Annotated in this window: 53 protein-coding genes, 1 tRNA gene and 3 pseudogenes (1 of these 57 only partly in view); 43 read left to right on the plus strand and 14 right to left on the minus strand. The window is 70.4% G+C overall.

The features are described from left to right. Positions 1-243 precede the first annotated feature (243 nt). From ABZ823_RS24295 to ABZ823_RS24330, 8 genes and pseudogenes are all read left to right on the plus strand, one after another. Positions 244-681, plus strand: a complete 438-nt coding sequence (locus tag ABZ823_RS24295; protein ID WP_361664105.1) for an ATP-binding protein — start codon at positions 244-246, stop codon at positions 679-681. Between the two features lie 89 nt (positions 682-770). Beyond that, positions 771-1,499, plus strand: a complete 729-nt coding sequence (locus ABZ823_RS24300; RefSeq protein ID WP_361664108.1) for a GntR family transcriptional regulator — start codon at positions 771-773, stop codon at positions 1,497-1,499. Between the two features lie 124 nt (positions 1,500-1,623). Then, a complete protein-coding gene (locus ABZ823_RS24305) occupies positions 1,624-1,782 on the plus strand; it encodes a hypothetical protein (protein ID WP_361664354.1) in 159 nt (52 codons plus the stop codon). A 64-nt stretch (positions 1,783-1,846) separates the two neighbouring features. Next, the gene (locus tag ABZ823_RS24310) at positions 1,847-2,113 is read left to right on the plus strand and encodes a SpdD protein (RefSeq protein WP_361664111.1); all 267 of its coding nucleotides are present in this window, start codon (positions 1,847-1,849) and stop codon (positions 2,111-2,113) included. A gap of 129 nt (positions 2,114-2,242) precedes the next feature. Then, positions 2,243-3,563: pseudogene (locus ABZ823_RS24315) on the plus strand (replication initiator). Beyond that, a complete protein-coding gene (locus ABZ823_RS24320) occupies positions 3,563-3,733 on the plus strand; it encodes a helix-turn-helix domain-containing protein (protein ID WP_361664332.1) in 171 nt (56 codons plus the stop codon). Before ABZ823_RS24315 ends, ABZ823_RS24320 begins: the two are co-directional and overlap by 1 nt. Further along, a pseudogene (locus ABZ823_RS24325) lies at positions 3,730-5,102 on the plus strand (site-specific integrase). The gene ABZ823_RS24320 and the pseudogene ABZ823_RS24325 overlap by 4 nt, the downstream one beginning before the upstream one ends. Positions 5,103-5,376: 274 nt before the next feature. Beyond that, positions 5,377-5,937 (plus strand): hypothetical protein, encoded by a 561-nt coding sequence (locus tag ABZ823_RS24330; RefSeq protein WP_361664114.1) that lies wholly within the window; start codon positions 5,377-5,379, stop codon positions 5,935-5,937. 27 nt (positions 5,938-5,964) lie between these two features. On the opposite strand, the gene ABZ823_RS24335 is transcribed toward ABZ823_RS24330, so the two are convergent. Together ABZ823_RS24335 and ABZ823_RS24340 are read right to left on the minus strand one after the other, a co-directional pair. Continuing rightward, positions 5,965-6,435: a GNAT family N-acetyltransferase gene (locus ABZ823_RS24335; protein WP_361664117.1), complete on the minus strand. Its 471-nt coding sequence runs from the start codon at positions 6,433-6,435 to the stop codon at positions 5,965-5,967. A gap of 845 nt (positions 6,436-7,280) precedes the next feature. Further along, positions 7,281-7,352, minus strand: a tRNA-Arg gene (locus ABZ823_RS24340). 158 nt (positions 7,353-7,510) lie between these two features. On the opposite strand from ABZ823_RS24340, the pseudogene ABZ823_RS24345 reads away from it, so the two are divergent. From ABZ823_RS24345 to ABZ823_RS24465, 25 genes and pseudogenes are all read left to right on the plus strand, one after another. Beyond that, positions 7,511-7,888, plus strand: a pseudogene (locus ABZ823_RS24345) (response regulator); the annotation flags it as partial. A 622-nt stretch (positions 7,889-8,510) separates the two neighbouring features. Then, positions 8,511-9,515 carry an ArgS-related anticodon-binding protein NrtL gene (gene nrtL / locus ABZ823_RS24350; RefSeq protein WP_361664120.1) on the plus strand — a complete coding sequence of 335 codons (1,005 nt, stop codon included), beginning with the start codon at positions 8,511-8,513 and terminating at the stop codon, positions 9,513-9,515. Between the two features lie 22 nt (positions 9,516-9,537). Continuing rightward, positions 9,538-10,929, plus strand: coding sequence for a diaminopimelate decarboxylase (lysA, locus tag ABZ823_RS24355; protein ID WP_361664123.1), 1,392 nt, complete (start codon positions 9,538-9,540; stop codon positions 10,927-10,929). Positions 10,930-11,120: 191 nt separating this feature from the next. Next, positions 11,121-12,464, plus strand: a complete 1,344-nt coding sequence (locus ABZ823_RS24360) for a homoserine dehydrogenase (protein ID WP_361664336.1) — start codon at positions 11,121-11,123, stop codon at positions 12,462-12,464. Between the two features lie 6 nt (positions 12,465-12,470). Then, complete coding sequence (gene thrC / locus ABZ823_RS24365; RefSeq protein ID WP_361664126.1) at positions 12,471-13,529, plus strand: threonine synthase; 1,059 nt, start codon at positions 12,471-12,473, stop codon at positions 13,527-13,529. A 284-nt stretch (positions 13,530-13,813) separates the two neighbouring features. Further along, positions 13,814-14,731 (plus strand): homoserine kinase, encoded by a 918-nt coding sequence (gene thrB / locus ABZ823_RS24370; protein WP_361664129.1) that lies wholly within the window; start codon positions 13,814-13,816, stop codon positions 14,729-14,731. Between the two features lie 408 nt (positions 14,732-15,139). Next, positions 15,140-17,134: a transcription termination factor Rho gene (gene rho / locus ABZ823_RS24375; protein ID WP_361664132.1), complete on the plus strand. Its 1,995-nt coding sequence runs from the start codon at positions 15,140-15,142 to the stop codon at positions 17,132-17,134. Between the two features lie 392 nt (positions 17,135-17,526). Then, complete coding sequence (locus ABZ823_RS24380) at positions 17,527-18,666, plus strand: LCP family protein (protein WP_361664135.1); 1,140 nt, start codon at positions 17,527-17,529, stop codon at positions 18,664-18,666. 161 nt (positions 18,667-18,827) lie between these two features. After that, positions 18,828-19,049 carry a 50S ribosomal protein L31 gene (rpmE, locus tag ABZ823_RS24385; RefSeq protein ID WP_103838593.1) on the plus strand — a complete coding sequence of 74 codons (222 nt, stop codon included), beginning with the start codon at positions 18,828-18,830 and terminating at the stop codon, positions 19,047-19,049. Positions 19,050-19,190: 141 nt separating this feature from the next. Continuing rightward, positions 19,191-20,258 (plus strand): peptide chain release factor 1, encoded by a 1,068-nt coding sequence (gene prfA, locus ABZ823_RS24390; protein ID WP_361664138.1) that lies wholly within the window; start codon positions 19,191-19,193, stop codon positions 20,256-20,258. A 55-nt stretch (positions 20,259-20,313) separates the two neighbouring features. After that, the gene (prmC, locus tag ABZ823_RS24395) at positions 20,314-21,159 is read left to right on the plus strand and encodes a peptide chain release factor N(5)-glutamine methyltransferase (RefSeq protein ID WP_361664141.1); all 846 of its coding nucleotides are present in this window, start codon (positions 20,314-20,316) and stop codon (positions 21,157-21,159) included. A 55-nt stretch (positions 21,160-21,214) separates the two neighbouring features. Next, entirely contained in the window at positions 21,215-21,862 is a 648-nt protein-coding gene (locus tag ABZ823_RS24400) for an L-threonylcarbamoyladenylate synthase (protein ID WP_361664144.1), read from the plus strand. 88 nt (positions 21,863-21,950) lie between these two features. Beyond that, the gene (locus ABZ823_RS24405; RefSeq protein ID WP_361664147.1) at positions 21,951-22,634 is read left to right on the plus strand and encodes a protein-tyrosine-phosphatase; all 684 of its coding nucleotides are present in this window, start codon (positions 21,951-21,953) and stop codon (positions 22,632-22,634) included. Between the two features lie 128 nt (positions 22,635-22,762). Further along, on the plus strand, positions 22,763-24,004 hold the full coding sequence (glyA, locus tag ABZ823_RS24410) for a serine hydroxymethyltransferase (RefSeq protein WP_361664149.1): 1,242 nt from the start codon (positions 22,763-22,765) through the stop codon (positions 24,002-24,004). A gap of 127 nt (positions 24,005-24,131) precedes the next feature. After that, positions 24,132-25,472, plus strand: coding sequence for an MraY family glycosyltransferase (locus ABZ823_RS24415; RefSeq protein WP_361664152.1), 1,341 nt, complete (start codon positions 24,132-24,134; stop codon positions 25,470-25,472). 299 nt (positions 25,473-25,771) lie between these two features. Next, the gene (locus ABZ823_RS24420) at positions 25,772-26,209 is read left to right on the plus strand and encodes a hypothetical protein (RefSeq protein ID WP_361664155.1); all 438 of its coding nucleotides are present in this window, start codon (positions 25,772-25,774) and stop codon (positions 26,207-26,209) included. Positions 26,210-26,482: 273 nt separating this feature from the next. After that, on the plus strand, positions 26,483-27,253 hold the full coding sequence (gene atpB, locus ABZ823_RS24425; protein WP_361664339.1) for a F0F1 ATP synthase subunit A: 771 nt from the start codon (positions 26,483-26,485) through the stop codon (positions 27,251-27,253). A gap of 70 nt (positions 27,254-27,323) precedes the next feature. Next, complete coding sequence (gene atpE, locus ABZ823_RS24430) at positions 27,324-27,563, plus strand: ATP synthase F0 subunit C (protein ID WP_361664158.1); 240 nt, start codon at positions 27,324-27,326, stop codon at positions 27,561-27,563. Between the two features lie 38 nt (positions 27,564-27,601). Beyond that, entirely contained in the window at positions 27,602-28,162 is a 561-nt protein-coding gene (locus ABZ823_RS24435) for a F0F1 ATP synthase subunit B (RefSeq protein WP_361664160.1), read from the plus strand. After that, positions 28,159-28,974 carry a F0F1 ATP synthase subunit delta gene (locus ABZ823_RS24440; protein WP_361664163.1) on the plus strand — a complete coding sequence of 272 codons (816 nt, stop codon included), beginning with the start codon at positions 28,159-28,161 and terminating at the stop codon, positions 28,972-28,974. The genes ABZ823_RS24435 and ABZ823_RS24440 overlap by 4 nt, the downstream gene beginning before the upstream one ends. Positions 28,975-29,089: 115 nt before the next feature. Beyond that, positions 29,090-30,682: a F0F1 ATP synthase subunit alpha gene (gene atpA, locus ABZ823_RS24445; protein ID WP_361664166.1), complete on the plus strand. Its 1,593-nt coding sequence runs from the start codon at positions 29,090-29,092 to the stop codon at positions 30,680-30,682. 21 nt (positions 30,683-30,703) lie between these two features. Continuing rightward, positions 30,704-31,618 (plus strand): F0F1 ATP synthase subunit gamma, encoded by a 915-nt coding sequence (locus ABZ823_RS24450; protein WP_361664169.1) that lies wholly within the window; start codon positions 30,704-30,706, stop codon positions 31,616-31,618. Next, entirely contained in the window at positions 31,618-33,054 is a 1,437-nt protein-coding gene (atpD, locus tag ABZ823_RS24455) for a F0F1 ATP synthase subunit beta (protein ID WP_361664172.1), read from the plus strand. Before ABZ823_RS24450 ends, atpD begins: the two co-directional genes overlap by 1 nt. A 177-nt stretch (positions 33,055-33,231) precedes the next feature. Next, the gene (locus ABZ823_RS24460; protein ID WP_361664175.1) at positions 33,232-33,606 is read left to right on the plus strand and encodes a F0F1 ATP synthase subunit epsilon; all 375 of its coding nucleotides are present in this window, start codon (positions 33,232-33,234) and stop codon (positions 33,604-33,606) included. A gap of 162 nt (positions 33,607-33,768) precedes the next feature. Further along, positions 33,769-34,215, plus strand: a complete 447-nt coding sequence (locus tag ABZ823_RS24465) for a DUF2550 domain-containing protein (RefSeq protein WP_361664178.1) — start codon at positions 33,769-33,771, stop codon at positions 34,213-34,215. 35 nt (positions 34,216-34,250) lie between these two features. Here the strand turns inward: ABZ823_RS24465 and ABZ823_RS24470 are convergent, their stop codons facing one another. From ABZ823_RS24470 to ABZ823_RS24480, 3 genes are all read right to left on the minus strand, one after another. Beyond that, the gene (locus tag ABZ823_RS24470) at positions 34,251-36,089 is read right to left on the minus strand and encodes a glycoside hydrolase family 18 chitinase (protein ID WP_361664181.1); all 1,839 of its coding nucleotides are present in this window, start codon (positions 36,087-36,089) and stop codon (positions 34,251-34,253) included. Between the two features lie 146 nt (positions 36,090-36,235). After that, complete coding sequence (locus ABZ823_RS24475; protein WP_361664184.1) at positions 36,236-36,877, minus strand: response regulator transcription factor; 642 nt, start codon at positions 36,875-36,877, stop codon at positions 36,236-36,238. After that, complete coding sequence (locus ABZ823_RS24480) at positions 36,874-38,040, minus strand: histidine kinase (RefSeq protein ID WP_361664187.1); 1,167 nt, start codon at positions 38,038-38,040, stop codon at positions 36,874-36,876. Before ABZ823_RS24480 ends, ABZ823_RS24475 begins: the two co-directional genes overlap by 4 nt. A 152-nt stretch (positions 38,041-38,192) precedes the next feature. On the opposite strand from ABZ823_RS24480, the gene ABZ823_RS24485 reads away from it, so the two are divergent. Genes ABZ823_RS24485 through ABZ823_RS24505 form a run of 5 tightly spaced genes read left to right on the plus strand, consistent with a single transcriptional unit; the run spans position 38,193 to position 41,658 of the window. Continuing rightward, positions 38,193-38,771, plus strand: a complete 579-nt coding sequence (locus tag ABZ823_RS24485; protein ID WP_361664190.1) for a hypothetical protein — start codon at positions 38,193-38,195, stop codon at positions 38,769-38,771. 22 nt (positions 38,772-38,793) lie between these two features. Beyond that, positions 38,794-39,513 carry a response regulator transcription factor gene (locus ABZ823_RS24490; RefSeq protein WP_361664192.1) on the plus strand — a complete coding sequence of 240 codons (720 nt, stop codon included), beginning with the start codon at positions 38,794-38,796 and terminating at the stop codon, positions 39,511-39,513. A 2-nt stretch (positions 39,514-39,515) separates the two neighbouring features. Further along, positions 39,516-40,979 (plus strand): HAMP domain-containing sensor histidine kinase, encoded by a 1,464-nt coding sequence (locus tag ABZ823_RS24495; RefSeq protein WP_361664196.1) that lies wholly within the window; start codon positions 39,516-39,518, stop codon positions 40,977-40,979. 11 nt (positions 40,980-40,990) lie between these two features. After that, complete coding sequence (locus ABZ823_RS24500; protein WP_361664199.1) at positions 40,991-41,431, plus strand: hypothetical protein; 441 nt, start codon at positions 40,991-40,993, stop codon at positions 41,429-41,431. After that, positions 41,431-41,658 (plus strand): hypothetical protein, encoded by a 228-nt coding sequence (locus ABZ823_RS24505; RefSeq protein ID WP_361664202.1) that lies wholly within the window; start codon positions 41,431-41,433, stop codon positions 41,656-41,658. Before ABZ823_RS24500 ends, ABZ823_RS24505 begins: the two co-directional genes overlap by 1 nt. Before the next feature lie 26 nt (positions 41,659-41,684). On the opposite strand, the gene ABZ823_RS24510 is transcribed toward ABZ823_RS24505, so the two are convergent. After that, on the minus strand, positions 41,685-42,257 hold the full coding sequence (locus tag ABZ823_RS24510) for a cob(I)yrinic acid a,c-diamide adenosyltransferase (RefSeq protein ID WP_361664205.1): 573 nt from the start codon (positions 42,255-42,257) through the stop codon (positions 41,685-41,687). 357 nt (positions 42,258-42,614) lie between these two features. On the opposite strand from ABZ823_RS24510, the gene ABZ823_RS24515 reads away from it, so the two are divergent. The 3 genes from ABZ823_RS24515 (at position 42,615) to ABZ823_RS24525 (ending at position 46,774) form a co-directional block, all read left to right on the plus strand. Then, the gene (locus ABZ823_RS24515; RefSeq protein WP_361664208.1) at positions 42,615-43,463 is read left to right on the plus strand and encodes a 3-hydroxyacyl-CoA dehydrogenase family protein; all 849 of its coding nucleotides are present in this window, start codon (positions 42,615-42,617) and stop codon (positions 43,461-43,463) included. 145 nt (positions 43,464-43,608) lie between these two features. Continuing rightward, positions 43,609-43,932 carry an STAS domain-containing protein gene (locus ABZ823_RS24520; RefSeq protein WP_361664211.1) on the plus strand — a complete coding sequence of 108 codons (324 nt, stop codon included), beginning with the start codon at positions 43,609-43,611 and terminating at the stop codon, positions 43,930-43,932. Between the two features lie 250 nt (positions 43,933-44,182). Next, positions 44,183-46,774: an ATP-binding protein gene (locus ABZ823_RS24525; protein WP_361664214.1), complete on the plus strand. Its 2,592-nt coding sequence runs from the start codon at positions 44,183-44,185 to the stop codon at positions 46,772-46,774. Between the two features lie 75 nt (positions 46,775-46,849). On the opposite strand, the gene nucS is transcribed toward ABZ823_RS24525, so the two are convergent. Next, positions 46,850-47,521 (minus strand): endonuclease NucS, encoded by a 672-nt coding sequence (gene nucS, locus ABZ823_RS24530; RefSeq protein WP_361664217.1) that lies wholly within the window; start codon positions 47,519-47,521, stop codon positions 46,850-46,852. A gap of 291 nt (positions 47,522-47,812) precedes the next feature. On the opposite strand from nucS, the gene ABZ823_RS24535 reads away from it, so the two are divergent. Next, positions 47,813-48,205, plus strand: coding sequence for an SCO5389 family protein (locus ABZ823_RS24535; RefSeq protein WP_361664220.1), 393 nt, complete (start codon positions 47,813-47,815; stop codon positions 48,203-48,205). A gap of 105 nt (positions 48,206-48,310) precedes the next feature. Here the strand turns inward: ABZ823_RS24535 and ABZ823_RS24540 are convergent, their stop codons facing one another. Beyond that, on the minus strand, positions 48,311-49,339 hold the full coding sequence (locus tag ABZ823_RS24540; protein WP_361664223.1) for an LLM class flavin-dependent oxidoreductase: 1,029 nt from the start codon (positions 49,337-49,339) through the stop codon (positions 48,311-48,313). Between the two features lie 222 nt (positions 49,340-49,561). On the opposite strand from ABZ823_RS24540, the gene ABZ823_RS24545 reads away from it, so the two are divergent. Further along, the gene (locus ABZ823_RS24545; protein ID WP_361664226.1) at positions 49,562-49,894 is read left to right on the plus strand and encodes an ATP/GTP-binding protein; all 333 of its coding nucleotides are present in this window, start codon (positions 49,562-49,564) and stop codon (positions 49,892-49,894) included. Between the two features lie 21 nt (positions 49,895-49,915). Here ABZ823_RS24545 and ABZ823_RS24550 read toward each other — a convergent pair whose 3' ends face one another. The 6 genes from ABZ823_RS24550 to scy all read right to left on the minus strand — a co-directional run. Continuing rightward, on the minus strand, positions 49,916-50,785 hold the full coding sequence (locus ABZ823_RS24550; RefSeq protein ID WP_361664229.1) for an ABC transporter permease: 870 nt from the start codon (positions 50,783-50,785) through the stop codon (positions 49,916-49,918). Beyond that, positions 50,782-52,056: an ABC transporter ATP-binding protein gene (locus tag ABZ823_RS24555; protein ID WP_361664232.1), complete on the minus strand. Its 1,275-nt coding sequence runs from the start codon at positions 52,054-52,056 to the stop codon at positions 50,782-50,784. Before ABZ823_RS24555 ends, ABZ823_RS24550 begins: the two co-directional genes overlap by 4 nt. Before the next feature lie 210 nt (positions 52,057-52,266). Continuing rightward, the gene (locus tag ABZ823_RS24560) at positions 52,267-53,040 is read right to left on the minus strand and encodes an ABC transporter permease (protein ID WP_361664235.1); all 774 of its coding nucleotides are present in this window, start codon (positions 53,038-53,040) and stop codon (positions 52,267-52,269) included. 3 nt (positions 53,041-53,043) lie between these two features. Further along, entirely contained in the window at positions 53,044-54,021 is a 978-nt protein-coding gene (locus ABZ823_RS24565) for an ATP-binding cassette domain-containing protein (RefSeq protein ID WP_361664238.1), read from the minus strand. A 77-nt stretch (positions 54,022-54,098) separates the two neighbouring features. After that, positions 54,099-55,034 carry a cellulose-binding protein gene (locus ABZ823_RS24570; RefSeq protein ID WP_361664241.1) on the minus strand — a complete coding sequence of 312 codons (936 nt, stop codon included), beginning with the start codon at positions 55,032-55,034 and terminating at the stop codon, positions 54,099-54,101. 181 nt (positions 55,035-55,215) lie between these two features. Then, positions 55,216-56,571: the end of a polarized growth protein Scy gene (gene scy, locus ABZ823_RS24575; protein ID WP_361664245.1), read on the minus strand. It continues 2,493 nt past the right edge of the window; the window shows 1,356 of its 3,849 coding nt (coding positions 2,494-3,849); its start codon lies off the right edge, out of view; its stop codon occupies positions 55,216-55,218.

Genomic DNA, 56,571 nt, shown 5'->3' on the forward strand with positions numbered 1-56,571 from the left:
ACCCGCTGGAACAACTCCCACAGCTCATCCGGCACCAGCCGCTCTACGATCCCCACACCCGCAGACTACCGAACGAGCCAAATGAGATGACTTCTTAGCTTGCCGAGGATGCCGGGGACGTGGTTGGAAGAGCGTCGGCTCCCGTACGGCGCTGGCGCTCTCCGTTGCCAACGACCGGCCCCGTGCCACGGCGAAGCGGCGCTGCCTCGACTGTGACGGCAGCGGCAAGGAGTGAGTGCACGGATGACCTTCGCAATCGATCGCTACTTCGGTCCCGGCTCAACGCGGCTCGGGGCAATGACCCTGCATCCGGCCCCGGAATCGGTGCCTCGCGCCCGGCGCTGGTTCCGAAGGTTCATCGCCCCGCATAACCCGATCTGCTCGGTCGACGACTGCACATTGATGATCTCGGAACTCGTGACCAACGCCGTCCTCTACGGTCGGTCGGATGAGCCGTGGTTGGTGCGTGTGGAGTGGTACCGAGAGGGGACCTCGCTGCGGGTGGAGGTACACAACCCGGGGTTCCCCGCCAACGTACGCATGCGGCACCCGGAGGCGAACGACGCGCACGGGCGGGGGCTGCTCCTGGTCGACTCCATCGCCGACTCCTGGCACGCCGGCCCCAGTCGCCTCGGCGGAACGATGGTCTCCTTCGCCCTGGCCGATGCCTGGCCGCAGTGAGGGGATGCACCCCCGCTTCTACTGCCACAGTGGAAATGTCGCTAGTCTGGTTGACCAGTTGACTTGGCCAATACCGACAGGCGGCGCCCATGGCGTATGAAGTGGCGGCACCGAAGTACGTGCGCCTCGCGCAGACGCTCCAGCGCCGCATCGAGGACGGTACCTACCCGCCGGGGACCCGGGTTCCGAGTGAGAACCAGTTGGTGCAGTCGTTCGGGATGTCCCGTCCCACTGTCGTCCGAGCCCTGGAACTGCTGAAGCGGGACGGATGGCTGGAGTCCCGGCAGGGGTACGGCACGATGGTCCGCGGCCGTCCGGAAGTCGTCGAGCAGAAGGACCAGCGGGGCCGTGAGGCTCTGGAGCGTGACGAGTCGCAAGCCTCCGGGCGTCTGGTTCAGGTCGAGCGCGTGCCCGTTCCGGCTCGCGTCGCGTCGGCCCTCGGACTCCCGAAGCGGGCCGAGGTTCTGATGCGTCGTTTCCTCGTGGAGGAGGGTGGCGAACCGGTCGAGCTGGTCTCCTCCTACTTCCCCGCCGGCATGGCCGAGGGCACCGACCTGGGCGTCCCCGAGCCCCTGAACGGCGGTATGAGGGAGCACTTGGAAGCGCGGAAGAAGGTTCGCTTCGACCACGTCACGGAGCGCGTCTCGGCTCGACTGCCCGAGGACGATGAGGCCGCGCATTTGGCGCTACCGGACGGTCTTCCCGTTCTGAGCGTGCTGGTTGTGGCGTGTGACGCTTCAGGGCGAGCGTTGCAGGTCTCTGACGTGCTGCTTCCTGCCGATCGGCAGGAGCTTGAGGACACCTATCGCCTCAACTGACTAGGCCTACCGGGTGAGTTGGCCCCACTTCTCACTTGACAAGTCAACCTGGCATCCTTAGCTTCGAACTTGCTAAGTCAACCTGTCAGGTGGCGGGTTGATCCACTCAGAAGGAGAGATCTCTGTGCGTGTAATCCGCGTTGACGCCTCGACCGCCACGATCCTGCTCACCGAAGCGCCCTCGCCGAAGGTGCGCGATCGGCAGACCGGTGAGATCGCCAAGGACACCGTGAGCGGTGAGGCGCTTCTGGCTCTCGCACACCTTCCTCGCCCCCGTCATTGAGTCCGGCACCCGCGGCGGTGTCGGAGTCGTCAACGGCACCCACGACTGACAAGGAGTCCCCGACGTGTTCCGTCCCAAGCTCCCCGACCCCGCGCCCCTGCCCACCAGCGTCACCACTCACCTGGCCATCCGCCAGGACCAAGCCCCGGCCCCGTCCGCCGGCCGTCCGGTCGCCCCCTTCGTAGGGCTCGGAGTCGGCGTGGTCGGCGCTGTGGTCGTCGTCGGCGTCGTCCTCACCGCGCTCCTGGCGGCCGTCGCCATCTCGGCCGTGTCCGTGGCCATCGCCGCCGTGGTCCTGCGCTCCCTCATCAGCAACGCGCACAAGCACTGACCGGCCACCGGGGCGGCAAACGCCGCCAAGCATCCCGCCGCCCCGGGGCCATCCCTTCCAACCGCAGCAACGGCCGAAAGGAACACCATCATCCCCCGGCACACCCCGCCCCCGCTGGCGGAACTCACCATGCTGGCCTCGCTCGGCACCATGCCCGAGCTGGCCCGCCAACTGTCCGGCCTGGGCGGCTGCACCCGCCCCGTACGCCTCGACGGCCACCGCACCGAATACGAGGTCAACCAGACGACCGGAGAGATCGGCGGCGTCCTGCACCACCTTGACTCGACCACGCTCCCCGCCGGTCAGCTCCTCGTCCGCTGCAACAACCGCCGCGCCACCCGCTGCGCGGCCTGCGCCGAGACCTACCGCCGCGACACCTACCACCTGATCAAACGCCGGACTCCGCGGCGGCAAAGGCACCCCCGAACAGGTCGCCACACACCCGCGCGTCTTCGCCACCTTCACCGCCCCCAGCTTCGGCCCCGTCCACAACCGCCCCTCCAGCGGCCGGGCCTGCCGCTGCGGCATCCGTCACGAGGAGGATGACCCTGGGCTCGGCATGCCCCTGGAGCCGGACACGTACGACTACGAGGCGGCCGTGCTGTGGAACGCCCACGCCGGAGCCCTGTGGCGGCGCTTCTCGATCTACCTCCGCCGGGAGGTCGCCAAGCGCGCCGGACTCACACAACGCACGTTCCGGGACCACGCCCGGCTCTCCTTCGCGAAGGTCGCCGAGTACCAGAAGCGAGGCGCCGTCCACTTCCACGCCGTGATCCGCCTCGACGGGCCCGAAGGAGGCGACTCCTCGCCCCCGTCCTGGGCCACGGCCGAGCTGCTGACCGACGCCATCCGGGCCGCTACCGCCGCCGCGTGGGTCGACGGTCCGGTGATCGACGGCCGTGCGCACACCTTCGCCTTCGGCCGTCAGCTGGATGTCCGGACGATCCGCTCGGCGCACTTCGACGACGGCCAGGAGCTGACCGAGCGGGCCGTAGCGGCCTACATCGCCAAGTACGCCACGAAGGGAGCAGAGGCAGCGACCGGCACCCTCGACCGGCCGATCCGCTTCCTCGCCGAGCTGGCACAAGCCCAGATCACCGACCACGCCCGGCGGATGATCCGCACCGCCTGGAACCTCGGCGCACTACCCGAGCTGGCAGACCTCCGACTCAGGGCCTCGGCCCACATGCTCGGCTTCCGCGGCCACTTCTCCACCAAGTCCCGCCGCTACTCCACCACCCTCGGCGCCCTCCGCGACGCGCGCGCCGACTGGCGCCGCGCTCAGACGAGCCCCCCCACCGCGCAGGACGGCGAAACGACGCTCGTCCTCGCCCACTGGGTCTTCGCCGGAACCGGTCTGTCCTCCGCTGAAGCCTGGCTTGCCGCATCCCTCGAACCCGCTCCTGGAACGGAAGGAGAGCCCACGTGGACAGCCGACGCGACGAGTTGATGACCGTGAGTCAGGTCCTCGATGAGCTGGGTGGTGTCTCTCGGCGGACCTTCTACCGGTGGCGCGAGCTGGGGCTGGGGCCGGCCGCGTTCAAGTTGCCCAACGGCGAGCTGCGAGTCTGGCGGAGCGACTTCAGCGCATGGTTGCGGCAGCTGGAGGCGGCGGCGTGAAGTCTCTCGATGTAAAGGTCTGGGGCGTCCGGAAGAGGAACACCAAGAAGTCGTCCTATGACGTCAGGTGGACCGTGGCTGGGAACGTCTTCTCCGAACAGTTCCGCACCAAGGGGCTGGCTGACCACTACCGATCCAAGCTCCTCCGAGCCACCCATACAGGGGAAGAGTTCGACACGGTAACCGGGCTGCCCGACTCGGTGATCGAGAAGGCTCCCTCGATGACCTGGTACGCGTTCGCCTTGAAATACCTGGCCATGAAATGGCCGCATGCGGCACCGAACACGCGCAACGGGATCAACGAAGCACTGACCGCCGTGACGGTGGCGCTTCTCGACGAGCGTCCGGGGCGGCCGACTGACGAGCTGCTGAGGAGGGCACTTCGCAACTGGGCCTATGTCCTGCCCAGCCCTGACGATCGCGAGTTGCCGACCGACGTCGCAGACGCCTTGCACTGGGTGGCCAAGGCTTCGCGGCCGCTTTCTGACCTTGCCGACGCAGCGATCGGCAGGGCGGTTCTGGACTCATTGAAACTCAAGCTGGACGGAACGGTGGCCGCAGCGGAGACCGTACGGCGCAAGCGGCGGACCCTCGTCAACGCAGCGAACTATGCCGTCGACCTGGGGGAACTGCGCGAAAACCCGATCACGGCCGTCCGCTGGCAGAAGCCGAAGGTCTCCAACCAGGTCGACCCTCGCGTTGTCGCGAACCCCGAGCAGGCTCGCAATCTCCTGGCAGCCGTCTCCTACGTGGGCGGCTACCGGCGGGCCCGTGGTCGGCGCCTGGTGGGTCTCTTCGCCGCCATGTACTTCGGCGGTCTCCGGCCGGCTGAAGCGGTCGGCCTCGTTGAGACGGACCTGAACCTCCCCGAACAGGGGTGGGGATCGGCGCTGCTCCACCGCACTCGTCCGTCGGTCGGCAAGCAGTGGACCGACTCGGGAAGACCCACGACGACCGCGGGCTGAAGAACCGGCCCGTTGAGGACGTCAGACGGGTGCCGATCCCGCCCCACCTCGTCGCCGCACTCCGAGAGCACCTGGCGACGTTCGGCACGGCGGACGACGGACGGCTCTTCTTCAGCGAGAAGGGCTCGGTCGTCCCCTCCTCGACGTACTACCGCGTGTGGCAGGAAGCCCGTCTCCTCGCGCTTCCGCCAGCCGTGGCCTCCTCGCCGCTCGCGAGCCGGCCGTACGACCTGCGGCACTCGGCGCTGTCGACGTGGCTCAACGCGGGAGTCGACCCGACCGAGGTGGCCGAGCGAGCCGGCAACAGCGTCGAGGTCCTGCTGACCCGCTACGCGAAGTGCCTCGACGGGCGGCAGGACGTCGCCAACCGGCGTATCGAGGATCTGCTTCGCGAGTACGAGTGAGACACGCTGCGCCCCACCCAGGCCCCGACTGGCGGATCCGCAATCCAGCTCAGACCGTGCCATGGCGGAGTGTGAGAGAGATCTGGTCGCCGAGGTTTGGTCGAACCGCCGGTGCCACCCGCTCCGCCCCGGTTGGTCTGGGCAGGTACCAGAAGCTCCAGGTAGAGCCGACGCTTGGTCAGATGAGGGGTACACCTATATAACCCATGAAGATCATGTGAACGATGAACTCTCAAGGTGCAATGTGTCTCGACGTTTCCTTCGCTTCGCCCCGATGGCGCTGCTGGTAACCCTGCTCGCAGGGTGCACTGCGGGGCAGGCGGGTACCCCTGTGGCGGCAAGCCCCAAGAGCAAGCCGACTGCGGTGGCAACTACGCGGGCTCCCTCTGTGAAGCCGTCCCCGGCGAAGAAGCCGCACTCCACGAAGAAGTCGCGCTCTCGCTGTGTCAAGGGCTCTGCCACCGCTCGCCTCAAGTGCCTGAACCCCGCCATCAAGAGCGTCCGGGTGCTGGGCAAGGGGAAGAATCTGGACGTGACGATCTTCGTCAATTCGGGCGCCTCGCAGGCATTGTTCGGAGTCGAAGCCACGGTCCATGGCGAGAATCAGGATGTCGTCCGGGCGGCAGCGAAAGTCTTTGGGCAGTCCTCTGTTGAAGGACTGTCAGTCATCGGGGTGGGGCCGGTCGAGGACAAGTACGGCAACACAAGTACGCAGCCGCTTTGGGTCTGGGGCGCGTATCACGGTCATTTTTCCCAATTCAACCTGGGTGTGCTGGAGATGAAGACCCTTTGGGATGCTGGCGACAAGTCGGGGTTCATGCCGGGGCTCACCTGATAGCACAGTCGGCCTGGGGCTAACAGCTCACCGAGCGGGGAAGGCGAGTCGCAGAACGATCTCGCCGTCGTCGATCTCCCCGGTGGGCTCGAACCCGAACTTCTGGTAGAAGGGCCACGGCTCGCCGTCGCCGGGCTCGTAGCTGGTCAGCAGCTCGGTGGCGCCGTCCGCGCGCACCAGGGCGGCGACCTGCGTGAGCGCCTCTCGGCCGATCCCTCGCCCCTGGTACCGCTTGTCGACGAGGAGGCGCCAGAGGAAGTGTCGCCCTTCGTAAGGACCGGCGGGCGGTTTCCACGACAGCATCACGAAGCCGACTGGCTCATCGCCGCGGTACACGGCGCGGTACCAGGGATTGGCCTCCGGTTTCTTCGCCGCCTCCTTGAGGGAGTGGGACACGGAGGCGACGAATTGCTTCTGGTCACGTCGGACGCGGAGGGCACGGACGGCATCGCGGTTGTCGTCGGTGATCTCCCGTAGGTGCACGCTCGGGGATCTCATGCCACACCCCTTCCGCATCCGGCAGCTGCGCCGTCCCGGCCTACGTGAAGAGCCGATACCGGGCGGCATTCCCGCGCATCCGCGTTGTCGAGGCCTCCAGGTCGGACGTCTTCGCAGCGTATTCGACCCAGGCGATCGGGAGCGGGACTGGCACGCCGGGCTGTGACCGCGCCCAAGGCAGCTCTTAGGAGAGCAACCTGGCCTGACGCGGCGATGCGCATGCGCAGGCCCCTTCGTCGCTAGATGGGCTGACCTGGGTAATCGCTCGGCCGCGACCGGCTCCCCGTCGACCCGCGGAGGAGCCGGATGCCGCAGTCGAACGTGATCGCGAGAGGTTTCATTTGAAACCTACCGAAAGCCTATTGACTTATGACATCTGGCATGCATCGTGATTAGTAGGCCATAACACCGAAAGAGTTGCAAAGTCGATGAGGACGTCTAGCCGGCTAGTGACTTGGACAGGATGTGGTTCAGGCCCCCAGCAAGCCGGCGCGATACCGAGGCGACAGTGACGACTGAAGCTTCAGGACACGAGCAGTACTACTGGGGACTGTTTTCTGCCCTCAGGGCGCGGCCACTGCACTGTGCTCTACCGCGACGATCAGCCGACCGAGATCGGCTACTGCGGGGCACCGCCGATGAACCGACCCTCAGGCCCCTGGACTTGTCCCGGGGCCTTGCCGTTTGTCGGGGCTGACCTGGGCAGACGCCTCAAGATCCCGTCCACGCCTCGTCCACAGACCCCGACATACGCCCGCTCCGGGCCGCACACGCCTGCACATACGCGAAGACCCCGGCCTCAGCGTTTCCGCTGGTGACGGGGTCTTTGGGCACCTCATGCTGGGTGCCCCCGGCAGGATTCGAACCTGCGCACACGGCTCCGGAGGCCGTTGCTCTATCCCCTGAGCTACGGGGGCGTGTCGCGCGGTGTTCGCGGCGACGGGTAGAACCCTACCAGCTCTTTCCGGGTCTTCATGAACGGTTTGCCGGGGGCCCGTCGAGGGTGGGTCCCCCGGTCGGGGTGGAAGTCGGGAAAACGCGGACGCGGCCGCCTGGGCGGACCTACTCTCGAGTTGTGCCAGGGGCGTCCGGCCGGGTTCTTGTTGTGGACGACAACAAGGTCATCCGGCAGCTGATCAGGGTCAACCTCGAGCTGGAGGGTCTCGAGGTCGTGACCGCGGCCGACGGTGCCGAGTGTCTGGACGTCGTCCATCATGTGCAGCCCGATGTCGTCACCCTTGATGTCGTCATGCCGCGGCTCGACGGGTTGCGGACCGCCGCCCGGCTCCGGGCCGACCCCCGAACCCGTGGCCTGCCCGTCGCCATCATCAGCGCCTGTACGCAGCGCGAGGTCGAGAGCGGCCTCGATGTCGGTGTCGACGCGTTCCTCGCCAAGCCCTTCGAGCCGTCCGAACTCGTACAGCTCGTGAAGGAGCTGATGGAGCGTCGTGGTCGGGGGAGGGGCCATCGGGGAAGCGGCAATCCGGGGGGCGGGAATCCGGTAAGCGCCAATCCGGTAAGCGGCAATCCGGTAAGCGGCAATCCGGGAAGTGGCAGTGTCAGCGGCCATATCGGCCATGACGACCACCGCAGCCTTAATGGCCACCCTGGGCTCAGTGGCCATCGCGGCCTCGACGGCCTCATTGGCCACATTGGCATCACCTGCAACAGCAGTGCCAGTGCCACCAGCGGCGCCAGCAGCAGTGCCACGAGCAGGGCCACCAGCAGTGGCAACACCAGCAGTGCCACCAGCAGTGGCAACAACAGTTCCCGCAGCGTGGGGCAGGTAGGGCAAGTTGGATCTCTGGGTCAGCTCGGTCCGGCCGCCGGTAGCTGACCCGTCTCCTCACCGGCCGCAGGGCCCCTCCAGCTCTCAGCCCAGACCCAGCCCTCAGCCCAGCCCCACCCCCCAGCCCAGCCCTCACCCCTCACCCCTCACCCCTCACCCCTCAGCCCCACCCCTCACCCCCAGCGCACCCCCACAACAGGCCCCGCCGCCCCACCCCCGTCCACATCCCGGACCCCCGCCCAAACCGGCTCGCGTACCCACCCCCTGCCTCCCCTACCCTTGTCCCGTGACCCCCTTCGAGCTCTCCCGTACCGTGCTGCGCGCGGTGCGTCGTGCTGTGGAGGACGGGGAACTGAGTGTGGCCGTGCCTGCGCGTGCCGTGGTCACTGCTCCGGGGCCCGGTGGTCGTGGTGACTACGCCACCAACATCGCGCTCCAGCTGGCGCGTCCCGCCGGGCGGGCGCCCCTGGAGGTCGCCGAGATCCTGCGGCCCCGTCTGCGGGACACCGACGGGGTCGCCGATGTCGAGATCACCGGGCCGGGCTTCCTGAACATCCATCTCGAAGCGGCCGCCGCCACCGCCGCGCTCGTCCGGGAGATCGTCGACGGGGGGCACGGCCTCCGTGCCGACGGCAGCACCCCCTACGGCCACACCGCCAGGCTCGCCGACCAGGTCATCCCCCTGCGCATTCCCTACGACATCCGTGCCGAGGTCGTCGCCGACACCCTCGTACGGATCATCGCCACCCAGGGCGGGCGCGCCGAGGTCCATCACGCGCGTCCCGGGGAAGCCGTCGACCTGCGGCCGGTTCCCGCTCCGGAGGATCCCACCCCCCTCGGACCCGACGCCGCCCGCTGGGCACTGCTGTATCCGGCCCCGCACGACCGGCCCCGGATCACGGCCGATCATCTGCTCCAGCGTGAGAGCAATCCGCTCTTCCGCATCCGCTATGCCCACACCCGCGCCCGTGCCCTCGGCCGTAACGCCGGTCGGCTCGGATTCGACGCGGTCCCCGGTGACGTACCCGATGTGGCACCGCTGACGCGCGCCCTCGCCGAGTACCCCCACGCCCTCACCCAGGCGGCGGCCCACCGCGCTCCCGACCGGCTCGCGCGGCAGCTCGTGGCCGTGGCCGACGGGCTGCTGGCCTTTCAGCACACCGTGCTCCCGCTCGGCGACGAGAAACCCTCGGCCGCCCACCGTGCCCGGCTCGCCCTCGCCGAAGCCGCCGGGGCGGTGCTGGCCGGCGGCCTGTCCCTGCTCGGCATCAGCGCACCCGACTACCTCTGAGACCCGAGAGAGCCCAGACCTCATGAGCCGTTCCGCACATCCCGCCGGGCCCCGCCACGCCGACGTGCTGCCCGAGGGCCACTACTCCGCGCCGCCCGCCGACCTCAACGCCCTCGACCCCAAGGTGTGGGCGCAGACCGTCGCCCGGGACGACCAGGGCGTCGTCACGGTGGGCGGGGTTGACGTGAAGACGCTTGCCGAGCAGTTCGGCACGCCCGCCTACTTCCTCGACGAGGCCGACTTCCGGGCCCGGGCGCGTGCCTGGCGCACCGCCTTCGGGCCGGACGCGGACGTGTTCTACGCCGGGAAGGCGTTCCTGTCCCGTGCCGTCGTGCGCTGGCTGAACGAGGAGGGGCTCAATCTCGACGTGTGCTCCGGGGGCGAGCTCGCCACCGCGCTCGCCGGCGGTATGCCCGCCGACCGCATCGCCTTCCACGGGAACAACAAGTCCACCGAGGAGATCACCAAGGCCGTCCAAAGCGGTGTCGGGCGGATCGTCCTGGACTCCTTCCAGGAGATCGTGAGGGTCGCGCACATCGCCTCGTCCCTCGGCAAGCGGCAGCGGGTGCAGATCCGGGTCACCGTCGGGGTCGAGGCGCACACGCACGAGTTCATCGCCACCGCGCACGAGGACCAGAAGTTCGGGATCCCGCTGGCGGGCGGCCAGGCCGCCGAGGCGGTGCGCCGGGCGCTCCAGCTCGACGGGCTGGAGGTCATCGGCATCCACAGCCACATCGGGTCGCAGATCTTCGACATGTCCGGGTTCGAGGTCGCCGCGCACCGGGTGGTGGGGCTGCTGAGGGACATCCGCGACGAGCACGGGATCGAGCTGCCCGAGATCGATCTCGGGGGCGGCCTCGGGATCGCGTACACGAGCGATGACGATCCCCGGGAGCCGCACGAGATCGCCAAGGCGCTGACCGAGATCGTCTCCCGCGAGTGCGACGCCTCCCGGCTGCGCACCCCGCGCATCTCCGTCGAGCCCGGGCGCGCCATCGTGGGGCCCACCGCCTTCACGCTCTACGAGGTCGGCACGATCAAGCCGCTCGAGGGGCTGCGCACCTACGTCTCCGTCGACGGCGGCATGTCGGACAACATCCGCACCGCGCTGTACGACGCCGAGTACAGCGTCGCCCTGGTCTCCCGCACCTCCGACGCCGAGCCGATGGCGGCACGGGTCGTCGGCAAGCACTGCGAGAGCGGGGACATCGTGGTGAAGGACGCCTTCCTGCCCGCCGATCTGGCGCCGGGCGACCTCATCGCCGTACCGGCCACCGGCGCGTACTGCCGTTCCATGGCCAGCAACTACAACCACGCGCTCCGCCCGCCCGTCGTCGCCGTGAACGACGGGGAGGCCCGGGTGATCGTGCGCCGGGAGACGGAGGAGGACCTTCTCCGTCTCGATGTCGGGTGACGATGGCCGGGGGGATCACGTCGGTGGGCTTCGAGGGTTCGGGCGGCGCCCCGGGGCCGGTGGAAGATCTCCTGCTTCCGCCGCTGACAAGATGAAATAGATGTCTCACGATTCGGACAAAGGGAAGAAAGTCCCGTCCGGTGAGTGAGACTGGTCCAACCGTAGACCGGATGAGGAAACGAGGTCGGATGATGCGTACGCGTCCGCTGAAGGTGGCGCTGCTGGGCTGTGGGGTTGTCGGCTCAGAGGTGGCGCGCATCATGACGACGCACGCCGACGACCTCGCGGCCCGGATCGGGGCCCCCGTCGAGCTGGCGGGGGTCGCGGTCAGGAGGCCCTCCAAGGTGCGGGAGGGCATTCCCGCCGAACTCGTCACCACCGATGCCACCGCCCTCGTCAAACGGGGCGACCTCGACGTCGTCGTCGAGGTCATCGGGGGCATCGAGCCCGCCCGGACCCTCATCACCACCGCCTTCGAGCACGGCGCCTCGGTCGTGTCGGCGAACAAGGCGCTGCTCGCCCAGGACGGGGCGGCCCTCCACGCGGCAGCGGAGGACAACGGCAAGGACCTCTACTACGAGGCAGCCGTCGCCGGTGCGATCCCGCTGATCCGGCCGCTGCGCGAGTCCCTCGCCGGTGACAAGGTCAACCGGGTGCTGGGGATCGTCAACGGGACGACGAACTTCATCCTCGACAAGATGGACTCCACGGGGGCCGGCTACCAGGAGGCCCTCGACGAGGCCACCGCACTCGGATACGCGGAGGCCGACCCCACCGCCGACGTCGAGGGGTTCGACGCGGCCGCCAAGGCCGCCATCCTCGCCGGGATGGCCTTCCACACGCGTGTGCGTCTGGACGACGTCTACCGCGAGGGCATGACCGAGGTCACCGCCGCCGACTTCGCCTCGGCGAAGGAGATGGGCTGCACCATCAAGCTGCTCGCCATCTGCGAGCGCGCCGCGGACGGGGGCTCGGCCACCGCGCGCGTGCACCCCGCCATGATTCCGCTGACCCACCCGCTCGCCTCCGTGCGCGGTGCGTACAACGCCGTCTTCGTGGAGTCGGACGCCGCGGGGCAGCTGATGTTCTACGGGCCCGGGGCGGGCGGTGCGCCGACGGCCTCCGCCGTGCTCGGCGACCTGGTGGCCGTGTGCCGCAACCGGCTCAGCGGGGCCACCGGACCCGGCGAGTCCGCCTACGCCGCTCTGCCGGTGTCGCCCATGGGTGACGTCGTCACGCGCTACCACATCAGCCTTGACGTCGCCGACAAACCGGGTGTTCTCGCCCAGGTGGCGACCGTGTTCGCCGAGCACGACGTCTCGATCGATACGGTTCGCCAGCAGAGCCGGAATCCAGGCGGCGACGCGGTCGCCGTCGATCAGGGTGCCGGCGGGCGACGGGAGGGCGGGGAGGCCTCCCTCGTCGTCGTCACCCACCGTGCGTCCGACGCCTCGCTCAGCGGGACCGTCGAGGCGCTGCGCAAGCTCGACACCGTGCGGGGTGTCGCCAGCATCATGCGGGTTGAAGGAGAGTAACCAGCAATGACCCACCAGTGGCGCGGAATCATCGAGGAGTACCGGGACCGGCTGCCTGTGTCGGACAGCACGCCGGTCGTCACGCTCCGTGAGGGCGGCACGCCGCTCGTGCCCGCGCAGGTGCTCTCCGAGCGCACGGGCTGTGAGGTCCACCTGAAGGTGGAGGGTGCCAACCCCACCGGGTCCTTCAAGGACCGCGGTATGACCATGGCCATCAGCAAGGCCAAGGAGGAGGGCGCCAAGGCGGTCATCTGCGCCTCCACCGGCAACACCTCCGCCTCCGCCGCCGCCTACGCCGTACGCGCCGGGATGGTGTCGGCCGTGCTGGTGCCGCAGGGCAAGATCGCGCTCGGCAAGATGGGGCAGGCCCTGGTGCACGGCGCGAAGATCCTCCAGGTCGACGGCAACTTCGACGACTGCCTCACCCTCGCGCGGGAGCTGTCCGACAACTACCCGGTGGCGCTGGTCAATTCGGTCAACCCGGTGCGTATCGAGGGTCAGAAGACGGCGGCCTTCGAGATCGTGGACATGCTCGGCGACGCCCCCGACATCCACGTACTGCCGGTCGGCAACGCCGGCAACATCACCGCCTACTGGAAGGGCTACCGGGAGTACGCCGCCGACGGCGTCGCCGGCCGGACCCCGCGCATGTGGGGCTTCCAGGCGTCCGGTTCGGCCCCGATCGTGCGCGGAGAGGTCGTCAAGGACCCCTCGACCATCGCCACCGCGATCCGTATCGGCAACCCCGCGTCCTGGAGTCACGCCCTGGCGGCGAGGGACGAGTCGGGCGGCGCCATCGACGAGGTGACGGACCGTGAGATCCTGCGCGCCTACCGGCTGTTGGCCGCGCAGGAGGGCGTGTTCGTCGAGCCCGCGTCCGCGGCGTCCGTCGCCGGTCTGCTGAAGGCCGCCGAGCAGGGCAAGGTCGACCCCGGGCAGCGGATCGTGTGCACGGTCACCGGCAATGGGCTCAAGGATCCCGACTGGGCCGTCGCCGGCGCTCCGCAGCCGGTCACCGTCCCGGTCGACGCCGCCACGGCGGCCGAGCGGCTCGGGCTCGCATGATCCCCGGCGGCTCGGCGCGCCCCACCCGGCTCCGACCCGCGTAGCCCGGCCCTCATCGGGGCACAACCCTGACAAGGGCAACCGGCAGAGGGGGCACAGGGGGCTTACGACACGCATCGTGCGCCTCCTGTGCGCCCTATGTCGCCACAGAACCTTCCTTCGATAGGCTGTACTGAACCCGCCCGCCGCATATGCCGCGGTGCCGCGGCATATGCGGCCTCCGGGTCTTCCGTACGCATCGAATTCGTTCGACCATCACGCAGCTCAAGGAGAGTCATCGAGCGATGGCCGGTCCAGCGTTCCGCGCCGCCGCCGTCCGGGTGCGCGTCCCCGCCACCAGCGCCAACCTCGGCCCGGGCTTCGACGCCCTCGGCCTCGCGCTGGGGCTCTACGACGACGTCGTCGTCCGGGTGGCCGACTCCGGGCTGCACATCGACATCGCCGGCGAGGGCAGCGAAACGCTTCCGCGGGACGAGAGCCACCTGCTCGTGCGGTCCCTGCGTACCGCCTTCGACGTCCTCGGCGGGCAGCCCCGCGGCCTGGAAATCGTCTGCGCCAACCGCATTCCGCACGGCCGTGGGCTCGGCTCCTCCTCCGCCGCCATCTGCGCCGGCATCGTCGCCGCCCGCGCCGTGACCATAGGCGGTGACAGCCGCCTCGACGACACCGCGCTGCTGGAACTCGCCACCGAGATCGAGGGCCACCCGGACAACGTCGCGGCCTGTCTCCTCGGCGGTTTCACCCTCTCCTGGATGGACCGCGGTGCCGCCCGGGCGATCCGCCTGGACCCCGCAGATTCCATCGTTCCGGTGGTTTTCGTGCCCGGAAAGCCGGTCCTGACCGAGACCGCGCGCGGACTGCTCCCGCGCATGGTGCCGCACGTCGACGCCGCGACCAACGCGGGCCGCGCCGCCCTGCTCGTCGAGGCGCTCACCAGGCGCCCCGAGCTGCTGCTGCCGGCCACCGAGGACCGTCTCCACCAGGAATACCGCTCCCCGGCGATGCCCGAGAGCGCCGCGCTCGTGGAGCGGCTGCGGGCCGACGCCATCCCCGCGGTGATCTCCGGAGCGGGACCCACGGTGCTGGCGCTGGCCGACGACGCGAGCGCCGACAAGGTGGCCGATCTGGCGGGCGAGGGCTGGGCCGCCAACCGGCTGGAGATGGACAGCCAGGGAGCGAGCGTGCTGCCGCTTGCGCCCTGACACACGGTCGCCGGATTTCGAGAGGGGGAATGTTTGTTGGATCCGGTAGTGTTAACCTCAAGTCAGCACCCGACCCCGCCATGGCGAGGTGCTTCGTGTCCCCGTCCGGGACAACCATTCTTCCGGGAGCTTCCCAAGCCGCACTGTGTTCCGTATCACGTACGTGAGCCGTATGTCGTACGCGAACACTGAGCTGGTTGCCGAGCATGCTCCGGAATCGGCGTGACCGAGCCCCGTGACACAGAACCGGGTGCCACGGCTCAGGGAAACGCCAATCACCAGATATTTCCTCCGCCGCTTTGGCGGACCACCGCCCCGGCACGGTCCCCACAGATGGGGCCGAAGCCGGACAGCACAACCGGTCGCCGAGCCAGACAGGCCGACGTCCGCTCCAGGGAAGGACCCTTCGTGAGCGACACCACCGATCTGATGGGCGCACGTGTCGAGGAGACCGCTGCCGCGCCCGCCACGGACGCCTCCGCGCCTGCCACCGGTGCCGGCTCCCGGCGGCGCCGCGGTACCGGCCTCGAGGGCATGGTGCTGGCCGAGCTGCAGCAGGTCGCATCCGGCCTCGGTATCAGGGGCACCGCGCGCATGCGCAAGAGCCAGCTGATCGAGGTCATCAAGGAGGCGCAGGCCGGTGGCGGTGCCCCGGCCAAGGCCGAGGCCGCCGCCGAGACCAAGCCGAAGCGCCGGGCCACCGCCCGGACCCGCACCGGCGACGACGGTGCCCCGGCCGAGCCCACGGCAGAGAAGGCCCCCGAGCAGTCCGCGGCCCCGCAGCAGATCGAGATCCCCGGCCAGGGAGCCGGCGACGGCGCTCCGGCCGAGCGCCGCCGGCGCCGCGCCACCGCCGAGGCCGGCAGCCCCGAGACGGTCGCCGCCGAGGCGAAGAGCGAGCCGAAGGCCGAGACCCCGGCCGCCCCGGCCCAGCAGGCGCAGTCGCAGGGCGAGACCAAGTCCTCCGAGTCCGAGCAGCAGGGCGCCTCCGCCGGTGACGGCGCCGAGGGCCGCCGCCGCGACCGCCGCGAGCGCGGCCGGGACCGCGACCGCCGCGGCAAGGGTGACGACCAGCAGCAGGGCCAGGGCGGCCAGCAGCGTCAGCAGCAGGGCCAGCAGCAGGGCGGCGGCCGTCAGGACCGCCAGCGGCCCGACGAGGACGGGGACGACTTCGACGGCGGGCGCCGTGGCCGTCGCGGGCGCTACCGCGACCGCCGTGGCCGCCGTGGCCGCGACGACATCGCCGAGCCGCAGGTCGCCGAGGACGACGTCCTGATCCCCGTCGCGGGCATCCTGGACATCCTCGACAACTACGCCTTCATCCGTACGTCGGGCTACCTGCCGGGTCCGAACGACGTGTACGTCTCCCTCGCCCAGGTCCGCAAGAACGGCCTGCGCAAGGGTGACCACGTCACCGGCGCGGTCCGTCAGCCCAAGGACGGCGAGCGGCGCGAGAAGTTCAACGCGCTGGTCCGTCTGGACTCCGTCAACGGCATGGCGCCCGAACACGGCCGCGGCCGCCCGGAGTTCAACAAGCTCACCCCGCTGTACCCGCAGGACCGGCTCCGCCTGGAGACCGACCCCGGCGTGCTCACCACCCGCATCATCGACCTCGTCTCGCCCATCGGTAAGGGCCAGCGTGGTCTGATCGTGGCCCCGCCGAAGACCGGCAAGACCATGATCATGCAGGCGGTCGCCAACGCGATCACGCACAACAACCCCGAGTGCCACCTGATGGTCGTCCTCGTCGACGAGCGTCCGGAAGAGGTCACCGACATGCAGCGGTCGGTCAAGGGCGAGGTCATCTCCTCGACCTTCGACCGTCCGGCCGAGGACCACACCACGGTCGCGGAGCTGGCCATCGAGCGCGCCAAGCGCCTGGTGGAGCTGGGCCACGACGTGGTCGTGCTGCTCGACTCGATCACGCGTCTGGGCCGTGCGTACAACCTCGCCGCGCCCGCCTCCGGCCGCATCCTGTCCGGTGGCGTCGACTCGACCGCGCTCTACCCGCCGAAGCGCTTCTTCGGCGCCGCCCGCAACATCGAGGACGGCGGCTCCCTGACGATCCTCGCCACCGCGCTGGTCGACACCGGCTCGCGCATGGACGAGGTGATCTTCGAGGAGTTCAAGGGCACCGGCAACATGGAGCTCAAGCTCGACCGGAAGCTCGCCGACAAGCGCATCTTCCCGGCGGTGGACGTGGACGCGTCCGGTACCCGTAAGGAAGAGATCCTGCTCGGCGCCGAGGAGCTGGGCGTCGTCTGGAAGCTGCGCCGGGTGCTGCACGCGCTCGACCAGCAGCAGGCGATCGAGCTGCTCCTCGACAAGATGAAGCAGACGAAGTCGAACGTCGAGTTCCTGATGCAGATCCAGAAGACGACGCCGATGCCGAACGGCGACTGACGTCGTCCCGAGGACCGCACGCGCAACGCGAAGGGCCGCTTTCCCCGCACGCCGGGGGAGCGGCCCTTCGCGTTTCCTCGGACAGTGTGCGGGTACGGCTGTCCGGGTGTCGCGCGGGTGCGGGACGGTCCGCATCCGAGACCTTCGCCACAGGTGCAGAAGACCGCCACGGCCCCCGGCGAGGGCACGCCCGCGAATGAACGCCCAGGTGAGGCGGCTTCTCCCGGAATTCGCGGTGACTGTGTGCGTTCATCTACATACGTACTGACCTCGGCGGGTTGTGCAACCCTTTCCCCGGTTTCTCCGTCTCATCGAACAGAGTGACCATGGAGCGACGGGAGTCTTTGCCCGAAGCCAGGGGGTAGCCGACCGGACGAGGACTGAGGGAGCACATGCCTGCCGAGAGCACGCCGGACGCCGGAATAGCCGGCGACGCCACCGCGACGGACCCGCACCGCAAGGCGAAGGGCCGCCGCCGCAAGCCGCGCGGAAAGGGGCGCACGGCCCTCCTCGTCACGGCCTGGACCGCCGGGGGCATCCTCGTGCTGGGCGGCACCGGAGTGGGCTACCTGTACTTCAAGCTCAACGGCAACCTCAAGAGCGTCGACATCAACCAGGCCCTCGGCACCGACCGGCCCGCGAAGGTCGACAACGGCTCGGAGAACATCCTGGTCCTCGGCTCGGACACCCGCTCCGGCGGGAACGGGAAACTGGGCGGCGGCGCCGACGACGGCAGTGCCCGCTCCGACACGGCGATGATCGTGCACCTCTACAAGGGCCACAAGAAGGCCGCCGTCGTCTCGGTGCCCCGCGACACCCTCGTCGACCGCCCCGAGTGCACCGACGCCAAGGGCGCCGTGCAGCCGGCGGCCTCCGGGGTGATGTTCAACTCCGCGTACTCCACCGGCGGCGCCACCTGCGCCGTGAAGACCGTCGAGTCGATCAGCGGTGTCCGCATGGACCACTACATCGAGGTGGACTTCTCCGGCTTCCAGAAGCTGATCGACGACCTCGGCGGCGTGCGGGTGACCACCACCAAGGACATCGCGGACAAGGACAGCCACCTCGACCTCCAGGCCGGCACGCACACGCTCGACGGCCGGCAGGCGCTCGGGCTCGTCCGCACCCGGCACGGTGTCGGCGACGGCTCCGACCTCGGCCGCATCCAGCTCCAGCAGGCCTTCGTGAAGGCCCTGGTCGCCCAGGTCAAGCAGATCGGCATCCTCACCAGCCCCACCAGACTGGTGGAACTCGCCGACACCGCGACCAGGACCGTCACCACCGACTCCGACCTGGGCTCCGTGAACAGCCTGGCGTCCTTCGCCGGCGGGCTGAAGGGCATCAGCTCCTCCCACATGGACATGGTCACGGTGCCGGTCCAGTACGACGCGACGAACCCCAACCGCGTGCTGCTGGAGAAGGCCAAGGCCCAGCTCGTGTGGGACGCCCTCAAGCACGACCGGCCGATTCCGGCGAGCGCGACGAAGGGAACGGCGAGCGGCCAGGCGGGCGGCGTGGTCTCCGCGTCCTGACCCCGGCCCGGCGGGGCGTCGCGCGGCCAGGGGAATAGATCACGTGTGCCCCCGGTTTTGGGGGATGCGGCCAGTCCTGGCAGACTGGTACGTCGGCTCCGGTTCACGCACCCGCATCCCGCGGCTGCGACCCGGCGCCCTCCCGAAACCTAGGAGACACCTTGAAGCGCGACATCCACCCCGCGTACGTCGAGACGCAGGTCAGCTGCACCTGCGGCGCGTCGTTCACCACCCGCAGCACGATCGAGTCCGGCACGATCCGGGCCGAGGTCTGCTCCGAGTGCCACCCGTTCTACACGGGCAAGCAGAAGATCCTCGACACCGGTGGCCGTGTGGCCCGCTTCGAGGCCCGCTTCGGCAAGGCTGCCGCTGCCAAGAAGTAGCGAGCCCACAGCGCCGGTCTCCGGCGCTCCCGTGCACGCATACGGGGGCGCCGGGACCGGCGCTTTGCGGTGCAGCCCACTCATTGTCGTACGTACGTCCCCCACGCCCCGCAGGGCGGGGACACCCCATGGGAGCCGGAGATGTTCGAGGCGGTCGAGGAACTGGTCGGGGAACACGCCGACCTCGAGAAGAAGCTCGCCGATCCGTCGGTCCACGCCGACCAGGCCAACGCGCGCAAGCTCAACAAGCGCTACGCCGAGCTGAGCCCGATCGTCGCCACGTACCGCTCCTGGAAGCAGGCCGGCGACGACATCGAGACCGCTCGGGAACTGGCCGCCGACGACCCGGACTTCGCCGCCGAGGTCAAGGACCTGGAGCGGCACCGCGAGGAGCTGACGGAGAAGCTGCGCCTCCTGCTCGTCCCGCGCGACCCCAGCGACGACAAGGACGTCATCCTCGAGATCAAGGCGGGCGCGGGCGGCGACGAGTCGGCCCTGTTCGCCGGCGACCTGCTGCGCATGTACCTGCGGTACGCCGAGCGCGTCGGCTGGAAGACCGAGATCATCGACTCCACCGAGTCCGAGCTCGGCGGCTACAAGGACGTCCAGGTCGCCGTGAAGACCCGCGGCCAGACGGAGCCCGGCCAGGGCGTGTGGGCCCGCCTGAAGTACGAGGGCGGTGTGCACCGCGTGCAGCGCGTGCCCGCGACCGAGTCCCAGGGCCGCATCCACACCTCCGCGGCCGGTGTGCTGGTGACCCCCGAGGCGGAGGAGGTCGACGTCGAGATCAGCCCCAACGACCTCCGCATCGACGTCTACCGCTCCTCCGGCCCCGGCGGCCAGTCCGTCAACACGACCGACTCCGCCGTGCGTATCACGCACCTGCCGACCGGGGTCGTCGCCTCCTGCCAGAACGAGAAGAGCCAGCTCCAGAACAAGCAGCAGGCGATGCGTATCCTGCGTTCCAGGCTGCTCGCCATGGCGCAGGAGGAGGCGGAGAAGGAGGCCGCCGCGGCCCGTCGCAGCCAGGTGCGCACCGTCGACCGCTCCGAGAAGATCCGCACGTACAACTTCCCCGAGAACCGCATCTCGGACCACCGGGTCGGCTTCAAGGCGTACAACCTGGACCAGGTCCTGGACGGCGACCTCGACGCGGTGATCCAGGCATGCGTCGACGCGGACTCGGCCGCCAAGCTCGCGGCCGCGTAAGCGCGAGCACGGCCCCCACCAGCACCGGACACCAGCTCAGCCCCGGAGGACCAGCGTGAACCTGCTGCTCGCGGAGGTGGCCCAGGCCACCCAGCGGCTGGCCGACGCCGGCGTGCCCTCGCCGCGCAACGACGCGGAGGAGCTCGCCGCGTTCGTGCACGGCGTCAAGCGAGGCGAGCTGCACTCCGTGAAGGACGCGGACTTCGACGCCCGCTACTGGGAGGTCATCGCCCGCCGCGAGGCACGCGAGCCCCTCCAGCACATCACCGGGCGCGCCTACTTCCGCTATCTGGAACTCCAGGTCGGTCCCGGCGTGTTCGTACCCCGTCCGGAGACCGAGTCGGTCGTCGGCTGGGCCATAGACGCCGTACGGGCCATGGACGTCGTCGAACCGCTGATCGTGGACCTGTGCACCGGCTCGGGCGCCATCGCGCTCGCCCTGGCGCAGGAGGTGCCGCGCTCACGCGTGCACGCCGTGGAGCTGTCCGAGGACGCCCTGCAGTGGACGCGCAAGAACATGCAGGGGTCGAGGGTCGACCTGCGCCAGGGGGACGCCCGTACGGCGTTCCCCGACCTCGACGGACAGGTCGACCTCGTGATCTCCAACCCGCCGTACATCCCGCTGACCGAATGGGAGTACGTCGCCCCGGAGGCCCGGGACTACGACCCGGAGCTGGCCCTGTTCTCGGGCGAGGACGGCCTCGACCTCATCCGCGGCCTGGAACGCACCGCGCACCGGCTGCTGCGCCCCGGCGGCGTCGTCGTCATCGAGCACGCCGACACCCAGGGCGGCCAGGTGCCATGGATCTTCACCGAGGAGCGGGGCTGGGCCGACGCGGCCGACCACCCCGACCTCAACAACCGCCCGCGCTTCGCGACCGCCCGCAAGGCACTGCCGTGAGCGCGCCCCAGCATCTCTTCCCTCAGCAGTACGCGTACGAGGAGGCCCTCTAGACATGGCACGGCGATACGACACCAACGACTCGACCGATCGCGCGACGGGTCTGCGCGAGGCCGCTTCCGCCGTCCGCCGTGGCGAACTCGTGGTGCTGCCGACCGACACCGTGTACGGCATCGGCGCCGACGCGTTCTCCTCGGAGGCCGTGGCCGACCTGCTCCAGGCCAAGGGCCGGGGCCGCAACATGCCCACGCCCGTTCTGATCGGCTCCCCGAACACCCTGCACGGCCTCGTCACCGATTTCTCCGAGATGGCCTGGGAGCTGGTGGACGCGTTCTGGCCGGGCGCGCTCACGCTGGTCGCACGCCATCAGCCGTCGCTCCAGTGGGACCTCGGGGACACCCGTGGCACCGTCGCCGTGCGCATGCCGCTGCACCCCGTCGCCATCGAGCTGCTGTTGGAGGTCGGACCCATGGCCGTCTCCTCCGCGAACCTGACCGGCCACCCGGCGCCGGAGAACTGCGACGCCGCGCAGGAGATGCTCGGCGACTCCGTCTCCGTGTACCTGGACGGCGGCCCGACCCCGGGCAACGTCCCGTCGTCGATCGTCGACGTCACGGGCAAGGTGCCGGTCCTGCTGCGCCAGGGAGCGCTGTCGGCGGAGGAGCTGCGCAAGGTCGTACCCGACCTCGAGGTGGCGAATTGACAGCCCCTGACTCCCCCGAGCCCGCGGCTGTCGTCGCGCTCTCGGTCTCGCTCGAGCGGGGGCACCCCCATGAGCAGGGGGGACCCCTATGCGTGGCATAGGCAACGGGGACGCGACGGGAGGCCCGGTGGAACCGGGCCTTTCGGCCGACGGCTTCCGTATCCTCCACGTCAGCACCGGCAACGTGTGCCGCTCGCCGATCACCGAGCGGCTGACCGTGCACTTCCTCGCGGACCGGCTCGGCTGTCCAGCGCCCGGCGTCGCCGGCAGGACCGCCATGGGCGGGCTGATCGTGGAGAGCGCGGGCACCTGGGGCCACGAGGGCGCGCCCATGGAGGCGAACGCGGAGGCGGTCCTCGCGGAGTTCGGCGCGGACGCCTCCGGCTTCGTCGGCCGGGAACTGCTGGACGAGCACGTCATCCGTGCCGACCTGGTCCTGACCGCGACCCGTGACCACCGGGCCCAGGTCATCTCGATGGGGCACTCGGCGGGCCTGCGCACCTTCACGCTGAAGGAGTTCACCCGTCTCGTACGGGCGATAGACCCCGCGACGCTGCCGCCCCTGGAGGACGGCGTCGTGGCCCGCGCCCGCGCCCTGGTGCGGGCGGCGGCGGCCCTGCGCGGCTGGCTGCTGGCGCCGACGGCGGAGGCCGACGAGGTGTACGACCCGTACGGGGCGCCGCTGACGTTCTTCCGCTCGATCGGGGACGAGATCCACCAGGCCCTGGACCCGGTGGTGACGGCCCTGACGGGGGTACCCGCACGGGCCTGACCCGGCGCCGGTGACGGGCTCGCCGGGGCCGTCCGCCGGGGCCCGGTGGTCGTGGCGACCGGGCGCCGCGGGGAGCGCGGGCCTACATTGGACGTACGTCCCCCACGCCCGGAGCCCCGGAGCCCACCATGGCGGTCACCCACACCACCGAGGCCGACGTCCTGCACCGGCAGGACCCCGAGCTGGCCGAGATCCTCCTCGGGGAAGTCGCCCGGCAGTCGACGACATTGCAGCTCATCGCCGCCGAGAACTTCGTCTCCCCGGCGGTGCTCGCCGTCCTCGGCTCCCCGCTCGTCAACAAGTACGCCGAGGGCTACCCCGGCGCCCGGCACCACGGCGGCTGCGAGATCGTCGACGTCGCCGAGCGCCTCGCGGTGGAGCGGGCCAAGGCGCTGTTCCGGGCAGAGCACGCCAATGTGCAGTCGCACTCGGGATCGTCCGCGGTGCTCGCCGCGTACGCCGCCCTGCTCAGGCCGGGCGACACCGTGCTCGCCCTCGGACTGCCGTACGGAGGGCACCTCACGCACGGCTCTCCCGCGAACTTCTCGGGCCGCTGGTTCGACTTCGTCGGCTACGGCGTCGAGGCCGAGTCCGGGCTCATGGACCATGTGCAGGTGCGCGCCCTGGCCCGTGCGCACCGCCCGAAGGCCATCGTGTGCGGGTCGATCGCCTACCCGCGCCATATCGACTACGCCTTCTTCCGGGAGGTCGCCGACGAGGTGGGGGCGTTCCTGATCGCCGACGCCGCGCATCCGATCGGTCTTGTCGCCGGGGGAGCGGCGCCCAGCCCGGTGCCGTTCGCCGACATCGTGTGCGCGACCACCCACAAGGTGCTGCGCGGCCCGCGCGGCGGAATGATCCTGTGCGGTGGCGAACTGGCCGAGCGCGTGGACCGGGCCGTCTTCCCGTTCACCCAGGCCGGCGCCCAGATGAACAGCATCGCCGCGAAGGCCGTCGCGTTCGGCGAGGCGGGGACCGCGGACTTCGGGGTGTACGCCCACCAGGTGGTGGCCAACGCCCGGATGCTCGCGACGGGTCTGGCCGCCGAGGGGCTGCACGTGACCACCGGCGGTACCGACACCCATCTGCTGACCGTCGATCCCGCCCCGCTGGGCGTCGACGGCCGCACGGCCCGGGGGCGGCTCGCGGCGGCCGGGATGGTCCTCGACATCTGCGCGCTGCCCCACGGTGACGCACCGGGGCTGCGCCTGGGCACGGCCGCGCTGACCACGCAGGGCATGCTCGAGGCGGAGATGGCGCGCGTCGCCGCCCTCCTCGGGGCCGTGCTGCGCGAGGAGGTGGACGCCAAGCGGGCGCGTGAAGAAGTGCGGGAGCTGACCGACGGATTTCCGCCGTATCCCGGCCGTTGAGGGGTACGGGGAGCGGCGTGCACAGGCACACGTGCAACCATCGTCGCTACCCGTGTGTCCTCAACCGTATGCACGCGAAGCTAGGGTGTGGGGCTGAGGACGCCCAGCGAGACTTGTGGGGAAGCCCGTGCGTGAATACCTGCTGACGCTCTGCATCACGGCCGCGGTGACGTATCTGCTGACAGGGCCGGTACGCAAGTTCGCGATCGTGGCCGGAGCCATGCCGGAGATCCGGGCCCGGGACGTGCACCGGGAACCGACACCCCGGCTCGGCGGTATCGCCATGTTCTTCGGCCTGTGCGCGGGCCTGCTGGTCGCCGACCACCTCAAGAACCTCAACGAGGTCTTCGCCAAGTCGAACGAGCCCCGGGCCCTGCTCTCCGGTGCCGCGCTGATCTGGCTGATCGGTGTGCTGGACGACAAGTTCGAGATCGACGCCCTGATCAAGCTGGGCGGTCAGATGATCGCCGCGGGTGTGATGGTCATGCAGGGTCTGACCATCCTGTGGCTGCCCGTCCCGGGTGTGGGTCTGGTCGCGCTCACCCAGTGGCAGGGCACCCTGCTGACCGTGGCCCTGGTCGTCATCACGATCAACGCGGTCAACTTCGTCGACGGCCTCGACGGCCTCGCCGCCGGCATGGTGTGCATCGCGGCCGCCGCGTTCTTCATGTACGCGTACCGCATCTGGTACGGCTACGGCCTGGAGGCCGCCGCCCCCGCGACCCTGTTCGCGGCCGTGCTGATGGGCATGTGCCTGGGCTTCCTGCCGCACAACATGCACCCGGCGCGGATCTTCATGGGCGACTCGGGGTCGATGCTGATCGGGCTGGTGCTCGCCGCGGGTGCCATCTCGGTCACCGGCCAGGTCGACCCGGACGCGATGAACCTCTTCTCCGGTTCCGAGCGTGCGACGGTGCACCAGACCGTCCCCGTCTACATCCCGCTGCTGCTCCCGCTGACGATCATCGCGGTCCCGGCCGCGGACCTGATCCTGGCGATCGTGCGCCGTACCTGGCGCGGTCAGTCGCCGTTCGCCGCCGACCGGGGGCATCTGCACCACCGGCTGCTGGAGATCGGGCATTCGCACAGCAGGGCCGTGCTCATCATGTACTTCTGGTCGGCGCTCATCGCCTTCGGCGCCCTGGCCTACTCGGTCAACTCGGCGTCCCTGTGGATCGTGCTCGGCATCGTCGCCCTGAGCGCGGTCGGTCTGGTGCTGCTCCTGCTGCCGAGGTTCACCCCGCGCGCCCCGCGCTGGGCCGAGTCCTTCGTGCCGCCCCGCTACCGCCGCGGGCGCCGGACGGGGGCCGGGCCGGTGTCTGCCGAGTCGTGCGAGGAAGGCCTGGAGCCGGCGGCCGGGGAGCCGCACCGCACCCCGGTGGGCGCGGGTGTCTCAGGAGTCAACGGGGCCACAGCGCTCGGCTCCCGTGCGCGTCTGGAGCGGCGCGGGGCCGAGTCCTCGCGCTGACGCCCAAGGTAAGAATCTGACTAATGCGTTGCCAATTCGTGGGGGTGCATAGCGCCCCAATACCAGACAAGTGGGCGGCTCAACCGCACAGACGCGCAGGTTCACTCTCATGTGTGACTGCAGGCACACCCTCTAGGTAAAGACCGCATCAAATAGTTTGTGATACGGTTCACGAGAACCCCGGGATAGAGCCGAAGGGCCCCTCTGTGGTGACCCCTCGGCGTGAGGTCCCCGCTCGGCCCGGGACTACGCTCGTCCATGACGACACCCTGCCCCCTTCAGTAAGCGGAGTTGCCGCCATGCCCTCCAATGACGCCCGGAACCTTCTGCAGACCGCTGCGCCCACAGCGGCCGTCGGCGTGATCGCCGTCGCCGTCAGTGGTGCGGTCGCCGGGGGCAAGGGAGCGCTGGGTGCGGCTGTCGGCACGGTGCTCGCCCTTGTCTTCATGGGGGTCGGCCTCTACGTCCTTCAGTGGACGGCAAAAACGCTCCCGCAGCTGTTCCAGGCCATGGGGCTGATGTTGTATGCCGCTCAGCTCCTGCTGCTCCTGATCTTCGTGGCTCTCTTCAAGGGCACTTCTCTCTTCGATCCGAAGACGTTCGCGATCGCACTCGTGATCGCGACGGTCGTGTGGATGGCGGCGCAGGCACGTGCGCACCTGAAGGCCAAGATCTTCTACATTGACCCGGACGCCCAGAAGAGTGAGAAGCCCGAGAAGACAGGGTCAACATCGTGAGGGGTAGGGCCGGGATAAAGACGTGCGGGAGATCCTGCTATCGTCCGGTGCCAACTGCGGCATCGCGGGCGCGGGCATCTGAGCTGACGCCTGCTCAATCGCGAGGCTTGATCCCCGAAGGCCGCCCCCACATCCGTATCACCAGTCCGGTGCCGATCCGCGGCTGCGCGCCGCGCCGACACAACGAGGTTGCCGTACCTATGCGTCACGCCGAAGGAGCCCGCGGTGAGTGCTGACCAGACCCAGCTCGCCTTTGACTGGAGTTGCCGGATCCTGTCCGACAACGGGTGCGGCTTCCCGGCTCCGGGCCTGCACTCCTTCCTGTTCAAGCCGATCGCCACGGTCGGCGGGTTCGAGTTCAACAAGGTGATGCTGCTCGCGCTCATCTCCACCGTGCTCGTCGTCGGGTTCTTCTGGGCGGCCTTCGGCAACGCCAAGGTCGTCCCGGGCAAGCTCCAGATGGTCGGCGAGGCCGGTTACGACTTCGTGCGCCGCAGCATCGTGTACGAGACGCTCGGCAAGCGCGAGGGCGAGAAGTGGGTGCCGCTCATGGTCTCCCTCTTCTTCTTCATCTGGATCATCAACATCTGGTCCGTGATCCCGCTGGCGCAGTTCCCGGTCGCCTCGGTCTTCTCCTTCCCCGTCGTCCTGGCCGCGCTGGTCTGGATCCTCTGGGTCGGGCTGACCTTCAAGCGCCACGGCTTCGTCGGCTTCTTCAAGAACGTGACGGGCTACGACAAGTCGCTCGGCGCGGTGCTGCCGCTCGTCATGGTCATCGAGTTCTTCTCGAACCTCTTCGTCCGCCCGTTCACGCACGCGGTGCGACTCTTCGCCAACATGTTCGCCGGTCACCTGATGCTGGTGATGTTCACCGTCGCCTCCTGGTACCTGCTGAACAGCTGGATGATCCCGGCCGCCGGTGTCTCCTTCGTGATGACCATGGCCATGATCCTCTTCGAGCTTTTCGTGCAGGTCGTCCAGGCGTACGTCTTCGTACTGCTGGCCTGCTCGTACATTCAGGGCGCTCTCGCCGAGCACCACTGAGCCCCTCCCACACCCCCCGGTCGTCCGGTGGCCAACCCCCACCGGTCCGTAAAGAGAAGGAAGATTCAGCATGGCTGCCACTGAGACCCTCGCCGCTGTCTCCGGTTCCATCGGTTCCGTCGGTTACGGCCTCGCGGCTATCGGCCCCGGCATCGGCGTCGGCATCATCTTCGGCAACGGCACCCAGGCCCTGGCCCGCCAGCCCGAGGCCGCCGGTCTGATCCGTGCCAACCAGATCCTGGGCTTCGCCTTCTGTGAGGCGCTCGCCCTCATCGGCATCGTCATGCCGTTCGTGTTCGGTGTGAAGTAAGACCTCCGTACCGACACGTATCGACGAAAGGCACTGATGTGATCGCCAACCTGGCACAGCTGGCGGCCGAGGAGACCGGGCAGAACCCGCTCATCCCGGCCGGCCCCGAGCTGCTCGTCGGCACCATCGCCTTCGCCATCGTGTTCTTCTTCTTCTGGAAGAAGCTGCTTCCGAACATCAACAAGGTTCTGGAGGAGCGTCGCGCGGCGATCGAAGGCGGTATCGAAGAGGCCGACGCCATGAAGGTCGAGGCCCAGAGCGTGCTCGAGCAGTACAAGGCTCAGCTCGCCGAAGCCCGGCACGAGGCCGCGCGGCTGCGCCAGGAGGCGCAGGAGCAGGGCGCCACGCTCATCGCCGAGATGCGCGCGGAAGGCCAGCGGCAGCGCGAGGAGATCATCGCCGCCGGTCACGCGCAGATCGAGGCCGACCGCAAGGCCGCCGCTCACGCGCTGCGGCAGGACGTCGGCCGGCTGGCCACCGAGCTGGCCGGCAAGCTCGTCGGCGAGTCCCTCGAGGACCACGCCCGGCAGAGCCGCGTGATCGACCGCTTCCTCGACGGGCTCGATGAGGCCGCTTCGAAGGCCGAGGCCGCACGATGAACGGAGCGAGCCGCGAGGCCCTGGCGGCCGCACGCGAGCGTCTCGACGCGCTGACGGACAACACGTCCGTGGACGCGGGGCAACTCGCCGACGAGCTGGCCGCCGTCACCGCGCTGCTCGACCGCGAGGCCGGCCTGCGCCGGGTCCTCACCGACCCGGCACAGCCGGCCGAGGCCAAGGCCGAGCTGGTCCAGCGCCTGCTGGGCAGCCAGGTCACCGGGCCGGTCGTGGACCTGGTGGCGGGCATGGCCCGCTCGCGCTGGTCCCAGCCGCGCGACCTGGTCGACGCGCTGGAGGAGCTGGCGAACCTCGCCGACCTCACCGCCGCCGAGAAGGCGGGCGCGCTGGACGACGTCGAGGACGAGCTGTTCCGGTTCGGCCGGATCATCTCCTCCAACACGGAGCTGCGCGCCGCGCTCACGGACCGTACCGCGGGCGCCGCGGCAAAGACCGAGCTGCTGCACCGGCTGCTCGGCGGTCGCGCCAACGTCACCACCGAGCGTCTGGTGCAGCGCCTTGTGACTGCGCCGCGGGGACGTAGCCTGGAGTCGGGAATCGAGTCCCTGTCCAAGCTGGCCGCGGAGCGCCGGAACAGGATGGTCGCCGTCGTCACTTCGGCGGTCCCGCTGAGCGACACGCAGAAGCGGCGCCTCGGCGCGGCACTGGCCAAGATCTACGGCCGGCCGATGCACCTCAACCTGGACGTGGACCCCGAGGTCCTCGGCGGGATCCGGGTGCAGGTCGGTGACGAGGTGATCAACGGGTCGATCGCTGACCGACTCGAGGAAGCCGGCCGCCGCCTGGCGAGCTAGCAGCAACTCCATACGCAGTACTACGGCCCGAGTTGGGCCGTGCAGAGGATTCCTGGGGGTCGCCCCCAGACCCCCACAGAAACTTCGGGCCCAACAAGGAGAGCAGGGAACCCAGATGGCGGAGCTCACGATCCGGCCGGAGGAGATCCGGGACGCGCTGGAGAACTTTGTCCAGACGTACAAGCCGGACGCGGCCTCGCGCGAGGAGGTCGGTACGGTCACCCTTGCCGGCGACGGCATCGCGAAGGTCGAGGGCCTGCCCTCGGCCATGGCCAACGAACTGCTGAAGTTCGAGGACGGCACCCTCGGCCTCGCCCTCAACCTCGAGGAGCGCGAGATCGGTGCCATCGTCCTCGGTGAGTTCAGCGGCATCGAGGAGGGCCAGCCGGTGCACCGCACCGGTGAGGTGCTCTCCGTTGCGGTCGGCGAGGGCTACCTCGGCCGTGTTGTCGACCCGCTCGGCAACCCGATCGACGGCCTCGGCGAGATCGAGACCGACGGCCGCCGCGCCCTCGAGCTGCAGGCCCCCACGGTCATGCAGCGCAAGTCGGTGCACGAGCCGATGGAGACCGGCTACAAGGCCGTCGACGCGATGACCCCGATCGGCCGTGGTCAGCGCCAGCTGATCATCGGTGACCGCCAGACCGGCAAGACCGCCCTGGCCGTCGACACGATCATCAACCAGCGCGACAACTGGCGCTCGGGCGACCCGAAGAAGCAGGTCCGCTGCATCTACGTCGCCGTCGGCCAGAAGGGCTCCACCATCGCGTCCGTGCGCGGCGCACTGGAGGAGGCCGGCGCGCTCGAGTACACGACGATCGTCGCCGCCCCGGCGTCCGACCCGGCGGGCTTCAAGTACCTCGCGCCCTACACCGGTTCGGCCATCGGCCAGCACTGGATGTACCAGGGCAAGCACGTCCTGATCATCTTCGACGACCTGTCCAAGCAGGCCGACGCCTACCGCGCCGTGTCCCTGCTGCTGCGCCGCCCGCCGGGCCGCGAGGCCTACCCGGGTGACGTCTTCTACCTGCACTCCCGTCTCCTGGAGCGCTGCGCCAAGCTCTCCGACGAGATGGGTGCCGGCTCGATGACCGGTCTGCCGATCGTCGAGACCAAGGCCAACGACGTCTCGGCGTTCATCCCGACCAACGTCATCTCCATCACCGACGGCCAGTGCTTCCTGGAGTCCGACCTGTTCAACGCCGGCCAGCGCCCGGCCCTGAACGTCGGTATCTCGGTCTCCCGCGTCGGTGGCTCCGCCCAGCACAAGGCGATGCGCCAGGTCTCCGGCCGTCTGCGCGTGGACCTCGCCCAGTTCCGTGAGCTGGAGGCGTTCGCCGCCTTCGGTTCCGACCTGGACGCCGCGTCGAAGGCGCAGCTGGAGCGCGGTCAGCGCATGGTCGAGCTGCTGAAGCAGCCGCAGTACCAGCCGATGGCCACCGAGGACCAGGTCGTCTCCATCTGGGCCGGTACCAACGGCCGTATGGACGACGTTCCGGTCGCCGACATCCGGCGCTTCGAGCGTGAGCTCCTGGACTTCCTGCACCGCAAGCACCAGGGCCTCATGACCTCCATCAAGGAGGGCGCCAAGATGTCGGACGACACCATCCAGGCGATCGACGACGCCGTCGCCGAGTTCAAGAAGCAGTTCGAGACCTCGGACGGCAAGCTGCTCGGCGAGGACGTTCCTGCCGCTGCCGCCAAGTGACGTAAGGAAGGGACCTGACTCATGGGAGCCCAGCTCCGGGTCTACAAGCGTCGCATCCGATCCGTCAGCGCGACCAAGAAGATCACGAAGGCGATGGAGATGATCGCCGCCTCGCGCGTCGTCAAGGCGCAGCGCAAGGTGGCGGCCTCCACGCCGTACGCGACCGAGCTCACCCGCGCGGTCACGGCGGTCGGCACCGGCTCGAACACCAAGCACCCGCTGACCACGCAGGCCGAGACGGTGACGCGGTCCGCGGTGCTGCTCCTGACGAGCGACCGTGGTCTGGCCGGCGCATTCAACTCCAACGCGATCAAGGCGGCGGAGCAGCTGACCGAGCGGCTGGAGCGCGAGGGCAAGCAGGTCGACACGTACATCGTCGGCCGTCGCGGTGTCGCCCACTACAACTTCCGCGAGCGCAAGATCGCGGAGTCGTGGACGGGCTTCACGGACGAGCCGACGTACGCGGACGCCAAGAAGGTCGCGGCTCCGCTGATCGAGGCCATCGAGAACGAGACGGCGAACGGCGGCGTGGATGAACTCCACATCGTCTACACCGAGTTCGTCTCGATGATGACGCAGACGGCGGTCGACGCCCGCCTGCTGCCGCTCAGCCTCGAGGAGGTGGCACAGGAGGCGCCCAAGGGCGAGATCCTGCCGCTCTACGAGTTCGAGCCGTCGGCGGAGGACGTCCTCGACGCCCTGCTGCCGCGCTATGTGGAGAGCCGTATCTACAACGCGCTGCTCCAGTCGGCCGCTTCGAAGCACGCCGCCACGCGGCGCGCGATGAAGTCGGCCACCGACAACGCCGGAGACCTCATCGAGAACCTCACCCGGCTTGCCAACGCGGCCCGCCAGGCCGAAATCACCCAGGAAATCAGCGAGATCGTCGGTGGCGCCAGTGCCCTGGCCGACGCGACCGCGGGGAGTGACTACTAATGACCACCACTGTTGAGACGGCCACGGCGACGGGCCGCGTCGCGCGGGTCATCGGCCCGGTCGTCGACGTGGAGTTCCCCGTCGACGCGATGCCGGACATGTACAACGCCCTTCACGTCGAGGTCGCCGACCCGGCGAACGCGGGCGAGAAGAAGACGCTGACCCTCGAGGTCGCCCAGCACCTGGGCGACGGCCTGGTCCGCGCCATCTCCATGCAGCCCACCGACGGTCTGGTCCGCCAGGCCTCGGTGACGGACACGGGCGCCCCGATCTCCGTCCCGGTCGGCGACTTCACCAAGGGCAAGGTGTTCAACACCATCGGTGAAGTCCTGAACGTGGACGAGAAGTACGAGGGCGAGCGCTGGCCGATCCACCGCAAGGCTCCGAACTTCGACCAGCTCGAGTCGAAGACCGAGATGTTCGAGACCGGCGTCAAGGTCATCGACCTGCTGACCCCGTACGTCAAGGGCGGCAAGATCGGTCTGTTCGGCGGTGCCGGCGTCGGCAAGACGGTGCTCATCCAGGAGATGATCTACCGTGTCGCCAACAACCACGACGGCGTCTCCGTGTTCGCCGGTGTCGGTGAGCGCACCCGTGAGGGCAACGACCTCATCGAGGAGATGAGCGACTCGGGCGTCATCGACAAGACCGCTCTGGTCTTCGGCCAGATGGACGAGCCCCCGGGCACCCGTCTGCGCGTGGCCCTCGCGGGCCTGACGATGGCGGAGTACTTCCGCGACGTCCAGAAGCAGGACGTGCTGTTCTTCATCGACAACATCTTCCGCTTCACGCAGGCCGGCTCCGAGGTCTCCACCCTGCTCGGCCGTATGCCGTCCGCGGTGGGTTACCAGCCGAACCTGGCCGACGAGATGGGTCTCCTCCAGGAGCGCATCACCTCGACCCGCGGTCACTCGATCACCTCGATGCAGGCGATCTACGTCCCCGCCGACGACCTGACCGACCCGGCCCCGGCCACCACGTTCGCCCACCTCGACGCGACGACGGTTCTGTCCCGTCCGATCTCGGAGAAGGGCATCTACCCGGCCGTGGACCCGCTGGACTCCACGTCCCGCATCCTGGACCCGCGTTACATCGCGCAGGACCACTACGACGCCGCCATGCGCGTCAAGACGATCCTGCAGAAGTACAAGGACCTCCAGGACATCATCGCGATCCTCGGTATCGACGAGCTGGGCGAGGAGGACAAGCTCGTCGTCCACCGGGCCCGTCGTGTGGAGCGCTTCCTGTCCCAGAACACCCACGTCGCCAAGCAGTTCACCGGCGTCGACGGGTCGGACGTCCCGCTGGAGGAGTCGATCGCGGCCTTCAACGCGATCATCGACGGCGAGTACGACCACTTCCCGGAGCAGGCGTTCTTCATGTGCGGTGGTATCGACGACCTGAAGAAGAACGCGAAGGAGCTGGGCGTCTCCTGACGGTCGCCTGACGCGGGCCCGAACCGGGCCCGTGACAGGTACCGCCTCTTGGTGAGAGGGGTGGAGAAGCATCCGCGCGGGCTTGTCCCGTGGGGTGCGGTCCGCCCCTCTCCTCACGCCTACTAGAATTCAGACCAACACCCGGCGCCCGCCGGGTGGTGACCCGAGGAGCCTCTCTTGGCTGCTGAGCTGCACGTCGAGCTGGTCGCCGCCGACCGCCAGGTCTGGTCCGGCGAGGCCACCCTGGTCGTGGCGCGCACCACGTCCGGCGACATCGGCGTCATGCCCGGTCACCAGCCGCTGCTCGGTGTGCTGGAGTCGGGCCCGGTGACCATCCGTACGAGTGATGGTGGGACGGTCGTCGCCGCGGTGCACGGCGGTTTCATCTCGTTCGCGGACGACAAGCTGTCGTTGCTGGCCGAGATCGCCGAGCTGGCGGACGAGATCGATGTCCAGCGCGCGCAGCGGGAGCTCGAGCGCGCGAAGGCGGAGGGCGACGCCCTCGCCGAGCGTCGCGCGGAGGTCCGACTGCGTGCGGTGTCGGCCCACTGACCGTGGGGGTACCTCCCAGGCCCTTCGGGCACTGGGGGAGCGCCGTGTGAAGACGTGCCTCAGCCGCGGCTGGGACCGGAGCGATCCGGCCCCGGCCGCGGCTGAGGCGAATCCGGGTGTTTTTTCCGTTCCGTTACCTAGGAGACGAGGAGGTCGGTGTCGATGGTCCTCGCTCTGAGTGCGTGCGGATTGGTTGTGGCACTCGTGGTGCTGGGGCTGTTCGTCTTCGGCCTCCGGCGCCGGCTCATCCAGCGGTCGGGCGGCACCTTCGACTGCAGTCTGCGGTGGAACGTCCCCGAGGAACCCGACACCAGCGGCAAGGGCTGGGGCTACGGCATCGCCCGCTACAACGGCGACCGCATCGAGTGGTTCCGTGTCTTCTCGTACGCGCCGCGCCCGCGCCGGGTCCTGGAGCGCTCGGCGATCGAGGTGGCCGGCCGGCGCGCCCCCGAGGGCGAGGAGGAGCTGGCGCTGCTCTCCGACGCGGTGATCCTCGCCTGCCACCACCGGGGCACCCGCCTGGAACTGGCGATGAGCGAGGACGCGCTCACCGGGTTCCTGGCATGGCTGGAGGCAGCGCCGCCCGGACAACGAGTGAATGTGGCGTAGCCACATTCACTCGTTGTGTCATCCCTCGGGCAGGGTTACGACAGACCGTTGCTCAGGGCACTCACCAGCTCGCCGTTGCCGGTGTCTCCGCTGAACTCCCAGAAGAAGGCGCCGCCCAGGCCCTGGGATTTGGCCCACGCCATCTTCGTACCGATGGTGGCCGGGGTGTCGTACGACCACCAGTTGCTGCCGCAGTGCGCGTACGCCGTGCCCGCGACCGTGCCGGTGGCGGGGCAGGACGTCTTGAGCACCTTGTAGTCCTCGATGCCCTGCTCGTACGTGCCGGCCGCCGGCCCCGTGGCCGTGCCGCCCGGGGTGTCCTGGGTGACGCCGGTCCAGCCGCGGCCGTAGAAGCCGATGCCGACGAGCAGCTTGCTCGCGGGCACCCCGGTCGCCTTGTACTTGGCGATCGCGTCGGCCGTGGTGAAGCCCGCCTTCGGGATGCCGCTGTACGAGGTCAGCGGGGAGTGCGGGGCCGTGGGGCCCTGGGCGTCCCAGGCGCCGAAGAAGTCGTACGTCATGACGTTGTACCAGTTGACGTACTGTGCGGCGCCCGCGTAGTCGGCCGCCTCGATCTTGCCGCCCGAGGAGCCGTCGGCGGTGACGGCCGCGGTGACCAGGGCGGAGGAGCCGAACTTGGCGCGCAGTGCGGCCATCACGTTCTTGAAGGCCGCGGCCCCGCTGGTGTCGCAGGACAGACCGCAGGCGTTCGGGTACTCCCAGTCGATGTCGATGCCGTCGAAGACGTCGGCCCAGCGGGGGTCCTTCACCATGTCGTAGCAGGACTGGGCGAAGGCGGCCGGGTTCTTGGCCGCGTCCGCGAAGCCGCCGGACCAGGTCCAGCCGCCGAATGACCACAGCACCTTGATGTTCGGGTACTTGGCCTTCAGCTGGCGCAGCTGGTTGAAGTTGCCGCGCAGCGGCTGGTCCCAGGTGTCGGCGACGCCGCTGACGGACTGGTCGGCGGTGAACGCCTTGTCGTAGTCGGCGTACGAGTCGCCGATCGCGCACTTGCCGCCGGTGACGTTGCCGAAGGCGTAGTTGATGTGCGTGATCTTCGCGGCGGAGCCGGACGTCACCAGGTTCTTGACGTTGTAGTTGCGGCCGTAGATGCCCCACTCGGTGAAGTAGCCGAGCTTGACCGCGGATCCGGAGGGCGGGGGCGGGTTGGTGCCACCGCCGGTGGTGTGCACGGCGACCGCGGCGCTGACCGGGCCGGTCTGGTCGGCGGTGTCACGGGCCTGCACGGTGTACGAGTAGTCGGTGCCGGCGGTCAGACCGGTGTCCGTGTACGAGGTGGTCGTCACGGTGGCGACCGTCCTGCCGTCGCGCAGGACGTCGTAGTTCTTGACGCCCTTGTCGTCGGTGGCCGCCGCCCACGACAGCTTCACCGAGGTGTCGGTGACGCCGGACGCGGTGGGAGTGCCCGGTGCGGAGGGCGGGTTGTCGCCGGGGACGGTGGTTCCGCCGTCGCAGCCGCCGCCGTTGAGCTTGCAGTTGGAGGGGGCGCCGGAGCCCGCGCCGTTGAAGCCGAAGGAGACGGAGGCGCCCGGGGCGAGGGTGCCGTTGTAGGACTTGTTCCTGGCGGTCCAGTGGTTCCCGGAGTTGGTGACGTCCGCGTCCCACGCGGAGGTGACCGAGGTACCGGAGGGGAAGTCCCACTCGATCGTCCACGAGCTGATCGCGGCGGTCCCGGTGTTCTTGACGGTCCACTTGCCCTCGAAGCCGGTGCCCCAGTCCTGGGTCTTGGCGTAGGTGGCGGTGGCCGACGTGGCATCCGCCGCGGCCGGGGCCGGGCTTGCCAGGCCGACCAGCCCGGCCAGCGGGAGCAACAGGGTCGCGAACCCTGCCGCGGCTCTGTGTCTGAAGCGCATGCTGCGCCTCCTCTTGTCGATGTGCGCCGCAGTGGCGTCACAGCCGGTGTCGTGGGCATGACTGAGCCTTCAGCCCACAGTGCGGCGAGGATAGAAAGGTCTGGACCATAGGTCAATAGGTCTGGACCAGTACCCGGGGTGGGGCGCTAGATCCCCAACTCCTGGGCGAGCACGGCGGCTTGGACCCGGCTGCGCAGCCCCAGCTTTCCGAGAAGACGACTGACGTGCGTCTTCACGGTGGCCTCCGCCATGTCCAGCCGGGAGGCGATCTCCGCGTTGGACAGCCCCTCACCGAGGCACGACAGCACCTCCCGCTCGCGGCGGGTGAGAGCATCCAGGACCGCCGGGTCCGCCTTCGGCTCCCGTACCGCTCCCGCGGCGAACTCGGCGATCAGCCGCCGGGTCACGGCCGGCGCGATCAGTCCCTCCCCGCGCGCCACCGTACGGACCGCCTCCACCAGATCCGCGGCCTCCGCGTTCTTCAGCAGAAACCCGGCCGCCCCCGCGCGCAGCGCCCCGAACACATACTCGTCGAGGTCGAAGGTGGTCAGCACGAGGACGTCGGCGAGCTTCTCCCGCACCACCTGCCGGGTCGCCGACACCCCGTCCAGACGCGGCATCTGCACATCCATCAGGACCAGATCCGGCCGCAGCTCCCGGGCGCGCGCCACCGCCTCCTCGCCGTCCGCCGCCTCCCCGACCACCTCGATGCCGGGCGCACCGCGCAGGATGAGGACCAGCCCGGCGCGCACAGCGGACTGGTCCTCGGCGACGAGCACACGGATCATGCGGACTCTCCTTGGGCGAGGGGAAGCAGGGCGCGCACGGACCACAGCGCCCCGTCCGGGCCGGCGTCGAACGTACCGCCGAGCAGCGCGGCCCGCTCCCGCATCCCGACGAGGCCGGACCCGGAGCCGGGGGCGCGCGGCCCGTCCGGGCGGCCGTAGGGGCTGGTCACCCGCACGGAGAGGACATCGTCGTCCTGGGCGAGGGACACCGTGACGCGGCCCGGGCGGGCGTGCTTGAGGGCGTTGGTGAGGGACTCCTGCACGATCCGGTACGCGGCCAGCTCCACCGGCGCGGGCACTTCCCCGCACCGCGCGTCGAGCGTGACGTCGAGGCCGTTGGTGCGCGCGTTCTCCACCACTGCGCCCAGCCCGTCGAGGGTGGGGGTCACGGCGGGCGCGCCGTCGTCCGCGCGCAGGATGCCGATCAGCCTCCGCATCTCGGCGAGCCCCGCCACGCTGTTCTCGCGGATGACACCCAGCGCGTCCCGGGAGGTGTCCGGGTCGTCGAGGGAGAGGGCCGCCGTGGAGTGAATGGCGATCGCGGAGAGGTGGTTGGCGACCATGTCGTGCAACTCCCGTGCCACCCGAGCACGTTCGTCGGTGACCGCCTGGGCGCGGTCCATCTCGGCGAGCAGGGCGGTCTGTTCGGCGCGCAGCCGGGCCGCCTCCGCGGCGTCGCGGTGATTGCGCACCACCCAGCCGGTGGCGGCCGGCGCGAGGGTGACCACCCCGACCCCGACGCCGATCAGCAGCCCCCGCGGGTCGCGCCACAGGGTCAGGGGCAGGACCCCCCCGATCACGGTCAGCAGACCCGTGATCCAGGGCAGCCGCCGGGCGGAGGCCGGGGTGCCGTACAGGACGGCGGCGTACATCAGGTCCGTGAACATCACGGCGGTGGCCACATTGCCCTGGGTCACCGTATCGGCGCTCAGCGCGGCCGTCCCGATCAGCACGGCGGCCTTCGGGTGGGTGCGGCGCAGCAGCTCGCAGCCGGCCGTGACGACGAGCGGCACCAGCAGTGCCCACCGCCCCGTCCACAGCACGACGGGGTCGTGGACCCCGCGGGGGCTGAGCCCGAGGGCCCACAGCAGCACTCCGCCGAGCAGCCCGCCCACGGCGATGAGCACGTCGTCACGGTGGGGGCGGGGGAGTCGAAGGGCCATGACTCCATCCAACACGGCATGCGGGGCGCCCGCGTGCGCCCCCGGAAGGGTCCCGGACTGCATCTTTCGATGTACCGCGACCTCGTCACCGCCGCCGACGACGCGTGCGGCTCGCGGCGGGAGCCTGGTGGGACGAGCGAGGGGAGCGAACCGTGATCGTCACACTGATCGTCGTCTGCGAGGTCGGCTTCTGGGTGCTGCTGGCGGCGGGTCTCGCCGTCCGGTACGTGCTGAAGCGGCGCCGCGCCGGGGCGGCGCTGCTGCTGTGTGTGCCACTGCTGGAGGCGGCCCTGTTCGTCGCGACGGCCGCCGACCTGAAGAACGGCGCCACGCCGGGCTGGGAACACGGGCTCGCGGCGCTCTACCTCGGCTTCACCGTCGCCTACGGGCCTCGTCTGATCCGGTGGCTGGACGGGCACGCGGCCCACCGGCTGGCCGGGGGACCGCCCCCGTCGCAACCGCCGCGGTACGGCAGGGCCCGCGCCCGGCACGAGGCGAGACTGTGGCTGCGGGCGGTGCTCGGGGCGGCGGTGGCGCTCGTTCTGCTGGAGCTCGCCGTCCTGTACGTCGGCGACGACGGCGATGTCGGCGCCCTGCGCACCTTCCAGTGGGTGGCGGTGCGCGCGGTCGGCGTCTACGGCCTGATCGTCCTGTCGTATCTGCTCTTCCCCAAGAAGGCCCCGGCCGCCGACACCCGGCAGAAGGGGGACCGTACGCTGACCGAGCGGTAGCCGGAGGGAGCGGGGAGGACGGATGAGCGAGGGAATACGGCCCGGCGCGGTGCTGGTCGTCGACGACGACCCGGCCATCCGCCGCTCGCTGGAGCGGGGGCTGCGACTCGGCGGCTTCCGCGTGAGCACCGCCGCAAGCGGCGCACAGGCGCTGGCGGCGATCCGGGACACACCGCCCGATGTGCTCGTCCTCGATGTGTCGATGCCCGGCATGAGCGGCATCGAGGTGTGCACACGTCTCCGGGACGACGGCCAGGATCTGCCCGTCCTCATGCTCTCCGCGCTCGACGAGACCGCCGACCGCATCGCCGGACTCCAGGCGGGAGGCGACGACTACCTGGTCAAACCGTTCGCCCTGCAAGAGCTGGTCCTGCGGCTGCACGCCCTGCTGCGCCGGCGGCCGCCGGCGGATCCGGACGTCCTGCGGGCGCCGGACCGGGATGTTCTGCGGGTGGCGGACCTGGTGATCGACCCGGCGGCCCGCACCGCCCACCGGGGCGGCAGGCGCCTGGAGTTGACCCGGCGCGAGTTCGAACTGCTGGAGGTGCTCGCCCGCAACGCCGGCCTCGTCCTCACCCGCGACCAGCTCCTGGACCGGGTCTGGGGCTACGACTTCGAGGTGCGCACCGACGCCGTCGACACCTTCGTCAGCTATCTGCGGCGCAAGCTGGAGGCGGACGGCGGGAAGCGGCTCCTGCACACCGTGCGCGGAGTGGGCTTCGTCCTGAGGGAGGAGCCGTAGCCGTGCGACTGTCCACCCGCATCGGGCTGGCCGTGGGACTCACCGTCCCGCTGCTCGTGCTCGCCTCCGGCTGGCTGCTGCTGCGCCTGGTGGCCCAGGACCTGCGCCACGAGGAGGACGGCCATCTACGCGAGCGGGCCACCGCCGTGGCCCCGGACGCGCGCGCCCTGCTCCGGGCGGCCGCCGCCGGCCGGCCCAGAGCCGCCGACACCAGGGAACGGCAGCTGTACAGCGCCGCGCTCGACGTCGGCGTCCGCGTCGTCGGACCCACGACGGCCTTCAGCGGTGGACCGCAGCCCGGTGCCTCGGTCGCCCTGCCCGCGCGAGCCGCCGGGCCCGTCACCGTGCGGGACGCCGGGCGCGGCTGGCGGGCCCTGGCCGTGCCGATCGAGGGCGCCCACGTCAGGGGCACCCTCTGGGTGTTCCGGCCCGACACCGCCGACCGCACCCAACTCCGGCTCGTGCGGCGGCGGGTGGTTCTGACCGCCCTGCTCGCCGCCCCGCTGTCCGGGCTGCTCGCCTGGGGCGTCGCCACCGGTGCCACCGGTCCGCTGCGCCGCCTCGGCCGCCGCGCCGCGGGCCTCGACCCGCGGACCAGTGCCGCCCGGCTGGACCACGAGCCGACCGGCGTGCGGGAGGTCGACGACCTCGCGGCCGCCCTGCGGACGGTACTCGCCCGCTACGACGAACAGGCCGCCCGCACCGCCGAGGCCCTCCAGACGGCCCGCTCCTTCTCCGCCGCGGCCTCGCACGAACTGCGCACCCCGCTGATGAGCATGGGCACCAATCTGGACATCCTCATGGACCACCCCGCTCTCCCCGAGCCCGACCGCACGGAGGTCCTCGCCGATCTGCGCCGCGAGCACGCCCGCCTCCTCGGTCTGCTGGTGATGCTGCGTGAGCTCGGCAGGGGCGATCTGGTGGAGGCGGAGGCGTTCCGGACGGTGGACGTGGCGGAGGCCGCGGACGCGGCGGTCGCCGAGGTCCGGCGCCGTGATCCGGACGCCCGGATCACCCTGCGGGCGGAGCCGGGGCTCACCGTGCACGGCTGGGAACCCGGGCTGCGGCTGGTGCTGGACAACCTGCTCGTCAACGCGCTGGCGCACGGCCGGGACCCGCAGGGGCGGGCGACGGTGGCGGTCACCGTGGCGGGGACCGGCACCGAGGTCGTGATCACGGTGGACGACCGGGGTCCGGGCGTCCCGCCCAGGGCCCGCGGCCGGATCTTCGAACGGTTCCGGCGAGGACCGGACAGCACCGGCTCCGGTCTCGGCCTGACCCTGGTCGCCCAGCAGGCCGCCCTGCACCGGGGCAGCGTCACGGTGACGGACGGGCCGGACGGCGTCGGTGCGCGGTTCGAGGTACGGCTGCCGCGGGCGGGCGGGGCGCTGCCCGAACGACGGAACTGGCTGATCGCGGCAGCCGGGGCAAACCGGTCACAGAGTTCCCACAAAGACGGTTCCTAGCCTCCGCCGCGATGGACGGACGACGGGGCCGTCCGGGAACGGAGGCGAAGATGAACGTACGACGGCGGCGGCGCACCCTGCTCGCGGGGCTGGCCACGGCCGCGCTGCTGGTGAGCGGGACCGGGGCGGCGGCGGCCGCGGACTCGCCCGCTCCCGCTCCGACCGGCGACGGGGCTCGCGCGCTGTGCAAGCGCGTGCCGAAGATCGACCGGCGGATCGAGCGGGCGCTGAAGCGGCTCGAGGCAGGCGCCGACGTCCGGGGGTCCGTCGCGCGGCTGCGGCAGCGCGTGGACAACGCGAAGAAGGCCGGCCACGGAGAGATCGCCACCTATCTCCAGCACCGGCTGGACGTCCGCACCTCCCTGGTGCCGACACTCCAGCAGCGGCAGAAGGATCTCGCCGGGGTCAGGAGCTGGTGCGCGGCCCACGGGAACGGAAAGGCGGCCGGCTGATGAGCGGACGGCGGATGCCGTGGGTCGCGGTCCCCGCGGTGGTCCTGTTCGTGGGCCTTGCCACGGGCTGCGCACGGGACCACGGCGCGGCCACCCCGCCCGCCACACCCTCCGCTTCCGCGGGCGCGCCGCAGGACGTGCAGCGGGACATGGAGAGGAAGGTGGCCGCCGCTCAGTCCGCGCTCGCGGCGGCGGACCGGGACGCCGCACAGGACGACGGCCGCTGAGGACTCCCCCGGGCGGGGAGCGCCGCTCAGCGCTCCCCGCCCGGGACCCACAGGACGTCCCCGGTCTCCCTGTTGGCGTACCGGGCCAGAATGAACAGCAGGTCCGACAGCCGGTTGAGATAGGTCGCGGTCAGCGGGTTCATCACCTCCGCGTGGACCTCCAGCGCGGCCCAGGTGGAGCGCTCGGCCCGCCGTACGACCGTGCACGCCTGGTGCAGCAGGGCCGCGCCCGGGGTGCCGCCGGGCAGGATGAACGAGCGCAGTTTCTCCAGCTCGGCGAGGAAGCGGTCGCAGTCCGCCTCCAGCCGGTCCACGTAGAACTGCTCGACCCTCAGCGGCGGGAACTCCGGGTTCTCCGCGACCGGCGTCGACAGGTCCGCGCCCACGTCGAACAGGTCGTTCTGCACGCGGGTGAGGACCTTGACGACCTCCTCGTCGAGGCGGCCCAGCGCGATCGCGGTGCCGATCACCGCGTTCGCCTCGTTGGCGTCCGCGTACGCGGCGATGCGCAGATCGGTCTTCGGCACACGGCTCATGTCGCCGAGGTGCGTCGTGCCCTTGTCGCCGGTCCGCGTGTAGATGCGCGTCAGATTGACCATGCGACCAGCGTAGTTAGACCACGGCCGTGCGGAACACCCGTGTGCCCGCCGTCACGGCCGATGGGCCCGGGCGGGGGGCGGCCGGGACGTGGTAACGGCGGACGTACGGCGGGTACGACGGCGGGGCCCTGTCCGGGGGAAGCGGCGCGTGAGGCGCTCGCTCTTCCGGGCGACAGGGGGCAGCCGTTGAGCCGGAAGGTGCTCAAGTAAGCCGTCCGGGCGGCGCAATGAAGCGTGCCGGTGTGATGTCCGTCATGTGAGACGTGACGCGCGTTACTAACCGGTCACACAGCGCCTCTCGGACGCTAGGGTCCGGCCGAGAGGCCTATAGAGACAGCGCGTCAGGGGAGTCGCACAGTGGCACGGAAGCTTGCCGTCATCGGAGCCGGACTCATGGGTTCCGGTATTGCCCAGGTATCCGCCCAGGCCGGTTGGGACGTCGTCCTGCGTGACGTCACGGACGAGGCGCTGACGCGCGGCACGGACGCCATCAAGGCCTCCTACGACAAGTTCGTCAGCAAGGGCAGGCTCGAGGCGCACGACGCCGAAGCGGCGCTCGGCCGCATCACGGCGACCACCGACCTGGACGCCGCCGCCGACGCGGACGTCGTCGTCGAGGCCGTTTTCGAGAAGCTCGAGGTCAAGCACGAGATCTTCCGGACGCTCGACAAGATCGTCCGCGAGGACACCGTACTGGCGTCCAACACCTCCGCCATCCCGATCACCAAGATCGCGGCGGCCACCGAGCGCCCCGAGCGCGTCGTCGGTGTGCACTTCTTCTCCCCCGTGCCGATGATGCAGCTCGTGGAGCTGGTCCGCGGCTACAAGACCAGCGACCGGACCCTGGCCGTCGCACGTGAGTTCGCCGAGTCCGTCGGCAAGACCTGCATCGTCGTCAATCGCGACGTGGCCGGCTTTGTGACGACCCGTCTCATCTCGGCGCTGGTCGTCGAGGCCACCAAGCTGTACGAGTCGGGCGTGGCCACCGCCGAGGACATCGACCTCGCCTGCAAGCTGGGCTTCGGCCACGCCATGGGTCCGCTGGCCACGGCCGACCTCACCGGCGTCGACATCCTGATGCACGCCACGAGCAACATCTACACGGAGTCCCAGGACGAGAAGTTCGCTCCGCCGGAGCTGATGCGCCGGATGGTTGACGCCGGTGACTTCGGCCGCAAGACCGGGCAGGGCTTCTACACGTACTGAATCCGCACGCACTCCTGAGGCCGCACCTCATCGGGTGAATTCGGTATCGGTTCGCTCACAGACGGCAACCTGACGGCGCTCAGCGCAGTCAGACGTTGCACAACCACAACACGGAGTACGCACGACGCACTCTCGGGGAGCGCATATGCACATCAGGGGCGACCACGTCGAGCTGGTCGTCGGGGGCCGCCTCGACGTCCGCACCGCGGCGGACGCCCGTACGGTCCTGCACTCGGCCGTCGACGACGGGGTCGGCGACCTGGTGCTCGACCTGTCCGAACTGGACTCCTGGGACGCCACCGGACTCGGGGTGATCATGGGCGTCCACCGCCGGGCCGGGAGGTGCGGTCGGCGGCTGGTGCTGCGTGACGTCCCACCGCAGATGCAGCGCCTGCTGGTGGCCACCCGGCTGCACCGGATCCTTGCCATCGAGGGCGGCATCGGCGTGGAGTCGCTCCCCAGGGTGTGAGCGGGCGGTGTTCTTCGCGGCGTCACGGGAGTGAACGCCGACGAAACGCACGTGGCGCCCAATCCTCACGAGATTATGACGTCTCGGGCGGCGCGGTACCCCGGCTTGTCAGAGATACTGTGCGAAGGTTTAAGGTGCGGCTGCCCGCGGCCCGCATCCCTCGTGCGGGCACCGGACCAGAGGCGACAGCGCAGTGTGCGGCAAGGCCGGGAGGGGCTCAGGCACACGACGCTTTTGGGGGCTTGGACCTATGGACCCGAACAACCCGGGACCCGAGGAGTACGGCCACGACGGCGCCCATGCCGCACCGCGCCAACGCCCGCCGCGGGACCCCATGGCATCCGACTTCGGGCAGCCGGCACCGGCTCTGGCCCGCACCGTGCACGTCGTGGCGGGCGACTTCCTCGTCACCGTCAACCCCGTCGACGGCAGCGAGATAGAGGTCTGCCCGCCCGGGCAGCGGCCCGAGCGCCCGGTGAAGCGCACCGCCGCCCAGCGGGCGGAGACGGCCCGCGCCGCGAAGCCGCCCGTACCGGCCGGGGCCGGGCGCCCGCGACCGCCCCTGCTGGAGCGCCAGGAGGAGCGGGAGCGGCTGGTACGGCTCCTCGCCCGCGGACGCTCGGTCCGGCTCACCGGCCCGTCCGGCTCCGGCCGTACCGCGCTCCTGGACATCGTCGCCGAGGACTGCGCGGACCTCGCCCCCGACGGCGTGATCCGCCTCAGCGGCCACCGGCGCACCACGAGCGACCTCCTCCACGACCTCTTCGCCGCCGTGTACGACGCGCCCCTGTTCCGCCCCGACCCGGACGAACTGGGGCAGTACCTCCAGGAGGTCGGCGCCGTCGTCGTCCTCGACGACCTGGAGTTCGGCGGCAGCGCGCTCGACGAACTGCTCGATGCGACCCCCGAGTGCGCCTTCCTGCTCTCCGCCACGCCCGACGTCCCGGCGCCCTCGGCCGACTCGCAGGTGGAGGAGGTCTTCCTCGGGGGACTCGACCGCGCGGGCAGCCTGGAACTCCTCGAACGCGCCGTCGGCCGCGACCTCACCGAGGAGGAGGCGAACTGGGCGGGCGACCTGTGGTTCGAGTCCGAGGGGCTGCCGCTGCGCTTCATGCAGGCCGGGGCGCTGCTGCGGCAGCGGGACCGTCAGCGGGCCGAGGAGGACGCCGTCGACGAGTTCGGCGTCTTCCAGGACGTCCCTTCCGCCAAGGCCTCGTCCGAGCAGACGGGCGGCCCCGAGCCCCGCGACGCCGCCGAGGGACACCCGGTCCCCCTGCCCTCGCTCGCCGAGGCCGCGGCGGCCGCCTCCCTGCTCGCCTCCCGGCTCAGCACGTCGGCGCGCGAGACGCTCAAGTTCGCGGTCGCGCTGGGCGGCGAGGTGCCCCACCAGACGCATCTGCCGGCCCTCGTGGACGACACCCACGCGGACGCGGCGCTCGCCGAGCTCGTCGACTGCGCACTGGTCTCCCCGGTCGGCTCCCGCTACCGTCTGGCGGCCGGGGTACCGGCCCAACTGGAGGCGGCCGGGTACGCGACCGGGGCGGAGGAGTACGCCCTCAAGGCCGCCCAGCACTACTCCTGGTGGGCCGGGCACCCCTCGGTCACCCCGGCGAGGGTCGTCGCCGAGGCGGACGCCGTGCTGGCCGCGCTGGCCGTCCTGGTGCCGCTCTCGTCCGGGGTTCCCGCCTCGCCCAAGCAGGAGGGATCCCCGGCGTCGTCCGGAGAGGACGAGCAGGAGAGCGTAGCCGTACGGCTGGCCCTCCAGGCCGCGCCCGCGTTCGCCGCGGGGCTCGACTGGGGAGCCTGGGAGCGGGCGCTGCGCTCCGGCGCGGAGGCGTCCCGGCTCGCCGGCGAGGTCGGCGAACAGGCCTACTTCCACCATGAGTTGGGCATACTCGCGCTCTGCGCGGGGCAGGTCGAGCGGGCCCGCGCCGAACTCGAGGCTTCCATCGGGCTGCGCGGCGCGCTCGCCGACAAGCGCGGCACGGTCGCCGGGCGGCGAGCCCTCGCCCTGGTCGGCGACCGCGCGGGCACGACGCCGCTCGTCGCGCGCGCAGCGGCCGGGGAGGAAGCACCGGGGGAACCGGCGGCCGCCCCGCCCGGCGGAGTACCGGCCGGCTTCGGCCCCTTCGCGTCGACCGGTGACAGGGCCACGCCGGTCACCGACCGGGCGTCGACCGAGCCGGTGGCCCGGCTCGCCGGCGACCGCGGTATGGGGAAGGGCAGTCGGCGCAATCTGGTGGCCGCGGGCGCGGGGGCGGCACTGGTCGCCGTGCTCGGCACCGTGGTCATGCTCGGCATGACCTCCAACAACGACCGCAACGCCCCGTCCCAGAAGCTCCGTGTGGGCCCCTCGGCGACCCAGGGCCCGAACGACGACGGGCTGGGCGCGGACAAGGCCGGCGGCGGCGAGGCGGGCGGCGGAGGCGGTTCCGGCGGGGCAGGCGCCCCCACGCCGACGAATCCCGGCCCTGACGGCACCTACGGCACCTCCGACGATCCGACACCGCGGAGCACCGGAGGCGTACCGGCCGACGCCCCGACGAGCGGGCGGGCGACGGCCCCGTCGAAGTCGCCGTCGAAGCCGACGTCCCGGCCGCCGACGAAGCCGACGAGGCCGACGACGCCGACGTCGAAGCCACCGACGTCGTCGCAACCGCCGAGCTCGCCGCCGCAGACGTCGACCCCGCCGCCTTCGTCGCCCCCCGCAACCACGCCGCCCGTCTCCAACTCGGCCAGCGGCACGGCGTCCTCCAGCGCCCCGGCCGCGACCACCGGTTCCGCGAGCGCGCCGGAGAGCAGCGGTTCGGGGACGCCGGGCGGCACGAGCCCGGTGATCTGACGGCCCTTGTGGCATGGGAGAGGGCTGGGTCCCGGTTCCGGGACCCAGCCCTCTCGGTGTGGGGGTACGGCGACGTCAGAACAGCCGCAGCTTGTCGTCCTCGATGCCCCGGAGCGCGTCATAGTCCAGGACGGCGCAGCCGATGCCGCGGTCGGTGGCGAGGACGCGGGCCTGGGGCTTGATCTCCTGGGCCGCGAAGATGCCGCGGACCGGCGCGAGGTGCGGGTCGCGGTTCAGTAGTTCCAGGTAGCGCGTGAGCTGTTCCACCCCGTCGATCTCGCCGCGCCGCTTGATCTCGACGGCCACGGTCCCGCCGTCGGCGTCCCGGCACAGGATGTCCACCGGGCCGATCGCCGTCATGTACTCGCGGCGGATGAGCGTATAGCCCTCGCCGAGCGTCTCGATGCGGTCGGCGAGCAGTTCCTGGAGGTGCGCTTCCACGCCGTCCTTGATCAGTCCGGGGTCCACGCCGAGTTCGTGCGAGGAGTCGTGGAGGACTTCCTCCATCGTGATGATCAGTTTCTCGCCGGTTTTGTTGATGACGGTCCAGACGCCCTCCTCCTCGCCCGTCCCCTCCTTCAGCGTGCACGGCGGCGACATCCAGTTGAGGGGCTTGTAGGCCCGGTCGTCCGCGTGGATCGAGACGCTGCCGTCCGCCTTCACCAGGATCAGACGGGGTGCGGAGGGAAGGTGGGCGGTGAGACGGCCCGCGTAGTCGACGGAGCACCGGGCAATGACGAGACGCATGGTCGGCAACGCTACTCGACCGCACCGCCCCGACGCGATTCGCCCTCCTCGGGCGCTCCTGGCGGGGGCTCTCCCGCGTCCTCCCTTTCACCCGGGATGCCCCCGTTCGCCAATGGCTTGTTGTGTGCCTAATGAGAGTCGGCTCTGCGCGCATTCGCCTGGTGCCGTCACCGTCCGTTGCTTACCGTAGTAAACGGGAGGTCGCGTCATGTGTACGCAGCGTGTTCGATATTGCGAACTCCCGTCCCTGTCCGTAAACCCCTGTTGTCTCGGGGTGCGAGAGGAGTACCCATGTCGCTCGACGTCTCACCGGCCCTACTGGAACAGGCCGAGCGAGGCGAGGTCGACGAAGCCGATTTCGTCGACTGCGTCCGGACCTCCCTGCCCTATGCGTGGGAGATGATCAGCTCCCTGGTGGCCCAGCTGAAGGTGGACGGCGGCGAGTTCGCCGACAACCAGACGCCCCCGCCGGACGAGCAGGCACGTGGACAGCTGCTGCGTGCGCTTGCGAGTGACGCGATACGCGGCGCCCTGCAGCGGCACTTCGGAGTGCGCCTGGCCTTCCAGAACTGCCACCGGGTGGCGGTGTTCCCGCTGGACTCCTCAGTGGACGACACGTTGGTTCGCTTCACCTCGGTCCGCAGTCAACTGCTCAACCAGTCGCCGGAACTGCGCGACTGCTGAGACACGCGAAGCCGTAGGGCTTGCCGCTCTGTGACACGGGAGGTGCATCTGTACCCGAGCGGCAAGCTCCCGTCGGGCCCGGGTGACGGGCCCGGCCCGGCGGGCTCAGCGGATCTGGGGGAGCACCTCGGCCCCCAGCCTGCGTACGTTCTCCTCCGTCGCCGCGAGGTCCCCTGAGCCCTCGACGAGCAGGGCGAAGCGGTTGATGCCCGTGCGCTCGGAGGTGGCCGTGAGCCGGTCGGCGCACAGCCGAGGGGTGCCCACCGGGTGCAGCCCGCAGAGCAGTTCGGTGTAGGCCAGTGGGTCCCGCATCGTCCGGGCCCGGCCGTCGACCGTCACATGCGCGTCGAGCCCCTGTTTCAGCCAGCCTGGCATCGACTTCATCAGCGTCTCGACGGCGTCGGTGCGGCGGTCGGCGATCTGGCAGACACCGGCCGAGACATGGGCGGCGCGGGCGATCGCGTCCCCGTCGATTCCGGCCGCCTGCGCGCAATTCCGCCAGAGGGCCACCATGTCCGCCTTCTCCTCGTCCCCGACATGCATGCCGAGGAGCATCGGCAGCCCCCGCTCGGCCGCCAGCCGTACGCTCGAGGGTGAGGTGCAGGCGACGACGACCTCGGGGCCCTCGGTCTCGGTGAGCGACTCCGAAGGGCGTGGAACGACCGGGACTTCACGGAAGGTGAATCGTTCCCCCTTGGTGGCGACGGACGGTTCGCGCAGCCAGCGCACGAGCAGATCGAGTGATTCGGGGAAGTCCTTCTCGTACGCCCGAAGACCCGTGCCGAAGACCTCCAGGTCCACCCAGGGGCCGCCGCGCCCCACCCCGAGGGAGAAGCGCCCGCCCGTCGTGAGGTGCAGCAGCGCGGCCTGCTCGCCGAGCGCCACGGGGTGGGAGGTGGGCAGGACGCTCACCGCCGTGCCGACCCGGATCCGGCGGGTACGGCCCAGCACGAGGGCGGCCAGGGTGATCGCGGACGGGCATGTGCCGTACGGCACGAAGTGGTGCTCGGCCAGCCACACCGCGTCGAGGCCCGCCTCCTCGGCGACCTCGGCCGAACGCACCGCCCGGTGCAGCGCCTCGCCCTGGCCCTGGCCCGGAAACTGGGCCCCCAGTACAAAACTTCCAACGTGCATGGCATTTCCTGCTTTCCTGGCTCCGACGCGGAGCTCCCCCACCCGGCATAACTGCCTGACATGTGCCCAAGTCACGGCCTCGGCGAGAGATTTGCGGATAGTCTGCAGAATCGGCCGGTGGGAGGGGGTTCTGTCAGGGTTGAAGACGTACGCGTACCCCCGCCGGCGCCGCGTAGGCTGGGTGCGGACCCTGCTTCCCTGTACAGCCCCGTGAGGTGTTCCGTGTCCCCGCGTCGCAACCGCCCCAAGGGCTCCGGCTCGTCCGGCCGGAGCGCGGACGACGACGACAGGTCCCGTTACGGCGGTCGGCAGACCACCGAGAGCTGGCGCGGCGAGGAGTGGAGCGTGCGCCATGTGGCGGGCGCGGCGGCCGAGGGCAAGACCTACCGCTGCCCGGGCTGCGACCAGGTGATCCCCTCCGGTGTCCCGCACGTGGTGGCCTGGCCCGAGCACGCGGGCGTGGACGACCGCCGGCACTGGCACCGGGCGTGCTGGAACGCCAAGGACCGCCGCACCACGCGGGTGCAGCGGTCCCGTAACGCGCCCAGGTACTGAAGACCGGGCTTTCGAGGGCGGCTACACGTCCCGCTTCTCCAGCAGCAGCCAGGCGCCCGCGCAGACGACGGCGGTCACCCCCGCCATGATCCACAGCGGGTCCCAGCCGGACGGGCCCGACGACGTCAGCGAGTTGGCGTAGAAGACGCTGAGCTGGTTCGGGATCGAGTACTCGAACAGCGCGGTGCGCACGCCGTCGAGCGACTCGGAGAACATGAACAGCGCGATGACCAGCGGTGCCAGCACAAGGCCGATCATGATGGTGATGGCGCCTGCCGAGTGCCGGATGACCGAGCCGATGGCGAGTGACAGCAGCCCGAGCAGCGCCAGGTAGAGCGACACGCCGAACGTGGCCTTCAGCCATTCCATGCCGGAGGGCTGCCGGGTGCCGTCGAGCAGGGCCACGTCGGCGAACGCGACGAGGGCGACGGAGAGCAGGCTCACCGTGAAGGCGACCGCGAAGAACACGACCGCCTTCGCGGCCAGCACCCGGCCGCGGGAGGGGCACGCGACCATCGTGGTCCGGATCATGCCGGTGCCGTACTCGGAGGCGGTGGTCAGCACGCCGAGCGTGATGAGGCAGATGCTGCCGAGCAGCAGCCCGAACACCCCGAACGACAGGGGGTTCTCCCCGGACAGGTCGGTGCCCCCGGAGTTGGCGGCCACCAGCAGGGCGACCAGCAGACCGATGCCGACGACGAGCAGGAGGAACACGCCCAGCGTCCACATCGTGGAGCGGACCGACCTGATCTTCGTCCACTCCGAGGCGATGGCGTGCCCGAGGTGCGTACGCACCACGGGGATCGGCGAGGTGTAGGTGGGGTACGCGGAGCCGGGGGCCGCCTGCCAGGCGGGCGCGGCCTGCGGCATCGGGGGCTGGGGCGTGCTCATCGGGCGTCCTCGGACTTGGTCAGGTCGGCAGCAGGGGCAGAGGCGGGAGCGGGCGAGGAGGCAGGCGGAGCGGCCGGCGTCGGCTGGGTGGGCGGCTGCTGGGGTGTGGAGACCGCGGGGGCGGGCGCGGCGGCCGGAGCCGGCCCCTGGGCCTGCGGGGCCGGCCGCCCGTCCGCGCCGAGCGCCCCCTGGGTGCCGTAGGGGCCCGAGGGCGGCTGTCCGGGCAGCGCGAACGGCTGCCCGCCCTGCTGGGGCGGCGGCGGGGCGTACCAGCCCGGCTGGCCCTGCCCCGGCACCGGCACCGGCGGCTGGACGCCGGGCGGCAGCGGCTGCATCAGACCCGCCTTCTGGTCGACGGTCGAGCGGTAGTCGACCGCGGCCTGCGTCATCCGCATGTACGCCTCCTCCAGCGACGCCTGGTGCGGCGAGAGCTCCCACAGGCGTACGTCGGTGTCGTGCGCGATGTCGCTGATGCGCGGCAGCGGCAGTCCGGTGACGCGCAGGGCGCCGTCCTGCTCGGGCAGCACGTGCCCGCCCGCCTCGGTCAGCGCGGAGGTCAGCTTCTCCCGCTGCTGGGGCTCGGTGTCGGGCGTGCGCACCCGCGCGAAGTCGGCGGAGTTGGCGGAGATGAAGTCCTTGACGCTCATGTCGGCCAGCAGCTGCCCGCGCCCGATCACGATCAAGTGGTCGGCGGTCAGTGCCATCTCGCTCATCAGATGGGAGGAGACGAAGACCGTACGGCCCTCCGCCGCGAGCGCCTTCATCAGATTGCGCACCCAGAGGATGCCCTCGGGGTCGAGGCCGTTGACCGGTTCGTCGAACAGGAGCACCTGGGGGTCACCGAGGAGCGCGGCGGCGATGCCGAGGCGCTGGCCCATGCCGAGCGAGAAGCCCTTGGACCGCTTCCTGGCCACGTCCTGGAGTCCGACGACGCCGAGCACCTCGTCGACGCGGCGGGCCGGGATGCCGGACAGCTGGGCCAGGCACAGCAGGTGGTTACGGGCGGCCCGGCCGCCGTGCACGGCCTTGGCGTCGAGCAGGGCGCCCACCTGGCGGGGGGCGTTGGGCAGCTTGCGGTACGGGTAGCCGCCGATGGTCACCTGCCCGGCGGTGGGGTTGTCCAGGCCGAGGATCATCCGCATGGTCGTCGACTTGCCCGAGCCGTTGGGCCCGAGGAAGCCGGTGACGGCACCCGGCCGCACCTGGAAGGAAAGGTTGTACACGGCCGTCTTGTCGCCGTAGCGCTTCGTCAGGCCGACTGCCTCGATCATGCTCCGCACCCATCGAAAGGTTCAGGACGTCGGGGCCCACACTGCCCCCGTAAGGGTTAGGAGGATATCCGGGCGCTGACGGTTCCACTCAAGAGAACGTAAAACCCCGCAGGTCACGGGGGTGAACCGGTTCTTACCCGGAGAAGGTACCGGTCTCGCCTGGTCAGCAGGTCCCGGGGCCCGGAGCCCGGGGGAAGCGGCGGCGGACGGTCAGGCGTCCCGCCTCCTCAGCAGGGCGTACCCCCCGGCCAGCGCCGCGGCCACCCACAGCACCATGATCCCGAGGCCGCCCCAGGGGCCGTACGGGGTGTCGTCGCCGAGGCTCGGCACGACCTGGAGGATCCTGCTGCCGGCCTGGTCGGGGAGGAAACGGCCGACCTTCTTGGTCGCGGAGACGCTCCCCAGGACGGTGGAGATCAGGAAGAAGAACGGCATCAGGATGCCCAGCGACAGCATCGGCGAGCGCAGCATGGCGGCGACCCCCATCGAGAACACGGCGATGAGCGTCATGTAGAGGCCGCCCCCGAGGACCGCGCGCAGCACGCCGGGATCGCCGAGCGAGGCCCGGTAGGGACCGAGCATCACCTGCCCGAGCAGGAAGGCGACGAAGCTGGTGACCAGGGAGACGACGAGGGCGAGGGCGGCCGCCACCGCGACCTTGCCGAACAGGAACGTGCCGCGCCGGGGGACCGCGGCGAGCGAGGTGCGGATCATGCCCGTGCTGTACTCGTTCGACACCACGAGCACCCCGAACACGATCATCGCGAGCTGGCCGAGGCTCATCCCGGCGAAACTGACGTAGGTCGGGTCGAAGAAGAGCCTTTCGGCCGGGCTCGTCCGCTCGAACTCGCTCCGGGTCAGAGCCGAGATCAGCATGCCGAGGACCACGGTGACGAGCAGGGCCAGGGACAGGGTCCACACCGTGGACGCCACCGACCGGATCTTGGTCCACTCCGAGCGCAGCACCTGGATCGCCGCCGCCATGGCTCAGGCCCCCTTCCGCCCGCCGGCGCCCCACCCGTCGCGCGCCGCCTGCCGCGGCCGGACACCGCCGGGGGCGTCGGTGTGCGCGTGGTACTCCACCGTCTGCGCCGTCAGTCGCATGAACGCCTCCTCCAGTGACGCCTGCCGGGGGCTCAGCTCGTGCAGCACGATCTGGTGGCGGGCGGCCAGCTCACCGATCAGCTCCGCCTTTCCGTCGTCCAGCTCCAGTGCGCCGTCGCCGCACTCGACCACCGTGATGCCCGCCTCGTGCAGCACGTCGAGCAGCCGCTCGCGCTGCGGGGAGCGGATCCGGACATACGACCGGGAGTTCTGCCGGATGAAATCGGCCATCGAGGTGTCGGCGAGCAGCCGGCCCTGGCCGATGACCACGAGATGGTCGGCGGTCAACGCCATCTCGCTCATGACGTGGCTGGAGACGAACACGGTCCGCCCCTGCGCGGCCAGGGATTTCATCAGGGTGCGGATCCAGTGGATGCCCTCGGGGTCGAGGCCGTTGGCCGGCTCGTCGAACATCAGGATGCGCGGATCGCCGAGGAGCGCGGCCGCGATGCCGAGGCGCTGGCCCATGCCGAGCGAGAAGCCCTTGGCCTTCTTGCGCGCGACGGAGGTCAGACCGACGGTGTCGAGGACCTCGTGCACACGGGAGACGGGGATGCCGTTGCTCTGCGCGAGGCACAGCAGATGGTTGAACGCGCTGCGCCCGCCGTGCACGGCCCCCGCGTCCAGCAGGGCGCCGATGTACGTCAGCGGATCCCTCAGCTCGTCGTAGCGCATGCCGTCGATGCGGACGTCCCCCGCGGTGGGGTGGTCGAGCCCGAGCACCATCCGCATGGTGGTGGACTTCCCGGCGCCGTTCGGACCGAGGAAGCCCGTGACGAGGCCCGGTCTGACGGAGAACGTGAGGTCGTCGACCGCCAGTTTCTCGCCGTACCGCTTGGTCAGCCCCTCGAGCTCGATCATGAGGTCACGCTAGAACGGCACAAAGCCCCCCGCCACCGGAGTGGCGGGGGGCTCCGCGGACGTGCGGACTGCGGCGTTTACCGGGTCTGCTGCGCCGGAACCCCGCGGGAGATCGGCTCGTCCTCGGCCGGCGAACCCGCGGCGGCCACCGCCGCGCCCGTGAGCGTCGCGAGCATCTCGCGGACGTTCGTGAGCTGGGCGTTGATGGAGTCGCGACGGTTCGTCAGCGCCGCCAGCTCGCGCTCGGACTCCGAACGGATGCGGTCGGCCTTGGCGTTCGCGTCGGCCACGATGTCCTCGGCCTGGCGCTGGGCCGTCTCCACCGTCTGGCGGGCGCGGCGGTCGGCGTCCGTACGGAGCTTCTCCGCCTCCAGGCGCAGCTGCTCGGCACGGTGCTCGATCTCGGCCAGGCGCTTCTCGGCCTTGGCCTGACGGGAGGCCAGGTCGCGCTCGGACTGCTCGCGCCGCTTGGCGAGGTTCGTCTCGAAGTCCGCGGCCGCCTGCGCGGCCTTGGCGCGGGTCTCCTCGAAGAGGGCGTCCGCCTCCTCGCGCTTGGACTGCGCGTCCTTCTGCGCCTCGGCACGCAGCTGCGAGGCGTCGGTCTTGGCCTTCTCGACGATCCGGACGCCCTCGTCCTCGGCCTTGGCCTTGCGCTCCGCAGCGAACGATTCCGCGTCGTTGCGCACCTGCTGGGCCGCCGACTCGGCCAGCTCACGGTGCTGCTCGGCGGCGCGGCGAGCCTCCTCGCGCAGGTCCTTGGCCTCCTCCTCGGCGAGACGGAGGATCTTCTCGACGCGCGCGCCGAGACCCGCGTACGACGGCTCCGCGTCGCTGACGGCGGCCTGGGCGTTCTGCGTCTCGAGGTGGAGCTCCTCGATGCGCTTTTCCAGAGCGGTGATGCGGGCAAGAGCACTGTCACGGTCGGAGACGAGCTTGGAGATCCGTTCGTCCACCTGAGCGCGGTCGTACCCACGCCGCACAAGCTCGAAGCCGTAGGGGGAAGTGTCGCTCATGGGGTTCCTGTCGAATGAGACCGGTGAGGTGATAGGGGAATCCTAGGCGCCGGAGCGGCGTGTCATCGAGCGGATGCGTGTTTGATCTGGAGAATGAGACTCCTTTTGGGTGGCTGACCGTCCGAGGGCTTGCCAGGACCTGTGTGAAACGCCCGACAAGCACAGAATCCTCACTTACTCGCTAGCTGTCTGACGCCTTGCCACCCGAACGGGGAGCACCCACAGTCGCACCGGCCTTGACGCCTCCGTCCTTGCCACCCGACGGGGCCTCGAAGGACTCCAACGCCTCCAGAACGTCCTGGACACGGGAGATCTCCGCGTTGATGTCCTCGCGCCGGCGTACCAGGAGCTCCAGCTCCCGCTTGCCCTCCTCGACCGCCTGGCGGGCCTCGCGGATGGCCTCGGCCTTGATCTGCTCCGCCTCGGCGACCAGCGTGGCCTTCTTCTGCTCGGCCTCCTTGAGCAGGCCCTCGGCCTTCTTGACCGCGGCGATACGGACCTTGCCCGCCTCGGAGTTGGCCTCCGAGAGGGTCTCCTTCGCCTGCGCCCTGGCCTTCTCCAGCTGTTCCTCGGCGGCCTTGACCAGCGCGTCGCACCGCTCGCCCGCCGACTTCATCGCCTCGGCCGACTCGCGCCGCGCCCGCTCGTGCAGCTCCTCGATCTCCGTGGTGATGCGCTCGCGCAGCTCCTCCGCGCGCTCCCGGATCGCGGTCGCGTCCCGGCGCGCGCCGACGAGCAGTTCGTCCGCGTCCGACCGGGCCCGCTCCACCAGCGAGTTGCCCTCGACCGTCGCCTCGGCGACCAGGCGCTCGGCCTCCTTGCGCGCGGCACCCACCATCGTGTCCGCCTGTGCCTCGGCGTCCGCCGTCGTCTTGTGGGCGGTCTGCTGGGCCTCCGTGAGCAGCTTGTCGGCCTCCGCCGCGGTCTCCGAGATGAGCGTGTCCACCTGTTCGGCCGCCTCGGAGCGCCGCTTGTTGGCCTCCTTGCGTGCCTCGTCCAGGGTGCGCTCGGCCTCCTCGCGCGCGGCCGCGGTGACCCGCTCGGCCTCCGCCTTCGCCTCGGCCCGAAGCCGCTCCGCCTCGCCTCGGACGCGCTCGGCGTGCGCCTGCGCGGACCCGACCGTCTCGGCAGCCTCGGCGCGCAGCCGCTCCGCCTCGCCGGTGGCCTCCATGAGGAGCGCGTCGGCCTTGGCCACGGCCTCGGCCCGGACCCGCTCGGCCTCGGTGACGGTCTCGGTGGTGAGCCGCTCGGCCTCCGCCGTCGCCTCGGTGATGAGGCTGTCGGCCTGCCCGGCCGCGTCCGAGCGGATCCGGTTGGCGTCCTCGCGGGCCTCCGCACGGGTGCGCGCCGCGTCCTGCTCGGCGGTGGCGACGGCGTCCGAGGCCTCCGTCCGCGCGCGCTGGGCGTACTCGGCGGCGTCGGAACGAAGCCGCTCGGCCTCGGCGATCGCCTCCCCGACGGTTCGCTCGGCCAGCGACTTCGCGGCGTCCGTCTCCTCGGTGGCCTGCCGGCGGATGCGGCTCGCGTCCTCGGCGGC

The sequence above is a fragment of the Streptomyces sp. NPDC047079 genome, from assembly GCF_040643755.1.
Lineage (GTDB): Bacteria > Actinomycetota > Actinomycetes > Streptomycetales > Streptomycetaceae > Streptomyces.

Bases quoted from the DNA above. Each gene is read 5' to 3' on its own strand.
- ABZ823_RS24535 (WP_361664220.1), top strand. From the start codon at position 47,813: ATGTCGCTCGACGTCTCACCGGCCCTACTGGAACAGGCCGAGCGAGGC.
- ABZ823_RS24330 (WP_361664114.1), top strand. From the start codon at position 5,377: ATGGCGCTGCTGGTAACCCTGCTCGCAGGGTGCACTGCGGGGCAGGCG.
- ABZ823_RS24550 (WP_361664229.1), bottom strand. From the start codon at position 50,785: ATGAGCACGCCCCAGCCCCCGATGCCGCAGGCCGCGCCCGCCTGGCAG.
- ABZ823_RS24520 (WP_361664211.1), top strand. From the start codon at position 43,609: ATGCACATCAGGGGCGACCACGTCGAGCTGGTCGTCGGGGGCCGCCTC.
- ABZ823_RS24565 (WP_361664238.1), bottom strand. From the start codon at position 54,021: ATGATCGAGCTCGAGGGGCTGACCAAGCGGTACGGCGAGAAACTGGCG.
- ABZ823_RS24560 (WP_361664235.1), bottom strand. From the start codon at position 53,040: ATGGCGGCGGCGATCCAGGTGCTGCGCTCGGAGTGGACCAAGATCCGG.
- ABZ823_RS24475 (WP_361664184.1), bottom strand. From the start codon at position 36,877: ATGATCCGTGTGCTCGTCGCCGAGGACCAGTCCGCTGTGCGCGCCGGG.
- ABZ823_RS24490 (WP_361664192.1), top strand. From the start codon at position 38,794: ATGAGCGAGGGAATACGGCCCGGCGCGGTGCTGGTCGTCGACGACGAC.
- ABZ823_RS24555 (WP_361664232.1), bottom strand. From the start codon at position 52,056: ATGATCGAGGCAGTCGGCCTGACGAAGCGCTACGGCGACAAGACGGCC.
- prfA (WP_361664138.1), top strand. From the start codon at position 19,191: ATGTTCGAGGCGGTCGAGGAACTGGTCGGGGAACACGCCGACCTCGAG.
- ABZ823_RS24360 (WP_361664336.1), top strand. From the start codon at position 11,121: ATGCGTACGCGTCCGCTGAAGGTGGCGCTGCTGGGCTGTGGGGTTGTC.
- atpA (WP_361664166.1), top strand. From the start codon at position 29,090: ATGGCGGAGCTCACGATCCGGCCGGAGGAGATCCGGGACGCGCTGGAG.
- ABZ823_RS24500 (WP_361664199.1), top strand. From the start codon at position 40,991: ATGGACGGACGACGGGGCCGTCCGGGAACGGAGGCGAAGATGAACGTA.
- ABZ823_RS24420 (WP_361664155.1), top strand. From the start codon at position 25,772: ATGCCCTCCAATGACGCCCGGAACCTTCTGCAGACCGCTGCGCCCACA.
- ABZ823_RS24525 (WP_361664214.1), top strand. From the start codon at position 44,183: ATGGACCCGAACAACCCGGGACCCGAGGAGTACGGCCACGACGGCGCC.
- nucS (WP_361664217.1), bottom strand. From the start codon at position 47,521: ATGCGTCTCGTCATTGCCCGGTGCTCCGTCGACTACGCGGGCCGTCTC.
- ABZ823_RS24450 (WP_361664169.1), top strand. From the start codon at position 30,704: ATGGGAGCCCAGCTCCGGGTCTACAAGCGTCGCATCCGATCCGTCAGC.
- ABZ823_RS24400 (WP_361664144.1), top strand. From the start codon at position 21,215: ATGGCACGGCGATACGACACCAACGACTCGACCGATCGCGCGACGGGT.
- atpD (WP_361664172.1), top strand. From the start codon at position 31,618: ATGACCACCACTGTTGAGACGGCCACGGCGACGGGCCGCGTCGCGCGG.
- thrB (WP_361664129.1), top strand. From the start codon at position 13,814: ATGGCCGGTCCAGCGTTCCGCGCCGCCGCCGTCCGGGTGCGCGTCCCC.
- ABZ823_RS24510 (WP_361664205.1), bottom strand. From the start codon at position 42,257: ATGGTCAATCTGACGCGCATCTACACGCGGACCGGCGACAAGGGCACG.
- ABZ823_RS24465 (WP_361664178.1), top strand. From the start codon at position 33,769: ATGGTCCTCGCTCTGAGTGCGTGCGGATTGGTTGTGGCACTCGTGGTG.
- ABZ823_RS24405 (WP_361664147.1), top strand. From the start codon at position 21,951: ATGCGTGGCATAGGCAACGGGGACGCGACGGGAGGCCCGGTGGAACCG.
- lysA (WP_361664123.1), top strand. From the start codon at position 9,538: ATGAGCCGTTCCGCACATCCCGCCGGGCCCCGCCACGCCGACGTGCTG.
- ABZ823_RS24440 (WP_361664163.1), top strand. From the start codon at position 28,159: ATGAACGGAGCGAGCCGCGAGGCCCTGGCGGCCGCACGCGAGCGTCTC.
- thrC (WP_361664126.1), top strand. From the start codon at position 12,471: ATGACCCACCAGTGGCGCGGAATCATCGAGGAGTACCGGGACCGGCTG.
- ABZ823_RS24320 (WP_361664332.1), top strand. From the start codon at position 3,563: ATGACCGTGAGTCAGGTCCTCGATGAGCTGGGTGGTGTCTCTCGGCGG.
- ABZ823_RS24335 (WP_361664117.1), bottom strand. From the start codon at position 6,435: ATGAGATCCCCGAGCGTGCACCTACGGGAGATCACCGACGACAACCGC.
- ABZ823_RS24300 (WP_361664108.1), top strand. From the start codon at position 771: ATGGCGTATGAAGTGGCGGCACCGAAGTACGTGCGCCTCGCGCAGACG.
- ABZ823_RS24480 (WP_361664187.1), bottom strand. From the start codon at position 38,040: ATGGCCCTTCGACTCCCCCGCCCCCACCGTGACGACGTGCTCATCGCC.
- ABZ823_RS24540 (WP_361664223.1), bottom strand. From the start codon at position 49,339: ATGCACGTTGGAAGTTTTGTACTGGGGGCCCAGTTTCCGGGCCAGGGC.
- glyA (WP_361664149.1), top strand. From the start codon at position 22,763: ATGGCGGTCACCCACACCACCGAGGCCGACGTCCTGCACCGGCAGGAC.
- ABZ823_RS24470 (WP_361664181.1), bottom strand. From the start codon at position 36,089: ATGCGCTTCAGACACAGAGCCGCGGCAGGGTTCGCGACCCTGTTGCTC.
- ABZ823_RS24570 (WP_361664241.1), bottom strand. From the start codon at position 55,034: ATGAGCGACACTTCCCCCTACGGCTTCGAGCTTGTGCGGCGTGGGTAC.
- ABZ823_RS24295 (WP_361664105.1), top strand. From the start codon at position 244: ATGACCTTCGCAATCGATCGCTACTTCGGTCCCGGCTCAACGCGGCTC.
- atpE (WP_361664158.1), top strand. From the start codon at position 27,324: ATGGCTGCCACTGAGACCCTCGCCGCTGTCTCCGGTTCCATCGGTTCC.
- ABZ823_RS24380 (WP_361664135.1), top strand. From the start codon at position 17,527: ATGCCTGCCGAGAGCACGCCGGACGCCGGAATAGCCGGCGACGCCACC.
- ABZ823_RS24505 (WP_361664202.1), top strand. From the start codon at position 41,431: ATGAGCGGACGGCGGATGCCGTGGGTCGCGGTCCCCGCGGTGGTCCTG.